The sequence below is a fragment of the Jongsikchunia kroppenstedtii DSM 45133 genome, from assembly GCF_000380485.1.
GTDB lineage: Bacteria > Actinomycetota > Actinomycetes > Mycobacteriales > Mycobacteriaceae > Jongsikchunia > Jongsikchunia kroppenstedtii.
In genome coordinates, this window is sequence record NZ_AQYG01000038.1 from 1 (window position 1) to 57,671 (window position 57,671).

The following is a 57,671-nucleotide window of genomic DNA, read 5'->3' on the forward strand; positions in this document are numbered from 1 at the left end:
TCCGGTACAGGATGATCAGACCGAGGACGAACAGAATCTTCCGTCGCAGGTCCGGGGTCCGGAAGACCGAGACTAGAGCGGAATTCACTAATCCTCCTGGGCGCAGCCGACTCGCGGCACGCATCTGGCCAGCCGCGACGTGTCACCGTTGCCGACTGATGGTCACTGATAACGCCTGTCCGCCAAAATCTTGGGCGCAGACAACTCTTGAACTCTAACAGCGTGAAGAACCGAACCCCGGCGGGCGGCATCGCGCACACCCGCCGGGGATCCGATATGTCAGAGCTCGTTTGCGGTGCCGCCGGCAGCCGCGATCTTCTCCTTGGCAGAAGCCGTGAACTTGTTGGCGGTGATCGTCAACGCGACCGACAGCTCGCCGTCGCCCAGGATCTTGACCAATTCGTTCTTGCGGACCGCACCCTTGGCGACGAGGTCCTCGACGCCCACGGTGCCGCCCTGCGGGAACAGCAGCGCGAGATCGCCGACGTTGACGACCTGGTACTCGACCCGGTTGCGGTTGGTGAAGCCCTTGAGCTTCGGCAGCCGCATGTGGATCGGCATCTGGCCGCCCTCGAAGCGCGCAGGCACGTTCTTGCGCGCCTTGGTGCCCTTGGTACCGCGACCGGCGGTCTTGCCCTTGGAACCCTCACCGCGACCGACGCGGGTCTTGTCCTTCTTGGCGCCCTCGGCGGGACGCAGGTGATGCAGTTTGATCGTCATTACTTGACCTCTTCAACCTCAACGAGGTGACGCACCACGTTGATCAGGCCGCGGTTCTGCGAGTTGTCCTCGCGCACCACGGACTTGCGAATGCCCTTCAGACCCAGGGTCCGCAGGCTTTCCTTCTGCTTGTGGCGGATACCCACGGTGCCACGCACCTGGGTGATCTTCAGTTCAGCCATATCACTGCGCTCCTGCTGCACGTGCCCGCAGCATGCCTGCCGGGGCGACCTCATCGACGGGCAGTCCGCGACGCGCGGCGACCTCTTCGGGTCGCTGCAGCATCTTCAGCGCGGCAACGGTCGCGTGAACGACGTTGATCGCGTTGTCGCTGCCCAGGCTCTTACCGATCACGTCGTGCACGCCGGCGCATTCCAGGACCGGGCGCACCGCGCCGCCGGCGATCACACCGGTACCGGCCGAGGCCGGGCGCAGCATGACCACGCCGGCCGCCTTCTCGCCCTGTACCGGGTGGGTGATCGTGCCGGCGATCATCGGGACGCGGAAGAAGTTCTTGCGAGCCTCTTCGACACCCTTCTGGATCGCGGCCGGAACTTCCTTGGCCTTGCCGTAGCCGACACCGACCAGTCCGTTGCCGTCACCGACCACCACGAGCGCGGTGAACGAGAACCGGCGGCCGCCCTTGACGACCTTGGACACGCGGTTGATGGCGACGACGCGCTCGAGCTGGTTCTTGTCCTGCTCGCCACGTCCGCCGCGACCGCCGTCACGACGATCGCCGCGGCCTCCGCGACGGTCGCCGCCGCGCTCGCCCGCGTTGCTGTTGGTGTTGTTCGAATCTCCGGCGGGGCCATTGCCGCCGTCACGCCGCTGACGTCCCGGCATCAGATGGTCCTTCCGTAAGAAATGGTGGTCTTCACGATGGAAAGCATCAGAACTTGAGCCCTCCCTCGCGCGCAGCATCGGCCAGCGCGGCGATGCGGCCGTGGTAGTCGCGACCACCGCGGTCGAACACGACGGCCTCGACGCCGGCAGCCTTGGCGCGGGCGGCGATCAGCTCGCCGACCTTGCGCGACTTGGCCGACTTGTCGCCGTCCGCGGCACGCACGTCGGCCTCGATGGACGACGCGGCAGCGACGGTCTTGCCGACCAGGTCGTCGACCAGCTGTGCGTGGATGTGCCGCGAGCTGCGGTTCACGACCAGCCGGGGCCGCTCGGCGGTGCCGGCGATGTGCTTGCGCAGCCGTGCGTGGCGACGGGTCACCGACCGCCGACGACGGGTGGAAACGTCCTTGCCGACCGGGGTGCGGTCAGTCTTGTTTTCGGAATCACTCATGTCACTTACCCGTCTTTCCGACCTTGCGGCGGATCTGCTCGCCCTCATAGCGGATGCCCTTGCCCTTGTACGGGTCCGGGCGGCGCAGGCGACGGATCTTCGCGGAGATCTCGCCGACCTTCTGCTTGTCGATGCCCGACACCGAGAACTTGGTGGGCGACTCGACTGCGAACGTGATGCCCTCAGGAGCCTTGATCGGCACCGGGTGGCTGTAGCCGAGCGCGAACTCGAGGTCGCTGCCCTTGGCCTGCACGCGGTAGCCGACACCGAAGATCTCCATCTTCGTGGTGTAGCCCTCGTGGACACCGGTCACGATGTTCTGGACCAGGCTGCGGCTGGTGCCGTGCAGCGCACGGTTGCGGCGCTCGTCGTTCGGCCGGGTGACCACGACCGCGCCGTCTTCCAGGACGACCTGGATCGGCTCGGAGATGGCCAGGCTCAGCTCGCCCTTCGGGCCCTTTGCCTTGACGTTCTGGCCGTCGATGGTGACGTCCACACCGGACGGCACGACGACAGGATTCTTACCTACACGCGACATTTCTCGGTCCCCTTACCAGACGTACGCGAGGACTTCGCCGCCCACGCCCTTGTTCTTGGCCTGGCGATCGGTGAGCAGACCCGAGGACGTGGAGATGATGGCCACGCCCAGGCCGCCGAGCACCTTCGGCAGGTTGGTGGACTTTGCGTAGACCCGCAGGCCCGGCTTGGAAACGCGACGCAGGCCGGCGATGCTGCGCTCGCGGCTCGGGCCGTACTTAAGGGTGACCACGAGGTTCTTGCCGACCGGGGCATCCTCGGTGCGGAAATCGGTGATGTAGCCCTCACGCTTGAGGATCTCGGCGATGTTGCCCTTGATCTTCGAGTGAGGCAGGGTCACCTCTTCGTGGTACGCCGAATTGGCGTTGCGCAGACGCGTCAGAAAGTCTGCGATCGGATCAGTCATGGTCATAGTTGACCGTCAACCTTTCTCGGGGCGGTTCCCATACAGCACGCGCGGGATGCACGTGGTGGGCCTACAGCGAAGTGGATGGTTTCTGCATAAGCGCTGGTGCCATTGGCTTTTCACCGGCATCAGCTGCATATTCAGTTGTCGGCCCGCCGCAAGCACTCTCGTGCTCACAGCAGGCAACCGCTCTAGTGTAGAGAATCAGCAGGTCTAGACCAAATTGACGGACAGACCGCGGCCGGATCGCCGGCCCCGCGCCCGGCTCAGCGGGTGAAGACGCCGAGTCCCTCGTCGTCGTAGTACGCGAGCGTGAGCTTGTTTCCGTCGAACGTCGCCTGCGACACCGAACCCGGCGGCGCATTCTCGGTGTCCAGGGTGAAGGTGAACGTGTCGCCGTCCCAGTGCTTGAGCGGGAACGTCTTGCCGACGCCCAGGCCGAGCACCAGTCCCCCGTCCTTCTCGGTGATCGTCGCCGGACCGTAGTAGCCGTTGGCGTAGCTGCCCGCGTACTGCGCGAGCGGCTTGGCCGGGGCCGCATCCGCCGGCGCCGTCTTGCCGACGAGCTCGCCAACTGGAGCGGTGAACGGTCCGAGCGCCTTGGGCAGCAGGTCGGCGTAGTCGATCTTGATCGATCCGTACTGCACCAAGTCGGTGAAGCTGTCGTTGATCGTCTCGGGAATGCCGATCGGCCAGCCGTTGGTCAGCGTCACGATGCCCACATCGGCCGACGGGATGATCGATACGTTGGTCGCGCCGCCGGATGCGAAGGCGCCCGAGTGATTGAAGCCGGTCCGACCGGTCAGGCCGGGCGAGACGTTGAAGCCGTATCCGTAGAAGCCGGCGCGCGCATCGAGCTGGTCCGGCTTGGCGGACACCGCCTGCGGCGTGACCGCCGGCTGGAATGCCTCCGGCGAGTAGATCTGCTGCCCGTTGTATTTGCCGCCCGCGAGCACCAGCTGCAGCCACTTCGCCATGTCGTTGATCGACGAGCTGGCGCCGCCGGCCGGGTCCTGCTGGTCGGGATCGCGGACGAGACCGTGCACCCACTTGCCGTCGATCTCCTGGTGCAGAGTCGCCCGATCGGTCCGGCTGAGGAAATCCGAGTATCGAAAACTCGTCGACGCCATCCCGAGCGGCTTGTAGATGTTGTCGGCGGCGAGGTCGGCGAAGGACTTGCCGGCGTGCACCGCGACCGCCTGCGCGCCCGAGGTGAAGCCGTAGTTCGCATAGGCATAGGAGACCCGGAACGGGTTCAGTTTGTGCATGCGCAGGTGATCGAAGATGTACTTCTGATCGAAGCCCAGGTCCTCGAGCTTGTCGCCCGCCGCACCGGGCAGGCCGGTGCGATGCGACATCCCGTCACCGACCGTGACATGACTGCTCACCCACGGGTCGGCGAGCGCGTAACCGGGCATGAGATCCGCGATCGGCGTGTCCCAGGAGACGTCGCCCTTGGTGACCTCGCTGGCAACGACCGTGGCGGACAACGACTTCGACACCGACGCCACCTGGAACACCGTGTTCGGGTCGACCTTCTGATCCGGATGCTCGACGTCACGAACACCGAATCCCTTGGCGTAGATGACCTTTCCGCCGTGCACGACGGCGACGGCGACCCCGGGGACGCCGGTCTTCTTCATCTCCTGGTCGACCAGGTCGTCGAGCTTGTCGACCGCCTTGTTCACGCTGTCGGACGGAAGCGGACTGCCCGCCACCACATTCGGCGGCTGATCGCTCTTCGGCATGTCTATCGAGTACCCGCCCGAACTCGACGAGCAGCCCGCGACCAGTGCCACCGCGCTCAGCGCGGCGATCGCCACCACCGGGCCGCGAGCCCGGGTCGGACGAAGTGGGATGAAACCGTTGCTGGTGGGCCAGATATGCATGAGATTCCCCCGAACTCCTCGAACTGCACACCGCTCGGCTAAGCGTATTCCGGCAGGGGTCCTCACCAGGGAGTTTCGCTGAAACCCGGTTCAGTGGTCGGCGTAGACCACCCGGCTGCCGACGACGATGTCCTGTAGCGACCGCCGCCCGGGCGACACCGCGACCCATGCCAGGCCGATCGGAAAGAGCGTGCACGCCACGGCACGCAGCACGGCACGCACGAGATTCAATCGCTGGCCCCGACGGCCGGTCACCCGTAGATGCATCACCACGCACCCGAGCGTCTTCCCCGACAACGACCAGCACCCGGTCAGATAGACGACGCATATCGCGAGGAAGGCCGTCGTCGTGAACCACCAGGCCGACGTACTCATATCCAGATTGCGCACGTCGATCAGGAACAGCAGGAAGATCGTCGCCCCGGCGCCGACCGCCATGATGGTGACTGCCACGAGCAGATCGATGCCCGCCGCCAGGCCCCGACTGACCAGACCCGCGACACGCGGCTGTGCGGTCGGGTCGTCAGTCATCGTCGACCTTGCGCCGCAGGATGCGGTTCACCAGCTGCTCGACGCGGTCGTCGGCCTGCACGCTGCCAGCCCGCACATCGTTCAGCACCTCGCCGGACACCGACGTCGTCGCATCCCGCACGATGGAGTTCACGTCGACCTTGTTCAGGACCGCGTCGAAATCGATGCCGGCGATCGGCGGGTTCAGATCGAGTTCGGCCAGTACCGGATTGAGATCCAGCTTCGCGATGACCTGATTGAGATCGAGCCGCTCGAGCAGCATGTTGAGGTCGACATGCGCGAGCAGGGCGTTCAGGTCGAGCCGCGCCAGCACGGCGTCGAGATCGATCGTCTCGAGCAATCGGTTCAGATCCAGGCTCTGGGTGATCACCGGCGTCAGGTCGGTGCGTGACAGTGCCGCGATCACTTCGTCGAGCGCCACATCGACAATGGCCCGGATGCTCTCCGCCGTGGCCTCGCCCGCCCGCCGCGGCAGCGAGATCACCTCGCCGACACCCGGCAGGCTGCCGGCGAAGTCCCACATGCGCCCGACGGCGCTCGTTCGACCCCCACTCACCACGTAAGTATCGCAGCGTGCGGCGTCATCGCGGGCCATTGCGTTCGGTCCCGGTGCGCCGCAGGGACGCCCGGGTCAGGAGGCGAAGCGCCGGCGCACGACATCGACGCCGTCGCCGGTCACGTCATTCAGCGCGGTCGGCCGCCCGGTCATCAGCATCAGGATCGCCTCGGCCGGTCCCGACACCGTGGGACCGGCGCCGCCCGCCCAGTCGATATCGGTGGCCTGCCAGCTCACGCCCATGTCGCGGTAGCCGAAGATGCGGCCGGCCCGGGTCGCGGTGACGAAGTGCAGGACGGTCCGCCAGCGATCTGCATCCACCACATCACGAGCGATTCCGAGCGGTCGCCGGATGTCCTGGCCGTGCACGAGAATGTCGGTCAGCGGGGCCCGCGGCCCACCCCCGGGCGGCTTGAACCGGCTATCGGCATGCTGCGCAAGCAGTTCCGGCAGCTGCGGCCCGTGCTGCTCGACCACCCGTTGCGCGGCAATCACATTGGACCGATCGAAGTTGCCCCGTGCCCGGAGCAGTATCGGCATGAACTCGCGCACGCCCATGATCAGCGGCACCACGAGATGTGCGGCGACGTCCCGGACCGACCAGTCACCGCACAGCGACGGCGTATCCCATTGCTCCGCAGTCAATTCCGACAGCAGGTCGGCCAGCCGCCGACGCTCGTCGGCGATCGCCGTGTACACCTCATCCGTCGTCACCAGGCCATCGCTCATGGTGAGCACCCTATCGAGGCCGCTGGAACCATGACGTATGCGACGCGTCGTGACACATATCGTCGTCACGACCCGTATGCGTCATGGTTCCGGCGAGCTACCGGTAATAATCGAAGCGCGAGGTGGGCACCACGTCGAGGTTCTGGTGGGCGCCGAACCGGCTGACGCTGGCCATCATCTTGGTGACGCGGTCGGTGAGCTCGGCGTCATCTCCCCCACTGCCGTAGAACTCGTGCGGATCGGACACCGCACCCATGGGGAACAGCTCCTCGACGATGGCATCGACTTGCGGAGTATCCGGCGTCAGCGGGCGGTCGACGATGTTCTGGTAGTAGCCGAACGTCGCCTGCGTATCGATCGCCACCTGCGTGTGATCCTCGAGCCAGATGCCGCCACTCGTCATACGGCAGTTCCTCCGGGCGGCGCAGGAACGCGATATTCGCCAGCGCATCGATCCGCGTGCCGTCGCCCGGCAGCTCCGGATCGAGCGGCGCGCGTACCGTGACCGCCCAGGCAGCGATCCGAAGCCCCTTGGTGGTCAACAGATTCAGCACCGGTTGCGGATCGTCGGCCCAGATTCCGAGCACCGCGTCGATCGGCGGCTCGAACACGCTGAGCCGCATCGCGCCGTCGACCGCCGCGTCGCTGATATTGATCTGCACGCGAGTCGCACCCGCCGCCCGGCATTCGACGGCGAAATCCGCCCCGAGTGCCTCCGACAGGTTCTCGCCCCACACCGCCACTACCGTTTTCGCTGTCATCGATCGCACGCTACGGGAGGAGGCCGGCGTCGAACCCGCGATTCCCACTGGACGAAACGGCTCTGCTGCCACACCCAAGCGCCCCGAGCCGACTAGGTTGGGACACCAACCGCATCCGCGATCGATTCGAGGACTCTGTGACGACAGCAATAGACCGGCGTGCCTTTCTCACGGCCACCCTCGGGCTCGCGGCATCGGCCGCGGTCCTCGCCGCCTGCGGCGGCTCCTCCTCCAGCAAGAAGGTCGGCCCCGACCTGTCCGGGGCGGATCCGGCGATCCGGCCGCAGGACGACCTGTTCCGCGCCATCAACGGGACCTGGCTGCGCGACACGCCGATCCCGCCGGACAAGAGCGGTATCGACACGTTCTCGGATTTGAGCGACGAGGCACAGAAGAACCTGAAGTCGATCCTCGAAGGCATCGGTTCGAACGCCACCGGCGATGATCGCAAGATCCGCGACCTATATGACAGCTATCTCGACACCGCCACGATCGATCGCCTCGGCCTGTCTCCGATCGACGATCTGCTGGTCGCGGTCGACCGGGCGCAGACGCGCGAGCAGCTGACCCAGGTGATGGCGCAGGCATCGACCCAGGGTTCGACGGATCTGCTGACCATCCAGGTCGCCCCGGATCCCAAGGACGCGACACAGTACCTGCCGAACCTCAATCAGTCGGGTCTCGGCCTCCCCGACGAGTCCTACTACCGCGAACCGGATTACGCGGACACCCGCGCCGCGTATGTGGCGATGCTGCAGAAGTTCGCCACGCTGGCGGCCATGCCCGACCCGGCCGGCACCGCGCAGCGCATGCTGGCACTGGAGACCGCGATCGCGAAGGGACAGTGGGACAACGTGCGCACCCGCGATGCGCAGGCCACCTACAACCCGCGGACCTGGACCGAGTTCACGGCATCGGCACCCGGAATCGACTGGGCCATCTGGCGTTCCGCGGTCGGCGCGACCGAGCAGCAGTTCGAGAAGGTCGTCCTCGCCGAGCCGTCGTACTTCACGGCGGTGGCCCAGGTCTGGTCGACCGCAGCGATCAATGATCTGCGAGAGTACGTGCGACTCAGCATCATTCGAGACTTCTCGGCCTACCTGCCGAAGGCGTACTCCGACGCCCAGTTCGCCTTCTACAAGGGCACGCTCTCGGGCCTGAAGCAGCAGCCGGACCGCTGGAAAAACGGGGTCAAGCTCGTCGACAGCACTCTCGGCGAGGCCCTCGGTCGCCGCTATGTCGACAAATACTTCCCGGCGAACGCCAAGAAGCAGGCGCTCGAACTGGTCGACAACCTGCTGGCCGCCTACCGCGCCAGCTTCGCGACGCTGTCGTGGATGACCGAGCCGACGCGGCAGGCGGCGATCGCCAAGCTCAACAAGATCACGGTGAAGATCGGCTACCCGGATTCGTGGCGCAACTACGACGCGGTGACCATCAACAAGTCGACATTGATCGCGAATCTTCGGTCGGCGACGAGTGCCGAGAACACCCGCCAGCTGAACAAGCTCGGCAAGCCGGTCGATCGCGGCGAGTGGCAGATGACCCCGCAGACGGTCAACGCATACTACGACCCGAGCTACAACGAAATCGTCTTCCCCGCAGCGGTTCTGCAAGCACCGTTCTTCTCGCCGGACGCCGAGCCGGAGGTCAACTACGGCGGTATCGGCGGGGTGATCGGCCACGAGATCGGCCACGGCTTCGACGATCAGGGCAGCCAGTACGACGGCGACGGCAATCTGCGCGACTGGTGGACGCCCGCCGACCGCGCCGCGTTCGACCAGAAGACCAAGGCCCTGATCGCGCAGTACAACGTGCTGGTGCCCGCGGGCCTGGCACCGAACCAGCATGTCGACGGCGCGCTCACGGTCGGCGAGAACCTGGCCGACCTCGGCGGACTGTCGATCTCCATCGCCGCGTACAAGATCGCCACCAAGCAGCAGGGCCCGAGCCAACAGCAACCCACGGCCGACCCCGCCCGCCTCACCCAGCTGTTTCAGTCCTGGGCCCGGATCTGGCGCGGCAAGGACACGCCCGAGCGCATGGTGTCATTGCTGGCGACGGATCCGCACTCGCCCAACGAGTTCCGCTGCAATCAGGTGGTGCGCAATCTCGCCACCTTCCACTCGACCTTCAATGTGCAGCCGAGCGACAAGGAGTATCTGGCTCCGGCAGACCGGGTCACGGTCTGGGTCGCCGACTAGAGCCGGCGCGGCCACCGGGTCATAGCCCTGGCCTATGGCCTCCTAGGCGGTTGCGGGCTACCGGTCGTCGCCCGGTGCGGCGAAGGTCGAATCATGACCACGATTCGCCTTCCCCGCGTAGCGGACCGGCAGCTCCAGCTGCCCGACGCGACGCGCTATCTGCCCGGGCTGCTGGTGGTCGGTGTCGTCGCCGCGGTTGCCACCGTCGGCGGCCGGATCGAGCCGCTGCTCGGCGGACCGGTCATCGGCGTGATCCTCGGTGCGGTGCTCAGCCCCTGGGTGCGCCGGCGGGGCGAACTGCGACTCGGGGTCACCCTGGCCGCGACCGTGGTACTGCAGGTGTCCGTCGTGGTGCTCGGCGCCCAGCTGTCGATCAGCCAGGTGCTGACCGCCGGGGTCGACTCGCTGCCGGTCATGCTCGGCACCCTCGCCGCCTGCCTCATCGTCGCCCAGCTCGCCGGCCGATGGCTCGGCATCTCCGGCGATCTGCGCACCTTGATCGGCTGCGGCACCGCGATCTGCGGCGCGTCGGCGATCGCGGCGGTCAGCCCGACGATCCGCGCCAAGAATCCCGACATCGCCTACGCGATCACCACCATCTTCGTGTTCAACGTCGTTGCTGTGCTGGTGTTTCCGCCGCTCGGCCATGCCCTGCACATGAGCCAGCACGACTTCGGTCTGTTCGCCGGCACGGCCGTCAACGACACATCCTCGGTGGTGGCCACGGCGAGCACCTACGGCGACGCGGCCAGCCACGAGGCGGTCGTCGTCAAGCTGACCCGGACGCTGATGATCATCCCGATCTGCCTGGTGCTCGGCGCGCTCACCCGCCGCCGCACGACCGAGCCCGACGCCGGGCCGATTCGCTCGGGAGGCGCTCTGCGACAGGCGGTTCGGCTGGTTCCGTGGTTCCTGATCGGCTTCCTGGTGCTCGCCGCCATCAACTCCGCCGGCGCCATCCCGGCCTCGGCGCACAGCTCGATCCAGTTCACCGCGTTGACGCTGATCACCGTGGCACTGACCGCGATCGGGATGTCCACCGACACGGCCGCCCTGCGCCGCGCCGGATTCAGGCCATTCGTGCTGGGCCTGATCCTGTGGGCGACGGTCGGCGCGACGAGCCTGCTACTGCAACTGGCATGACAGCGCCCGCGCTGTGCAAAACTGAGCCGACATGTTGCCACCCTGGACACCAGACCTCGCCTCCCTCGACCTGCTGCTGTCGGTCGCCGAACTCGGCAGTGTCGGCCGAGCGGCCGAAACGCACGGGATCAGCCAGCCCAGCGCCAGCGCCCGGCTGTCCCATCTGGAACGCCGCCTGGGCGTCTCGCTCCTGGTTCGCACCCGCCGCGGCAGCACCCTGACACCGGCCGGCGAGGCGGTCGTCGCCTGGGCCCGCGGCGTCATCGAAGCGACCCGGGTGCTCACCGACGGGGTATCGGCGCTGCGGTCCGGGCACACCGCACGGCTGCAGTTGGCCTCGAGCCTGACGATCGCCGAATACCTGCTGCCGGCCTGGCTGACCGTGCTGCGGCGGGAACATCCCGAGCTGGAGATCTCGGTGACGGTGGCGAACAGCCTGGACGTCATCCGGCAGGTGCGCGCGGGCACAGCCCATTTCGGACTGATCGAGTCCCCGTCGGCGCCTGATGAGCTCACCGCACAACGCATCAGCGGCGATCGGCTGGTCCTGGTCGCCAGCCCGGAATCGGCGGCGCATACACCGACCTCGTTGCAGCCCAACGACATCACCGGACTACCGCTGCTACTACGGGAACCCGGATCAGGCACGCGCGATACGTTCATCGCGGCGCTGACGGTGGCGCTGGGCGGCGCGAGCGCCCCGGAACTTCCGCACGCCGCTGAATTGGGTTCGACGACAATCATTCTCGCGACCGCACGGGCCGGGGGCGGGATCGGCGTGGTCAGCGCGCTCGCCGCGGCGTCCGACCTGCGCACCGGCGAGCTGGTCCAGCTCCGCACCACCGGGCTCACTTTGGACCGCGACCTACGCATGGTGTGGGCCGGCGATACCCCGCCGGCCCACGCATTGGATCTCTTGAACGCGGCCGCCCGGGCAACACCCGGACGGCCACGGGCCTAGTCGCTCAGGAGCTTGCGCACGCGCGGAATCACCTCGGTGCCATACAGTTCCAGCGAAGTCATCATGTCCTCGTGCGGCAGCGTGCCGTTCGAGTACTTCATGTCGAATTGGTCGGCGTTCAACGTCTGCACCGTGCGTGCGATCTTGGTGGCGACGGTGTCGGGCGAACCGACATACAGCGAGCCCGTGGTGATCTCCCGGTCGAACTCGATGCGACTCGTCGGGCCCCAACCGCGTTCGGCACCCAGGCGATCCCGGAACGCACGGTAGTGCTCCCAGAGCAGATCGGCCGCATCGGAGTCGGTGGCCGCGACGAAGCCGGGGCTGTGCACCGCCAATGGCATGGCGCCACTGCCCAATTCACGCTGGGCTCGCCGATACAGGTCGGCATACGGGGCGAATCGAGCGGGATCACCGCCGATGATGGCCAGCATCATCGGGATCCGGCGATGCACCGCGCGCACCACCGATTCCGGGCTGCCACCGACGCCGACCCACGCCTTCATACCGTTCTCGGTCTTCGGGTAGACGTTCTGGTCAGTCAGGCTCGCCCGGGTGGTGCCGGACCAGGTCACCGGCTTCTCGGTGATCAGCTCGGCCATCAGCTCGAGTTTCTCATCGAACAGCACCTCGTAATCCGACAGCTCGTAGCCGAACAGCGGGAACGACTCGGTGAACGAGCCGCGGCCGAGCACGACCTCGGCACGGCCCCCAGAGATCGCGTCAACCGTCGCAAAGCGTTCGTACACGCGCACCGGATCATCAGAGCTGAGCACCGTCACGGCGGTCCCGAGCCGGATCCTCTCGGTGCGCGCGGCGATCGCGCCGAGCACGATCTCCGGCGCCGAGATCGCGAAGTCGCTGCGGTGATGTTCGCCGACGCCGAAGAACTCGATCCCGACCTGCTCGGCCAGGACAGCCTCATCCACCACATTGCGGATCACCTGAGCGGCCGAGAGCCGTTCGTCCGAACTCGCCGCACCACCGGGAACCGTGATGTCCCCGAACGTGTCGACACCGAATTCCACATCCGTCATTGCCGGGCCTCCTTCAGTCATGCACAGGATAACCGGTCTACGGTCCGCTTAATTCCGTGGTGCGCCGCGGCTGCTATCCCGCGCGTTCCGCGGGCTCGCCGGTCGGCCATGAACCGAAAATATCGGCGAATGCGGCGCGCAGTTCCGCTACATAGCGGGGAAGATCGGTGAGTTGTTCGGGGTCCGTGTTGATGCTGACCGCGACAGTGTCGCCGATCGAATAGACCATGTGCTCCAGCGCGGATTGGCCACCGACAACCGCTAGTCCGAAACTCGCCAGCACCGGGATGCCACATAGCTGCCGCCCATCGACGGGACCTTCAGTCACACTGCTGATTCCGGTATGCGTCAGCACTTCTGCCATGGTCACGGGCTCCCGACGGCGCCTAGCTGCTGCGATCAGCCGAAACGCGAACCCCGGAAGCCGCGGCGGCACCGCGGCATGCGCGGCCAGCGCATGAGGCGACAACGCTCGCTCACGCTCCTCCTGAGTATCAGCATGAATGGCTCGCGCCTGATCGACGAAGTCCGACGTGGTGGTGTGCAGATCCACGACACCAAGCATCAGACTGTTCCGCGCATCGGTGATTTCGACACTACGAGTCGAGATCCGAATGCAACCGACGAGATCGCGATCCGCGTCGCCGAGGTAGTGCGCCAACGCGCGACCGATCGTCGCCAGCACGACATCGTTGACTTTCACCTCGCCGATGGCCGTGGCGGTCGCACGGAGCTGCGGGAACGGCACGAAAACCACGTCGGCTGCTCGTCGAGCGGTCGTGACCATTCCGTTCAACGCGGTCACCGGCGATGGCGCCGGAGGCGTGCTCAACCGTCCGGCGATCATGTCGTCACGGAGCCGGCGCTGCGCACGAACCGCGGCAAACACATCCCGAACAAGCCTCGGACCCCACAGAGGTGACGTCACCAGGCCGCGCATCGTCGCCCCGGCGCGGCTGATCGTCCAGCCGGACACCACGGTCGGGATCTCCGGCGAGAAGAGGGTGCGCATGATATCGGCCGCACCCGCCCCATCCGTCACCGAATGGTGGATGCTCAGGATCACGACGACGCATGGGTGATCCCACGGTCCGACACCGGTGACGCCGCGAGCGATATGAATCGACCAGGCCGGGCGCGACCAATCGAAATTCTCGGCCTGGACACGAGTCAGCAACTCGCACGCCTGGTTCCAATGCGTCATCTCGTGCACGTGCACGTGCTCAGTCGCGTTGAAATCGCGGGCAAAAGACCAGTAGTCGTCGCCGAGATGACCGTAGGGGCTGACGACCCGCTGCCGGAGCACACCGATGCCTGCGGCCCGCCGCGTCAGCCAGTCTGCCAATTCCGTCGATGAGCGGGAGCGATCGTCGGCAAGAACGTATGCGGCGATGACCGGGCTTCGCGTCTGGACTTCCGAGATGTACCGGAAGACCGCATCTCTAGCACGTACCGGTGGCATTCATACTCCGACCTGGGAACTCGAGAACGTCGACGACGATCAGGAGTCCTGAGTGCTCGAACGATCCTTGGTCACGTCGCCGTGCTCGTCGTCCAGTGCCCGGAACAACCTCGATATCTTCCAAGTCTGGGACTCGTTGTCCCATGGCCGAAAAAGCAGCCACATTCCGGTGAAGAGAACGAAACGAACCGGCAGATCGGCCTTCATCACTTTCACCGCCGCGCGATTACCCCTCGCCTGAGCAGTGCGAATTCCGCCGGTAATATAGTGCCATTGCTTGATCGGGGATTTCCGCTGTGCGCGGATCGATCCGGCGACAACCATTCGCGGATTGTAGAAGCAGCGGAGTCCCGCTTCGGTCAGGGCCATGCCCATGTCGGCGTCTTCCCAGACGTCCTGACGAGCGGTCAGGTTCTCCCGAATCTCTTTCCATGCCAAACGTCGCATCGCATGATTCGGACCCGTCACCGATCCGATCTCCCGGCCGTTCTCGTGTCCTTTCGGCTGCCGCGTCGCAATCTTCTCGACAATCGCGAACGGCGGGCCATCATAGACCGTCATCGGCCCGGTGACCGCGCTGAAAGCCGTTCCATCGATGTCTGAGGTCCCATCGAAGAACGTCACGATACTCTCGGCCCACGTCTCCGAAACATGTACGTCGGCATCCGTCCGGGCGATGATGTCACTGACCGCGACGTCATAGCCGGTGGCCCGCGCGGCATAGCATCCCGGCTCCGGCTCATCGATCAACCTGATGACCGGATTTGTCTGCGCGGCCGCCGCGACGATCTCTCTCGATCGGTCCGTGGAACCGTTGTCGACGATGATGATCTCGTTGAAGGGCACGGTCTGATTCAGCAACGAATCAAGACAGCCGCCGATTCTCGATTGCTCGTTATACACCGGAACGACCACGCTGATCGTGAGCACGCAAACCCCCTGAATGCCCCAAAAAATGCTCTCGCAGAGTACCACAGGCGCAAATCAGACAATCCGCCAATGTCACGCCATGGGACGCCTATACACGTCTGGCCCCGTCTCCACAGGAGGCGGGGCCAGACGTCAGGTCGGCGTCTACGCCGAGCTAGATCACCAGCTCGACTTGTGCACGCCCGGCAGCTCGCCGGCGTGTGCCATCTCGCGCAGGCACACGCGGCACAGGCCAAACTTGCGGTACACCGAGTGCGGGCGACCGCATTTGTTGCACCGGGTGTAGGCGCGCACCGCGAACTTCGGCTTCTTGTTGGCCTTGTTGACCAGAGCTTTCTTAGCCATCAGTCAGTCCTTCTCAGTTGGTCTTGAACGGGAAGCCCAACTGGCGCAGCAGCGCCCGGCCCTCGTCGTCGTTGGTAGCAGAGGTCACCACGGTGATGTCCATACCGCGGGGCCGGTCGATCTTGTCGACGTCGATCTCGTGGAACATCGACTGCTCCGAGAGACCGAAGGTGTAGTTGCCGTTGCCGTCGAACTGACGGTCCGAGAGACCGCGGAAGTCCCTGATGCGCGGCAGCGCGATCGAGACCAGGCGGTCCAGGAACTCCCACATGCGATCGCCGCGCAGCGTGACGCGAGCGCCGATCGGCATGCCCTCACGCAGCTTGAACTGCGCGATCGACTTGCGGGCCCGGCGGACCTCCGGCTTCTGGCCGGTGATCAGGGTCAGGTCGTTGATGGCGCCGTTGATCAGCTTGGAGTCGCGAGCAGCGTCGCCGACACCCATGTTGACGACGACCTTGACGACGCCCGGGATCTGCATGACGTTGTCGTACTCGAACTCTTTGTTCAGAGCGTCTTTGATCTCTTCGCGGTAGCGCAGCTTGAGGCGCGGCTGGATCTTCTCAGAGGTAGTCATCTCAGATGTCCTTCCCGTTCTTGCGGGAGATCCGCACCTTCTTGCCCGACTCCTCATCGGTGCGGTAACCGACGCGAGTGGGGTTGCCGTCGGCGTCCACGACCATCACGTTCGAGACGTGGATGGGGGCTTCCTGCGTGACGATGCCGCCCGCCGAAGCGCCGCGGTCGCTCTGCGACGGCTGCTTGTGGATCTTGACGCGATTGACGCCCTCGACGAGCACGCGCTCATCCTTCGGGTAGGCCTGGATGACCTTGCCCTTGGCGCCCTTGTCCTTGCCCGCGATGACGATCACGGTGTCGCCCTTGTGCACCTTCATGTCAGAGCACCTCCGGAGCCAGCGACACGATCTTCATGAACTTCTTCTCGCGCAGCTCGCGGCCGACCGGGCCGAAGATGCGGGTTCCGCGCGGATCGCTGTTGTCGGTGCCCTTGATCAGCACCGCAGCGTTCTCGTCGAATTTGATGTAGCTACCGTCCGGACGGCGGCGCTCCTTGGTGGTGCGAACGATGACGGCCTTGACGACCTCACCGCGCTTGACGTTGCCACCGGGGATGGCGTCCTTGACGGTTGCGACGATGACGTCGCCGATGCCGGCGTACCGACGCTTCGAGCCACCGAGCACGCGGATGCACAAGATTTCCTTGGCACCGGTGTTATCGGCGACCCGCAGGCGTGATTCCTGCTGGATCACTTCAACTCCTACAGACCTGGTTGTGGACCTGATCGCGCTGCGATCGGACCCGGGTTGAGTGCGCGGCGGATTTCCGTCCCGACGCGCGCGGCCATGCTGTTCGTGACCGCGCCATCGGCACGCGCCACGAGCAACCGCTCTATGGTAGGGGAATCCGCAGGTCCGACACAAATCGGTGCTCGGCGCGAGCAGTCTCACGGGCATGCGCGGAGCCCGTCCAGGGTCATAGGTTAGTGTTACCTCACTTGTCACAGTGAGGAGATCACATGAAGTTCCGGAGCGCGATCGCAGCGCTGGCCCTCGCATCGGTCGCCCTGGTCGGGGTCGCCGCGTGCAGCGACAGCAAGAAGGACGACAACGCGAGCTCGACGTCGACGACATCGAGCGCGCCTGCCTCGGCCTCCAGTGAGGTCGCGACCGACCTCACCACCGACCAGGCGACCAAGCTCATCCGTACCGTGCTCGACCCGAAGACCTCGGCGTCCGACAAGTCGGCCGCGATCGATGGCCCGGCCGGCCTCGGAGAGGCCGCACAGGGTGTCGCCACCGGATTCAATGCCGCTGGCTATACAGCCGACCTCTTCACCGCCACGAAGGTCTCCGGCACCGGCACCGACGCGGCGCAAGCCACGATCAACGTGAAGGGCCCGCACGGGACCGCTGACATGACCGTCAAGTATGTGAAAAAGGACGGCAACTGGAAGCTGTCGGCCGACGTGCTTTCCATACTGCAGCAGGCGGCCGGCGGCCACTGAGCCGCACTCAACGAACGGCCCGATCCGAGAAATCGCCCGGATCGGGCCGTTGTTCGTTTTCGCACAGCCTTGCAATGATGCGACTTGAGTCACGTGAATTACCTGCGGTGACACAGCCGCAGCGCTTTCGCAATCGTTTCGGCACCTTTACGGCTTCGAACCGTCACCGGTAAACCGGTAGCCTTGCTGAGTCAATTCGCGTACCTAACTATGTGCGCGATTTTGCTTGTTCAGAGAATTCGAGGAGCGCTGTTGTGCTGAAGACGCGGCTCGCACGCATAGCGATCGCAGCTTTGGCGGCGGCGACCCTGGGCGCCGCCGCCGGCGTCGCGAACGCCGCTCCCGATACCGGCACACTCGCTCTCCCGACGACACCTGTCGATCCGAATCCGAATACCAACGGAACGTATGTGCATCATGGCGTCGCACGCAACGGATGCCAGCAGATCGGCTATATCGGCGACTCCCTGAGCGACCAGACAATGGGCGCGTGGATGAACCTCACGCAAGGGCTCAATCTCTACGATTTCAGTTACCGATTGAATGCCTCGATCAACCGCACCATCACCTATGCCGGCACCGGATCCGGTAAGGCGGCGGGTTCCGCGGCCGACGTCGCACGCCAGTACAAGGCGGCCGGCGTCGATTGCTATGTGCTGGCGATCGGTACCAATGATGCCGCGCAGACCAATGGCAACTACAAGGAAATCATCGCCCGCATCGACACCATGATGTCGATCGCGGGGAAAGCGAAAGTCCGCTGGGTGATGCCGCAGACCATGCTCAAGCCGGGCTGGATCCCCACGCAGTTCAACCCACGTTTTTCCGACGCGAATATGGCGGTATTCCGACAGGCGGTGCTGGCCAGCGCTAAGAAATATCCCAACCTCACCGTCGACCGGTGGGACCTGGTCAACAAGAACATCGTGGGCTTCTGGTTACCGGACAACATTCACATGCTTGATGGCCGCTTCTTCTTCGCGTCCTACATCATCTCGTCGATACTGCACACCCGCTGAGGCCTCGCCATCTCCGCTCGTCGGTCACCGATGGCTGACCGCCCTGGCAGCAGCACAGAGCAGCGCCTGACCGATTCGGTCAGGCGCTGCCCCGCGGCTTGCGAAGTTTCTTATTCGCCCCGGGCGGCCTTGTCGGCCTCCATGGCGTCGATGAGGCTCTTCGGACGCAGATCAGTCCAGTTCTCCTCGACGTACTTCAGGCAGGCCTCACGGCTGTCCTCGCCGAACACCTTGGTCCAGCCATCGGGGACGTCGGCGAAGGTCGGCCACAGCGAATGCTGATTCTCGTGATTGACCAGCACGAAGAAACGGCCATCCTCGTCATCAAACGGATTCGTCATAGTCCTATCCTCTCATGTCGTCCGAGCCGGCCGAACCCGCATCCGCGCCGTCGGCATCGGTCAGCGCGTCTTCGAGCGCCGGACCGATGATCGCCAGCGACTCAGCATCGGCCATGCCGAGGTGATGAGTCGGTACTTCGATATTACGGATCGCACCGGTCACGTAGCCCACCCAGCCGTCGGCGACCGTGGCCGGATCCTCCTTGTCCTCGGTAGCAGTGAAGACAAGCAGGTCGCCGCGGAATTCATCCGGCGCGAAGCCCAGCACCACTCGGGTCGAGGTGTCGAAGCTCGTCATCACGCGCTCCACCTGGTCATCGGCGAGCAGCCCCATACCAGCGATCTGGCTCCGGATGATCTCGGTGACCTCCTGCGACGTCGACGCGTGGACATCGTCACCGAGGTCGAACAGGTCCCGCCAGCCGCCCAGGACGTCCACGACGACCGAGCCGTCCGACTCCGCACCAGTGTCATCGGCGGCGGTGTCCGATTCCAGCAGTTCGGTGATGGCCGCGTCATCGCGCGCCTCGTTCTCCGGTCGGGCGTCCATGACGCCGAGGAAGGCGATCTCTTCACCCTCGGCCTGCAGCAGGGTGGCCATCGCCTGCGCGATCACGCCGCCGACCGACCAGCCGAGGATCCGGTAGGGCCCGTGCGGCGACACCTTGCGGATCTCCGCGACGTAGCGGGCCGCAAGTTCATGCGCATCGGTGCTGCTGGGCTCGCCGTTGACCACGTGCGGGTCCTGCAGTCCGTAGATCGGCCGATCCGCCAGATACGGCGCGAGGCCGCCGTAGAACCAGGCCACACCGCCGGCCGGGTGGACGCAGAAGATCGGCGGTCGCGATCCGTCGGCGCGCAGCGCGATGAGCACGTTGTCGACGACACTGTTGCCCTCGGCAACCTTGCGGGCGAGCCCACGAACGGTGGCGTCATCGAACAGCCAGCCCAGTTCGAGGTCCAGCGCATGCTGGTCGCGCACCCGGGCGACCACCCTCGTCGCCGACAGCGAGTTGCCGCCCAGGTCGAAGAACGACTCGATGATGCTCACTCGGCCCAGCCCGAGCACCTCGGCGAACGCCTGCGCGATCGCGCGCTCGACCTCCGTCTCGGGATCGACGATCTCCTTTGTCGCCGTGCCGAATTCAGGTTTCGGCAGCGCCCGCCGATCCAGCTTTCCGGACGAGTTCAGCGCCAACTCGGCCAGCGGCATCCACACGGTCGGTACCATGTACGATGGCAGGGCCTGCGCCACGGACGCTTTCACCGCATCCAGGTCGATATCGGCGGGCGTCACATAAGCGACCAGGTGTTCACCACCGTCGGCCGACTTCGCTACGGCCGCCGCCGCCTGATGGACCTCCGGCACCGCGGCGAGGACCGTCTCGATCTCCCCCAGCTCCATGCGCTGACCGCGCAGCTTGACCTGGAAGTCGGTGCGGCCCAGGTACTCCAGCTCGCCCGCGCCGTTCCAGCGCACCAGGTCGCCGGTGCGATACAACCGGGCGCCCGGCAGGCCGGAGTACGGGTCGGCCACGAATCGGTCGGCGGTCAGGTCGCCACGTCCCGCGTACCCGCGCGCCAGCTGTGCTCCGCCGAGATACAACTCGCCCGGCACTCCGCGCGGGGTCGGCCGCAGCCGCGAATCGAGAACGTAGGTACGGGTATTCGCGACGGGGCCGCCGATCGGAATCGCGACCCCGGCCGACTCGACAACCTCGTGGGCGGTCACGTCGACCGCCGACTCCGTCGGACCGTACTGGTTGATCAAGGCGACATCGGGCAGCACCGACGCGAGCCGGCCGGCGACCGCCGGCGTCAACGCCTCGCCGCCACTCAGTACCAGGCGCAGGTTGTCGATGCGGTGCGCACCGCGCTCGACCAGCTCGAGGAAGACCGCGAGGAGCGAGGGCACGAACTGGACGACCGTCACCCCTTCCCGCTCGATCAGATCCGCCAGATACTCGGGATCGCGATAGCCATCGGGCCGAGAGATGACAGTGCGCGCGCCGACGACCAACGGCCAGAACAGCTCCCACACCGAGGCGTCGAAGGTGATCGGCGTCTTGGCCAGCACCGTGTGGACCCCGCCGCGGGTGAACAGATCCGTGATCCACCGCAACAGGTTCGTCGCGGCCGCATGCGACACCGTGACACCCTTCGGCCGACCGGTCGATCCCGAGGTGAACAGGGTGTACAACGCGTGGTCGGGCCGCAGCGGCGTGATGCGATCGGCATCCGTGATCGGCGGCACGGCCGCCTCGACAGCCGTCGAGCAGTCGACGGGGACGGCACGTACATCAAGGGCCGCAAAGGTATCCGCCGACGATGTCGGCGCCACCAGCATCAGTTCGGCGCCCGCCGTGGCGAGCATGTACTCCGCCCGCTCGGCTGGGCCGTTGATGTCGATCGGCACGTACTGGCCGCCGGCGGCGACGATCGCGTGTATCGCGACGACCATCTCCACGCCGCTGCCGATTCCGACGGCCACCGGCACGTCCGGACCGACGCCCAGCGAAATCAGCTCGCGCGCAAGCGTGTTGACCCGATCACCGAACTCCGCATACGACACGGCGCGGCCGTCGAATACGAGCGCCGGGCGACGCGGTGACCGGGCGATCTGCGCCGCGACGAAATCCGCCACGGTCCCGGCCGGAACATCCCGATGCTCGCCGACCGCCGCCGCGAGCACCTTGAGCTCGGCGTTCGGCGACATCAGCGGCAGGTCGCCGACCGGGGCATCCACATCGGTCGTCAATTCGTCCAGCAACGTCACGAGACGTTCGGACATCTCCTGCACGGTCGCGGCATCGAACAGATCGGTGGCGTACGTCGCCAGGCCGGTCCAGGCCTGGCCGACCTCGGCGCTCGACACGCTGATCGACAGGTCCAACTGGGCCGAGACCAGCGGCGGATCCATCGGCGTGACCTGCAGCCCGGCGACCGCGATATCGGCGCCGGCGGCCGACGCCGCGGGATCGAAGGACAGCAGCACCTGTGCCAACGGCGAGAACGCGGCAGATCGAACCGGATCCAGCGCCTCGACCACCGACTCGAACGGCACGTCGGCGTGTGCCAGCGCGTCGAGATCGGTCGCCCGCACGTCGGCCAGCAGGTCGGCGAAGGATCGTCCGCTGTCGACCTGTGCCCGCAGCACCAGGGTGTTCACGAACATGCCGACCAGTGGATCGAGCACCGCCTGGCCCCGACCGGCGATCGGCGTCGCGACCACGATGTCCGAGGTCGCGGACAGCCGCGCCAGCAGCACCGCCAGCGCGGCATGCACGACCATGAACGGGGTCGCCCCATGCGCCTGCGCGACCTCGACGATCCGGGCGCCGACCGACGCCGGAATCTCGAACGACACGTTGTCGCCGCGACGCGACGCGACCGCCGGACGCGGGCGATCGGTCGGCAGTTCGAGCACGTCCGGCAGCCCCGCCAACTGGCCCCGCCAGTAGTCGACCTGACGGCCGACGACCGAGGCCGGGTCGGCCACCGAACCGAGCACATCGTGTTGCCACAGTGCGTAATCCGCGAACTGCACCGCCAGTGGGGTGTACCCCGGCGCCGTCCCGGCGGCCCGGGCCGCGTAGGCAGTCACGAGGTCCGTCACCAGGGGCAGCAGCGATTCGCCGTCGGCGCCGATGTGGTGGGTCACGACCACCAGATCGAACTCGTCATCGCCGCGACGCAGCAATCGTACCCGCAGCGGCCACTCGGCAGTCACGTCGAAACCCCGTGCCGCCGCATCTAACAAGGCGGCCTCCGCGTCCACCACCTCGAACACGCCACGGCCATCGATCTCGTCGACAGCGCCGATCACCTGGGACGGCACCCCGTTCACGGCCGGGAACGACGTCCGCAGCACCTCGTGCCGCGTCAGCACGTCGGCGACCGCGATCCGCAGCGCGTCGACATCCAGCGCCCCGGACAGCTTCAGCATGGCCGGGATGTTGTAGGTCGGCTGCGTCGGATCGAGGCGGTTGATGAACCACATCCGCTGCTGCGCGAACGACAACGGGATCCGCTCCGGCCGCGGTGTCACCGCCGTGATCGGCACAGTCGACGCACCGAAGCCCGGCACCGCTTCGGCCAGCTCACGCACGCTGGGCGCGTTGAACAGATCGCGGACGGAAACCGTGCGCCCCAATACATCCGACAGCCGCGCGACGACACGCATCGCCGACAACGAATTGCCGCCCAGATGGAAGAACGACTCGACCGAGCTCACCTGGTCGATGCCCAGCACCGACGCGAACACGGCGGCGATTGTCTCCTCGAGGGCCGAGACTGGCGGAACATATTCCGCGGCAGCCAGACTCGGTGGCGGCAGGTGGCGCCGCGACACCTTACCGGCCGTATTCAGCGGCATCTCGGCCAGCGCGACCCACGCGGTCGGCCGCATGTACTCGGGCAGCGAGCGCGCCACCGACGCCTTGACGGTATCGAGGTCGACGGTGTCCGGCGACACGTACGCCACCAGCTGCTCCCCCGCCGCGCTCGGCGCGACGATCGCGGCCGCCAGGATCACACCCGGCGCGGCCGCGAGGACGGTTTCGATCTCGCCCAGCTCGATCCGCTGACCGCGCAGCTTCACCTGGAAGTCTGTCCGGCCCAGGTACTCCAGCTCACCGGCGCCATTCCACCGGACCAGGTCGCCGGTGCGATAGATGCGGTCACCCGGCGCCCCGTACGGATCGGCGATGAAGCGTTCGGCCGTCAACGCAGGCTGGGCCGAGTAGCCGCGCGCCAGCTGGATTCCGCCGAGATACAGTTCGCCCGGCATGCCCGGCGGCACTTCATGTAGCCGGGAATCCAGCACGAGCGCACTCGTGTTCCACACCGGCTTCCCGATTGGGACGGTGCGGGCAGGCTGCGAAATACGTTGCACCGTCGCGTAGATGGTGGCCTCGGTCGGCCCGTACTGATTGTGGATCGGCACATTCGGCAGCAGTGTGCCGATCGCGTGGGCCACGGTCGGCGTCAGCGCCTCGCCACCGGTATGCAGGTACCGCAACGACATCCGGCCGAATTCGGCCGGCTCGATGATCTCGGCCATCGCCGCGAGCATCGACGGCACCAGCGTCACCGACGTGATCCCGTGATCGATCAGCGCCCGCGACACAGCCACCGGGTCGCGATGCTCACCCGGCGGCAGCAAGACCAGGCGGCCGCCGCAGAACACCGGGCGCAGGATCTCCAGCACCGCCGGATCGAATGTGTACTCCAGCACCTGAAGTACCGCGTCCTGCGCGGTGAACCCGTAGTAGTCCCGGTCGAAGGTCAGGTGCGCAGTCAGCGCCTGCCGGGACACGGTCACGCCCTTCGGGCGGCCGGTCGAACCCGACGTGAATATCGTGTAGGCGGCGTGCTCGCCGGCGACCGCGCCGCGGCGCTCATCGTCGGCGACGGCCGGCGTCGCCAAGTCGATATCGGTCCCGGCATCGACCACCAGCACTGCCTGATCGAGTTCGGCGATGCCGTCCGGGATCCCACCCGATCCGACGAGCACGATCGACAGGTCCGCGGTATCGGCCATGTAGCGCACCCGGTCGGCCGGCGCGGCGGTATCGATCGGCACGAAGGCGCCGCCCGCCGCCAGCACCGCGTGAATCGCAACGATCATCTCGACCGACCGCGGAATACACACTCCCACAGCGACATCCGGTCCGACGCCGACCGCGATCAGTTCCCGGGCCACCGTCGCGGCGCGGGCCGCCAGCTCACGATGGTCGACGATGCGGTCACCGGCGACCACCGCCACCGAATCCGGGCTGACGCCCGCTCGGCGCTCGGCGAGGTCGGTGACGGCGTCGGACGGTACCGCCGCCGCCGTGCCGTGCGACCACGCGTCCACGGTCGCCGCGGTCTGCTCGTCCAGCAACGACAGGTCACCGACCAACGTCTCCGGAGCCTCGACAAGGCCACGAAGAACCGCGGTGACCGCGGTCGCGAACGCGCCGATCTCACCGTCATCGAATGCCGCTGGCAGGTACGCCAGTCGCAGCGAGACCCGTCCATCGGCGACCGACGACGCCAGGTTCAGCGGGTAGTGGGTCGAGTCGCTGACGTCCGCGCCGCGGACGTCGAGCCCGCCGACCGCAGTGGTGTCGGCTGATTCCAGCGACCTGGTGTCGACGGGATACGACTCGTGCACCGTCAGCGTGTCGAAGGCGATCGGCCGCCCACTGGCGGCGGCGATCTCCGGCAACCCGAGGTGCTGGTAGTCCAGCAGCGCGATCTTCTCGGACTGCAGTGTCGCGACGACGTCGCCGAGGCTGGCGTCAGGATCGACGTCGACCACCGTCGGCAGAGTGTTGATGAACAGGCCCACCATCGACTCGACGCCGGGCAGGTCCGCGGGCCGGCCGGACACCGTCTCGCCGAAGGTGACCACCCGATTGCCGGTCAGCCGCGACAGCAGCACCGCCCAGGCCAGCTGCAGTGCGGTGGCGAGGGTGACGCCGTGGCGGCGGACCGCGGCCTCCAGGTCGGCGCTCAGCTGTTCGTCGAGCAGCACGATCTGCTCGCGCGGCCGGGTGTCGGCGGTGGCCTCCACGCCGGGTGCGACCAGCGTCGGCCCCTCGACCTGCGACAGCCACTGCGACCACGCCTCGAGGCCGGCGCGGTCGTCGACCGCACTGATGTGCCGGAGGAAGTCTTCGAAGTCGCGACCGTCGGCGTTGCCGGTGAAGGTGTCACCCGTGGCATACAGGGCCAGTAGATCGGCCAGTACCAGCGGCCCCGACCAGCCGTCGAACAGGATGTGATGATTTGTAATGACAACGTCGGTCTCGTCGCCATGGCGGACCACGACCACCCGCAGCAACGGCGGCGCGGCCATGTCGAACGGCTGGGCCTGCTGCTCCTGCGCGAGTTCCTGCACGCGCTGCGCCGCCTCGGCCGGGTCCAGGCCATCGCCTAGGTCGACGATCTCCCAGCCGGCGCGGGCGCCCGGCGGAATGACTGCGACGACGGCACCGCTCGGCGGTCGCACGAATCCGCTCGCCAGCACGCGATGCCGGCGAAGCAGCTCGTCGGCGGCGGTACGCAAACGGTCGAGGTCGACCGCGCCGCCCAGCCGCAGCACGGTCTGCGTGACGTAGACGTCGACGGCCTGGTCGTCGGCCAGGGTCGACTGGAAGTACAGCCCGCGCTGCAATGGCGAGAGCGGCCAGATCGCGGCACCCGGGTAGCGCACCGCGAGGTCGTCCAGGTCGGCCTGGGTGACTCCGGTTCCAGGGACATCCGACGGCGACAGGCCGACATCGGCTCCCGCCGTGACGATCTCGGCGATCGCCGTCAGCTCGGCGGCCCAGCGATCGGCGAGATCGGCCGCATCCGCGGCCGACATGATCGCCTCGGCATAGCGGAAGTCGGCGGCGATCGAGCGACCGTCGGGGCCGGCGGTGACGCTGGCGTTGATCGTCAGCGCCGCCATCGCCGGCATCGCGCCCGACACCGAGGACGGCAGAAACGGCGCGTCCGGCGCGGGAAGGAAGTCGGGGATGACGACGGCGGCGTCGTCGGTGGCCTGCTCGGCCGATGCCGCACCCGCACGATTGCCGAGATAGTTGAACGCGATCGACGGCAACGGCCGGTCGGCGAGCGTCGATCCCGGCGCATACCGCAGCAGGGAGAAGCCGATTCCGTGATCGGGAATCGACACCCGTTCTTCCTTGGCGGCCTTCACCGCGTGCACGGGATCCGCGGTGGGATCGATCAGCATCGGGATCAGGCTGGTGAACCAGCCGACCGTCCGCGACAGGTCCGCACGGCGCGGATTGGGCCCCGTCTCCAGCACGTTCTCATGACGGCCATGACCTTCGACGATCACCGACACCGGACGGTCGTCTGCGATACCGCGATCGGCCTGCCACGACCGCACCGCCCGCGCGAGTGCACCCACCAGAACGTCATTCACGTTGCCGCCGAAGGCCTCCGGGACACCGCTCAACACGGCCTCGGTGGTCTCGGGGGCAACCCGGCCGACGACCGAACCGACCGCATCGAGCCGGTCCCGCTGCGGATCGAAGTCGGCCCCGAGCGAAGTCGGGTATTGCGGCAACCGCGGAAGCCAGTGCGCGAGCTCGGCTTCGCGTTCGGTGACGCCCGCGACGACCGCACCCTGCCAGGCCCGCATCGAGGTGAGCTCGGCCCGGATCGCAGGCGTCTGCCCCTGCGCCACCGCGACCCCGGCGGTCACCAGGTCCTCGATGAGGATCGGCCACGACACGGCATCGACGGCGAGGTGGTGGATCGCGAGCACCAGCCGGGCCGCGTCCGGACCCGCCACGATCGCTGCCTGCAAGACCCGGCCGGACGCCGGATCGAGCCGACCGAGCGCGCGCCGATGCGCCGACTGAAGTTCGTCGGAAAACGTCTCCGAGCCCGGCGCTGCCATGATGAGCGTGCGTTCGATCGCCGCCGGCGCATCGAACGGGACACCGTTCTGCAAGCGCCAGACACCGCCGTCGAACGCGAGGCGCGCGGATAGCATCGGGTGCGCCGCCACCACGGATTCGAGGATCGGGACCAAGTCATCGACGGTGAGCGCGGCCGGAATCGACAGCACCATGGACTGGTTGAAGTCCGCGAAATCTTCTGGCCGCTCGCTGGTGTCGACCATCCACGACACGATCGGGGGCAGCACGCAGTCGCCGACTCCCCCGCCCTCAGGTTCGGCGAGCTCTGGAATCGTGGTCGAGCCGTCCAGCGCGGCAGCGGCCATCGCCCGCACGGTCTTGTGCTCGAAGATGTCGCGCGGGGTCAACGGCAGGCCGGCCGACTTGGCTGCCGACGCCAGCTGGATCGACATGATCGAGTCGCCGCCGAGGGCGAAGAACGAGTCGGTGACGCTGACCTCTTCGCGGCCCAGCAGCCCGGCGACGATCGTCGCCAACGATTCCTCGGCGGCCGTGGCGGGGGCGATCCGGTCGGCGGCCTCGAACACCGGCTCCGGCGCGGGCAGGGCCGCCCGATCAAGCTTGCCGCCGGGCGTCACCGGCAGTTCGTCGAGGACCACGATCTGGTGCGGAACCATATGTCCGGCAAGACGATTACCCGCGGCCGCGATCACCGCCGCGACATCGACGGTCGCCCCGGCCTCCGGCACCACGTAGGCCACCAGCCGCGAACGGCCATTGTCGTCGGCGACACCGAGGACGACCGCGGACGACAGCTCCGACAGATCGGCCAGCACGGCCTCGATCTCTCCCAGTTCGATCCGCTGCCCGTTGATCTTGACCTGATGGTCGGCACGCCCGCCGAACTCGAGTTCGCCGTCGCGGGTGACCCGGACGAGGTCGCCGGTCGCGTACATCCGGCGGCCCGGCACCCCGCTGAACGGGTCGGCCACGAACGCCGACGCGGTCAGCGCCGGCCGACCAAGATATCCGCGGGCCAGTGAATCGTCGCTGGCCAAATACAATTCGCCGACGACGCCGCGCGGCACCGGATGCAGCCGCGCGTCGAGCACGTAGGCCGCGAAGCCCCGCACTGGATGCCCGATCGTGACCGGCCTTCCCACCTCGGATCGACCGGTGCTCGACCAGACCGTCGCCTCGGACGGCCCGTAGAAGTTGAACATGCGCCGGCCGGGTACGCCGTCGGCCCACCGCGCGATGAGCTCGGGCGGACAGGCCTCGCCGCCGGTCACCAGGTTGCGGATCGACCGGCCGCGCTCGACCGGGACGGTGCCGAGGACGGTCGGGGTGATGAGCGTGTCGGTGACCCGATGCCGCTGCAGCACGGCGCCGAGCGCCTCGCCGGCGTAGTCGGTCTGCGGCGCGACCACGAGCGTGTGGCCGAGCGCGACCGACCACATCATCTCCAGCACCGACGCGTCGAAACTCGGCGACGACACGTGCAGCACGCGGGTGTCGGGCGCCTCGGCCGGCGAACCGGTGATCTCCTGCAGCGCATCGACCAGGTTGGCGATGCCCCGGTTGCTCACGCCGACCGCCTTCGGCCGGCCGGTGGATCCGGAGGTGTAGATCAGATAGGACAGATTGTCCAGGCGCACAATGCCGTTGCGCTCGCCGGCGGCGACCGGCGCACCCGGGACCTCACCTGCCGACGCCGCCGAGACGTCGATCCATTCGCAGCCTGACTCGCCGAGGCGGGGGCGGGTGGCGCCGTTCGTGATTCCCCAGCGCGCACCCGAGTCGGCCACCATGTAGTCGATCCGCTCCTGCGGATAGGCGGGGTCGATCGGCACGTACGCCGCGCCCGATTTGACGACGCCGAAGACGGCCACGACGGAGTCGATGGACCGTTCCAGGCCCACCGCGACGACATCATCGACCCGGACCCCGCGTTCGATCAGGACGCGGGCCAGCCGATCCGTCTTTTCTTCGAATTCCCTGTGCGACAGCACCTGTCCGTCGCAGATCAGCGCAGGTTCGGCCGGGTCGAGCTCGCGCGCCGCGAGGATGTCGACCAATGTTCGCGGCGTGGTGACGCCGCCGTCGACGGCGGGCTCGGCGGCGCCGGTCGAGTTCCGGCTGGGACGCATCGCGGCGAGCGCCTCGTCGTCGATGACATCGATGTCGCCGACGGCACGCCGTGGGTCCTGCGCGATGGTGGCGACGACCTGCAGCCACAGATCGGCGAATCGCCGCACGGTGTCTTCGTCGAACAGTGCGGTGGCATAGAGGAAGTCGGCGCGCATCGGGCTGTTCGCCGACCGGTCGGTGACGCCCACGGTGAGGTCGAACTTGGCGACCGAGATCAGCGTTCCGAGCGTCTCGCCGGCGAGACCCGTGCGGGCCGCGTCCCGCGCGGTATCGGCTGCGGCGTCGACGGATTCGTGTGTGAAGGCGATCTGCACCAGCGGCTGGTAGGCGGTCGAGCGCTCCGGCGCGAGTTCCTCGATCAGGTCGTCGAACTGCACATCGGCGTGGCCGAATGCGTCGACATCGGTCGACCGCACGCGGGCGACGAAGTCCGAGATCGATTGCGCCGGATCGACATCCGTACGCAGCACCAGGGTATTGACGAACATGCCGACGAGGTCGGCCAGCGCGGCATCGGTCCGGCCGGCGATCGGCGCGCCGATGATCACGTCGGAGGTGGCCGCCAGCCGGCCGACGGTGATCGCCAACGCCGCATGCGACAGCATGAACGCGGTGACGTCGTGTTCGCGCGCGAACGCCTCGAACGACGCGGCGACCGCGTCGTCGACCTCGACGGACACCACACCGGCGGACGTGTCGAGCACGGCCGGCCGCGGACGATCCATCGGCAGGTCGGTGACGGCCGGCAGGCCGGCGAGATGTTCCCGCCAGTACGCCATCTGCATCCCGGCCGGCGAGGCCGGATCGGCAATGTCGCCCAATACCTCGCGTTGCCACAGCGCGTAATCGGCGTACTGCACCGGCAGCGCCGCCCGCTGCTCGACCTCGACGCCGGTGCGGCGCAGGTAGGCATTCAGCAGGTCGCCGACGAACACCTGATTCGATTCGCCGTCGAAGGCGATGTGATGTGCGGTGACCACCACGTCGTTGCCGTCGACTCGCGGGTACACCCGGGCCCGGATGGGCAGCTCCGTCGCGACGTCGAAACCGCGCAGCGCCGAGGCCGCGAGCTCGCCCTCGTCGTCGACGATCGCGAAATCGACGGCGGCGGAAACCTCTTCGATACCGAGGATGCGCTGCAGCGGCCCCTGGTCATCGGACGGGTAAACCGTGCGCAGCACCTCGTGCCGGTCCATCACGTCGAGCAGCGCGCCGCGCAGGGCATCGGCATCGAGCGCGCCGTCGACACGCAGGCCCATCGGGATGTTGTATGCCGATGAGTCCGTGTCGAATTGGTTGATGAACCACATGCGCATCTGCGCGGTGGACAACGGCAGCCGGTCGGGACGCTCGCCGGCGGTGAGCCGGGAGATAGTGCGCGTGCGGCCGGATACAGCGGCGGCCAGCTCTCGCACGGAAGGGGTGTCGAACAGGTCGCGCACCGACACGTCGACGTCGAGGCCGTCGGCGATCCGCGCGGCGACGCGGGTGGCGGCCAGCGAGTTCCCGCCCAGATCGAAAAAGGACTCGACCACGCTGACACGCTCCATGCCGAGTACATCGGCGTAGATGGCGGCGATCTCGATCTCGGAGTCGGTTGCGGGCGATACGAATTCGGCGACTGCGAGGTCCGGACGCGGCAGTGCGCGGCGCGCCACCTTGCCGCTGCTGCCCAGCGGCATCACCGGCAGCGCGACCCACTGGGTGGGCCGCATGTACTCCGGAAGCGCCTGCGCGACGACCGCTCGGACCGCGTCGAGATCGACCGTGTCGGGCGCGACGTAACCGACCAGCTGATCACCCGCAGGTAGCGCCACGACGTCCGCCGCGGCATGCACCACGCCGGGGGCCGACGCCAGCACCGACTCGACCTCGCCGAGCTCCAGACGCTGGCCGCGCAGCTTGACCTGAAAATCGGTGCGGCCCAGGTAATCGATCTCGCCCGCGGAATTCCAGCGGACCAGGTCACCGGTGCGATACAGCCGGGTGCCGGGCTCGCCGAACGGGTCGGCGACGAATCGTTCCGCCGTCAGTCCCGACTGACCGGCGTAGCCGCGCGCCACCTGCACGCCGCCGAGATACAACTCGCCCGGCACGCCGGCGGGCACCAGCTGCAGGCGCGCGTCGAGCACGAACGTAGTGGTGCTGGGCACCGGTACGCCGATCGGGACGGTGGTCTCCCCGACCACGACCTGATGCGCTGTGACGTCGACGGCGGCCTCGGTCGGACCGTAGAGGTTGTAGACGCCGACGCGCGGCAGCGCTGAAAGCACCGCCTGCGCGGTGGACGCGGTGAGGGCCTCGCCCGAGGTGAACATCGCGCGTAGGCTGCCGAGTTCGGCCAGGCGCGGGCCGAGCACGTCGACGAAGGTCGCCAGCATCGACGGCACGAAGTGGATGGCGGTGACGCCCTCGTCGGCGACGACGTCCGCGACGTAGCCAGGGTCGCCGTGCCGGTCGGGTTCGGCGATGACGAGGGTCGCGCCGACGGTCGCCGGCAGGAACAGCTCCCACACCGAGACGTCGAACGTGACCGGCGTCTTCTGCAGGAAGACGTCGGACTCCTTGAGCCCGTACCACTCTCGCATCCACTCGAGCCGATTCACGATCGCCCGGTGCGAGACCGTCACCCCCTTGGGCCGGCCGGTCGAGCCCGAGGTGAAGAGCGTATAGGCGGCGTCGTCGGGATGGATCGGCGCCACGCGCTCGCCGTCGGCGATTGGCGGGGTGTCGAGATCGATCCGCGCGTCGGCGTCGACCGTGAGCAGCCGGGTCGTACCGGCCAGCGCCGCCACCACCGGCGGAACGACGCCTGCCGGCACCAGCACCAGCTGCGCGCGGGCGGTCTCGAGCATGTACTCGGCGCGCTCGGCGGGCGCGTCGACATCGAGCGGCACATAGTGGCCGCCCGCCTCGACGACGGCGTGCACCGCGACGAGCAGCTCGATCGATCGCGGAATCGCCACGCCCACGGCCACATCCGGCCCGACGCCGAGCGCGATCAGCCGCCGGGCCAGGTCATTGACCCGGGCCGAGAATTCGGCATAGGACACCCGCCGCGACCCGAAGACGAGTGCGGCACTTCCCGACGTTGCGGCGATCCGAACGACGTCGGTCACAACCTGTCTCCTTCATCAGTGTGTTCGTCGGCCCGGGCGTGCCGTCGCGACATCATTGCCGAGAGCGTGCTCGCGCCGTACGTCCGGCCCGCGCCGCTCGTCGGCTCAGGGCCCGACGACCATGCGACCAGTTGTTCCCGCTCGTCCGCCGACACCAGCGGCGCGATGCCGACCGGCTCCGCGGGGGCCGACGACAGAGCGCCGAGCAGGGTCACGAAGCGGTCGACCAGGCTGCCGATCGTGTCCGCGTCGAACAGATCGGTGGCATAGATCGCCGTGCAGGTCCAGGCGCCGCCGGCCCGGATACCGACGTTGAGCGTCAGATCCACCTGCGACGCCACTGCGGGCGGTGTCATCGGGCTGATGCTGATGCCCGATCCGGCGTCGGCCACGTCGGGTGCCGCAGCGGCCTGGCTCGGCCCCTGCTGTGTGGCGGTGAGCATCACCTGCGCCAGCGGCGAGAACGCCTGCGAGCGAACCGGGTTGAGTTCCTCGACGACCGTCTCGAACGGGACATCCGCATTTGCGAACGCCTCGAGGTCGGTGACGCGCAGCTCATCCAGCAGCTCGTCGAAACTCATCGCCGGGGCGACCTCGGCCCGCAGCACCAGGGTGTTGACGAACATGCCGATCAGGCCGTCGAGCTCGGCCTGGCCGCGCCCGGCGATCGGGGTGAGGACCGCGACGTCCTCGGTCGCCGACAGTCGCGCCAGCAACACCGACAGGGCCGCGTGAACCACCATGAACGGCGTCACGCCGCGGTCGCGGGCAAGCCCGAGCACCTGATCGGCGATCGCCTCGGGAACCTCGAAGTCCAGCAGCGCGCCCGCATGCGAGGCCAGGGCCGGCCGCGGCCGATCCATCGGCAGATCCAGCACGTCCGGCAACCCGGCCAGCTGATCGCGCCAGTACGCCAGCTGGCGGCCGACCACCGATTCGGCGTCCTCCGGTGTCCCCAGCTCCTGCTGCTGCCAGATCGCGAAGTCCGCGAACTGGATCGGTAACGGCGCGAACGCCGGAGTGTCGCCGGCGGCCCGCGCCGCATACGCGACGACCATGTCCGCCAGCAGCGGCCGGAACGATTCGCCGTCGCCCACGATGTGGTGCAGCACCGCGACCAGGATCCATTCCTGCTCGGCCACCTGAAGCAACCGCACCCGGAACGGCACCCTGGCAGTCACGTCGAACGGCGTCGTTGCGGCCAGCAGCAGCTGCGACTCGTCCGTACACAGCGCCCAATCGACCTGTGCCGGAGCCGAATCGACCTCGTGAATCCACTGGACCGGCTGCCCGTCGACCTCCGGGAAGGTGGTGCGCAGGATCTCGTGCCGCGCCACCACGTCGGCCACCGCCGCCGCCAGCGCCGTGCTATCCACCGGACCGGTCAGGCGCAGGCCGACCGGAATGTTGTATGCCAGCGACTCCGGTTCCAGACGGTTGAGGAACCACATGCGCCGCTGGGCGAACGACAGCGGAATCGGCTCGGGCCGCGGCACTACAGGCCGGATCGGCGCCAGGCTGATTCCGCGGTCGCCGAGTGTTTCGGCGAGTTCGCGGACGCTGGGCGCGTTGAACAGGTCGCGCACCGTTACCGTCCGGTCTAGCGCCGCCGACACTCGCGCCACCGCCCGCATCGCCGACAGCGAGTGGCCGCCGAGATGGAAGAACGACTCGGTGACGCTGACCTGCTCCACACCCAGCACTGCCGCGAACACAGCGGCGATAGCCGCCTCGTCCGCCGTCTCCGGCGGAACATGTTCCGCGGCAATCAGACTTGGCGCGGGGAGGTCCAATCGGGATACCTTGCCCGCCGAATTGAGCGGCAGTTCCGGAAGCACCACCCAGGCGGTCGGCCGCATGTACTCCGGCAACGACCGCGCGACCTGCGCCTTTACAGCATTCAGGTCGACCGTATCCGGGGTCAGGTACGCCACCAGTTGCTCGCCCGCGCCACTCGCGACGGTCGCGGCTGCGAGCACGACGCCGGGCGCACCCGCCAGCACCGCCTCGATCTCCCCGAGCTCGATCCGCTGGCCGCGCAGCTTCACCTGGAAGTCCGTGCGACCCAGATATTCCAGCTCACCGGCACCGTTCCACCGCACCAGATCACCCGTGCGATAAAGGCGATCCCCCAGCGTTCCGTACGGATCGGCTACGAAGCGTTCCGCCGTCAAACCCGGCTGCGAAGCATAGCCGCGGGCCAACTGGATGCCACCGAGGTACAACTCACCCGGCACACCCGGCGGGACAAGGCGCAGGTGCCGATCCAGCACAAACGCGCGCGTACCGGCAACCGGTGTACCGATCGGCACGGTGCGTCCGGTCGGCGAGATCTCTTGCACCGTCGCATAAATCGTCGTCTCGGTGGGCCCGTACTGGTTGCGGATCGGCACCCCCGGCAGCAGAGCGCTGATCGCGTCAGCAACTGGCCGCGTCAATGCCTCACCACCAGTATGCAAGTAACGCAACGCCATTCGCGCGAACTGCGCCGGATCAATGATCTCCGCCATCGCAGCGATCATCGACGGCACCAACGTTACCGAGGTAACATCGTGCTCGACCAGAGCGCGTGACACCGCCGCCGGATCCCGATGCTCACCAGGCTCCAGCAGTACGAGGCGACCACCCGAGACCACGGGCCGAAGGATCTCCACCACCGCCGGATCGAACGTGTACTCCAGCACCTGCAGCACAACATCATCCGACCCGAAGTCGTAGTAGTCCTTGTCGAACGCCAGGTGCGCGCCGAGTGCCCGCCGCGACACCGTCACACCCTTCGGACGGCCCGTCGACCCCGACGTGAACATCGTGTACGCCGCGTTGTCGCCATAGACCTTCGCGCGGCGCTCCAAATCCGCGACCGCTGGCGTCGAAAGATCGGCATCGCCATTGGCGTCAACAACCATCAGGTGGATCTGATCGAGCCCCGCGAGTCCCGCAGGCAGCCCACCCGGACCGACCAGGATCGTCGACAGGTGCGCAGTTTCCGCCATGTATCGCACCCGGTCGGCTGGCGCAGCCGGATCGATCGGCACGAACCCGCCGCCCGCCGCCAGTACCGCGTGGATCGCCACAATCATCTCCACCGACCGCGGAATACACACGCCCACAGCAATATCCGGCCCGACACCTGCCTCGATCAGCTCCCGCGCCAGCGCCGCCGACCGTGCCGAGAGCTCTCGATAGTCCAGGATGCGATCCCCGGCAACCAGCGCGACCGACTCCGGCCGTTGCGAGACTTGCTCGGCCACCGGATCCGTCACAGACTGCCCGATGGCCGGACTGCCGGTCGACCATTCGACGACCGCGGCCCGGCTGGTCAAGTCGAGTACGGGAATATCGGCGAGCACGGTGTCCGGCGCGTACGCGATTGCGCGCAGCACCTCGACCACGATGTCCGCGAATGCCGCAACCTGGCGGCCGTCGAATGCCGCCGGCAGGTAGGTGATCCGCATGGCAATACCGTCCTGGGTCGGCGCCGTCCCGAGGTTCAACGGATAGTGCGTTGCGTCGTTTGCATCGACCCCCAGGATCTGCGGCGCCCCCGACGCGGTATCGGCGACGGTCGAGAGCGTATCCGTATCCACCGGGTACGACTCGTGCACCGTCAGGGTGTCGAACAGAACCTGCTGTCCCACAACGGAGCTTATCTCCGACAGACCAAGATGCTGGTAGTCGAGCACCGTTACCTTGTCATCCTGCATGCGTGCCAGGACGTCGGCGATCGTCGCGTTGGGATCGACATCAACTACGGCCGGGATCGTATTAATGAACAACCCGATCATCGATTCCACGCCGTCCAGGTCCGCCGGCCGGCCCGAGACGGTCTCACCGAACGCCACTACCCGGTTGCCGGTCAGCCGCGACAGCAGCACCGCCCACGCCAGCTGCAACGCGGTCGCTAGCGTGACACCCGCGGACCTCGCGGAATCAGACAGTGCCGCAGTCAGATCCGTATCCAGGGTTACCTCGTGATCCCGTGGCAGGAGATCGGCACTCGCGGAAGCGCCGGATGCGACGATGGTTGGCCCGTCCAGGGGTTCCAGCAGTGTCCGCCACGCCGCCAGGCCGGCGGCGTGATCGGTCCGCGCGATGCGCTGCACGTAATCGCCGAAGTCGAGCGCGCCTGCCATGATCGGCGCACCGTTGACGTACAGAGCCAGCATCTCAGCCAGAACCAGCGGGCCCGACCAGCCGTCGAACAGGATGTGGTGATTGGTGACGACGAGGCTCGACGTATCGCCGTGACTGACGAGCACGAACCTGATCAGCGGCGCTTCGGACAGGTCGAAGCCAGCCGCACGCTGCTCGCGGCGGATCGAATCTATCTGCAGACCAACATCATCCGCGTCACCGATGTCGACGGCGACCCAATCCAGGTCGACCTCCGCGGGCACCACCGTGACCACCGCACCGGCTTCGGTGCGGACGAACACCGACCGCAGGGCGCGATGGGTGCGCAAGAGTGAGGACGCGGCATCGCGCAGCCTGTCCGGGTCGGCGTCACGCAGGGTGACGACCGCCTGTGTGATATAGACGTCGACCGCGCCCGCCAGGCCGTGCACCAGCTCGGACTGGAAATACAGCCCGCGCTGCAACGGGGTGAGCGGCCAGACGTCCACGCCCGGGAATCGCACTGCCAGTGCGTCCAATTCGGCCTGGCTGATCGCCGTGCCCGGAACGTCGGACGGCGACAGGCCCACCCGGGTGCCGGCGGCCACCAGGTCGGCGACCGCGGTGAGCTCGGCCGTCCAGCGGGCCGCGAGGTCACGGATGTCGTCGGCCGTGAACAGCGTCGACGGGAACGAGAAGCCCGCGGACAGCTGCCGTCCCCGCTCACCCGTTCCGGTGCCGACGTTCACGCTGAGCATATTGAGCGCCGGCATCCGGCCACTCGCCGACGGCGCGAAACCGGGTGCATCGGCGGCCGGGGTGAACGGGATCGCCTCTGCCGCAGTCGGGTCAGCGGTTCCGGCGCGACCGGCCCCGAAGAAGTTGAAGCCGATACTCGGCAGCGGCCGCCGCGACAGCTCGGTGTCGGGGGCGGGGTTGCCGTAGCGGAGCAGGCCGAACCCGACACCGGCATCCGGCTGCGCCAGGCGCTCTTCCTTCGCGGCCTTGACCGCATGCACGATGTCGATCGACGGGTCGAGCGCGACCGGCGCGATCGTGGTGAACCAGCCGACGGTGCGCGAGAGGTCGCTGGCATACGGCTGTGGACCGGACGCCACGATCTCCTCACTGCGGCCATGGCCCTCCGTCAGCAACGACACCGGCGTGTGATCGTCGATGCCGCGAGCCTGCTGCCAGCCGCGCACTGCGCGGGCCAGCGCACCGAGCAGCACGTCGGCAGCGGTGCCGCCGAATGCCTCCGGTACCGCGGTCAGCACCGCCTCGGTGACCGACGCGTCGACCACCTCGGTGACCGATGCCTCGGTCCCGATTCGACCGAGGTCGGCGGCGACCGGGACCCCGAGATCGGTGGCGCGCTGCGGCAGCCGCCGCAGCCAGTAATCCGTCTCGTCCGCCCGGCGTTCGGCCTGCTCGGCGACGGCACCGGCCCAGGCCCGCGCGGTCGTCACCTCCGGCCGCAACGGATCGAGCGAACCGCCGACGGCCTGGCCCCAGGCGGTCACCAGGTCCTCGATGAGGATCGGCCACGACACCGCGTCGACACCGAGGTGGTGCACCACCAGGACGACGCGGCCTGCGCCCGTCGCGCCGAGCACCAGCTCCGCCGCGACCAGCGAGCCCGTCGCCGGGTCGAGGCGCGCCGACGCAGACTCGAACGCGGACTGCAGTTCCGCATCGAATTCGGCGGTGCCCACGGCGACCGACGACTGCCGGCCGGTCACGGCGATCGCCGGATCGAAGGCAGTGCCCGCGGTCAAGGTCCAGCCGGCATCATCGTCGTGGACGAGCGCCGCGCTCAGCATCGGATGGTTGTCGACCACCCGCGCGAGCACCTCGCCGACGAACTGCGCGGTGGCCCCCTCGGGCGCGGTCAGCACCGTCGACTGCGAGAAGTCGCGGAAGTCCGCGGCCTCGGCGGAGCGTTCCAGCATCCACCGCACCACCGGCGGCAGCGGCATCGGCCCGGCCCCACCGGACTCCGGCAGCATCGACAGCCCCTGCGAACCGTCGGTGGCCACCCGAGCCATCGCGCGAACGGTCTTGTGCTCGAAGATGTCTCGCGGTGTCAGCGTCAGCCCGACGGCCTTCGCCGCCGACACCAGCTGGATCGACATGATCGAATCGCCGCCGAGCGCGAAGAACGAATCGGTGACGCTCACCTCGTCGCGGCCCAGCAGCATCCCGACGATGCCCGCCAGCTGTTGCTCGGCCGACGTCGTGGGCGCGGCGAATTCGGCCTCGTCCTCCGACTCAGGCGCCGGCAGCGCGGTCCGGTCGAGCTTGCCCGCCGGAGTGAGCGGCAGTTCGTCGATGACGACGAACTGGGCCGGCACCATGTGCCCGGCCAGCACGGCGCCCGCGCCCGAGGCCACGGCCTCGACGTCGACGCCGCGCGTCGGGTCGACGAGATAGCCGACCAGGCGCGTGCGGTCGCCCTCGGTGACACCGAGCACGACCGCGCCCTCGACACCCGGTTGCGCGGCCAGCACCGCCTCGATCTCGCCCAGCTCGATCCGCTGGCCGTTGATCTTCACCTGATGGTCGGCACGCCCGGCGAACTCGAGTTCGCCGGATGCGTTGTAGCGCACCATGTCTCCGGTGGCGTAGAGTCGCTCGCCCGCCGTACCGAACGGGTCGGCGACGAAGGATGTCGCGGTCAGGCCCGGCCGCGCCAGGTACCCGCGCGCCAGCGCCGGTCCGGCCAGATACAGCTCGCCCATGACGCCCCGCGGCACCTGATGCAGTCGGGCGTCGAGCACGTAAGCCTGCACCCCGTTGATCGGCTTGCCGATGGTCACCGGACGATCCGGCAGCATCCGGCTCCGGGTCGCCCACACGGTGGTCTCCGACGGACCGTAGAAGTTGAACAGCCGGCGACCCTGAGCCGCCCACTGGTTCACCAGTTCCGGCGGGCATGCCTCACCGGCGGTCGCCAGGTTGCGCACGGTGGCCGCCGCCGCCGGATCGACCGACGCCAGCACCGATGGCGTGATGACCATGTCGGTGACCCGATCCCGATCGAGCACCGTCGCCAAAGCCTGGCCCGCATAGGACTGCTGCGGCGCGATCACCAGCGTGTGGCCGGCACCGATTGCCCAGATCATCTCGAAGAACGCCGCATCGAAGCTCGGCGATGCCACATGCAGGATGCGGGTGTCCGGCCCGTCCTCGCGGGAGCCGGTCACCTGCGCGTGCGCCGCCATCAGGTTCGCGATGCCGCGGTTGGTCACCGCGACCGCCTTCGGGCGGCCGGTGGATCCGGACGTGTAGATCAGATACGCGAGGCTGTCGAGCGTGACAGCGCCGCGCCGCTCGCCGTCGACGATGTCGTGGTCGTCCCCGCTCGATAGCTCCGTCAGATCCAGCCAAGTGCAGCCGGTCCCCGTGACCCGATCGGCCGCACCGGCGACCGTGATGCCCAGCCGCACACCGGAATCACCGACCATATACGCGATGCGCTCGTCCGGGTACGCCGGGTCGACGGGCACGTATGCCGCGCCCGACTTGATGACACCCCACACGGCGACGACCGACTCGATGGACCGTTCGATCGCCACAGCGACAACGTCTTCCGGGGCGACGCCGCGGGCGATCAATGACCGCGCCACGGCGTTGGTGCGGGCCTCGAACTCCTGGTAGCGCAGCGTCGCCCCGTCGCATACCAGCGCCGGATGCATCGGATCGAGGTCGCGCTCGGCCAGCAGCTGCACCAGCGTGCCGGCATCGACCTCCGCCTGATCCGTGCGTTCGACGCGCGGCGCGACCGGCACCGTGTCGGCGATCGCGATGTCGCCGACCGCCGTGTCGGGATCGGACACCAGCGACGCGAGCACGCGCTGCCAGGCATCGGCGAACCGGTTGATCGAGCTCTCGTCGAACAGTGCCTTGGCGTACGAGAACTGCACGCGGATGCCGTCCACGCCTTCGACGACGCTGACGGTCAGATCGACCTTCTCGTCCGCCGCGCCGAGATCGACACCGGGCTCGATCGTGATCCCCAGATCGTCGAGGACGACGGGGCGCAGATCCTCCGAGCGCGTCGCGTGCGTCAACGCGATCTGGAACAGCGGCGAATGCGCGGTGGAGCGCTCCGGCGCCAACACCTCGACCAGCTGATCGAACTGAACGTCGGAATTGGAGAACGCTTCGAGGTCGGTGGTCCGCACCGATTCCAGCAGTTCCGCTGCCGTGGCACCGGCCGGCACCGCCGACCGCAGTACCAGCGTGTTGACGAACATGCCGATCAGGCCGTCCAGCGCCGGATCGTTGCGTCCGGCGATGGGTGCACCGATCACCACGTCCTCGACCGCCGCCAACCGGGCGATCGTGACGGCCAGCGCCGCGTGGAACACCATGAAGTTGGTGACGCCGCGTTCGGTGGCGAACGGCGTTATCCGCGCAGCGATGTCGGCATCCACGAAGGTGGTGACCACCTCGGCCGCCGGATCGAGCACCGACGGTCGCGGACGGTCCATCGGCAGATCGGTCACGGCCGGCAGCCCGGCGAGCTGATCGAGCCAGTAGGCGTGCTGGCGCCCGAGAGCGGTCTCGGGGTCAGCCGCCGATCCCAGTTCCTGCGCCTGCCACAGGGTGTAGTCGGCGTACTGCACGGGCAGCGGCGCCGGGTCGGCGGCAGTCCCCGACTCGCGCGCGACATAGGCGGCGACCAGATCGGTGACGAACACCGGCATCGATTCCCCGTCGAACGCGATGTGATGCACGATCACGACGACGTCGACACCCTCGTCGGAGATATGCAGTCCGCCCCGCACCGGCAACTGGCTGCTGACGTCGAATCCGCGGCCCGCCAGATCGACCAACCGGCCGCGGTCATCGGCGACGAGCCACTCGAAGGCGGCGACGGCCTCGTCGACCCCGAGCACCTGCTGCCGTGGGCCCGTGGCGTCGGACGGATAGATCGTGCGCAGCACTTCGTGCCGGCCGATCACATCGAGCAGCGCCGCCCGGACGTTGGCCGGATCGACCCGGCCGCGCAGGCGCAGCGGCAGCGGGATGTTGTAGGTCGTTGCCGCCGTGTCCATCTGGTTGATGAACCACATCCGCCGCTGGGCCGGCGACAACGGGATCATCGCAGGCCGCGGCATCGGGGTCAGTGGTGCGATGGCGCGCGTGGTGCGTCCGGACAACGCTGTGACGAGTTCGCGCACCGACGGCGCATCGAAGACATCGCGGAGGGTGACTTCTACGTCGAGCGCGCCACTGGCGTGCGCGGCGACGCGCGCCGCCGACAGCGAGTTGCCGCCGAGGTCGAAGAATGACTCGGCCACGCTCACCTGATCGACACCGAGGATGTCGGCGAACACCGCGGCGACCGCTTCCTCGGCAGGCGTCTCGGGAGCCACGTATCCGGCGGCCTCGATCACCGGCTCGGGCAGCGCATCCTTGTCGAGCTTGCCCACCGGGGTCAGCGGCAGTGCGTCCAGCACGGTGATCGACGCCGGCACCATATGCGCCGGAAGCGTCTGAGCCACATGCGACTTCAGGGCAGCCGTATCGACCGCCTCCGGGTCGGCCACGACGTAGCCGGCCAGTGCGGTGGCCACCGATCCGCCGACGCCGACCACGACCGCGGCGCTGACCGCCGGATGCGTCGCCAGGGCCGACTCGATCTCGCCCAGCTCGATGCGCAGACCGCGCAGCTTCACCTGATCGTCGCTGCGGCCGGAGTACTCGAGGACCGGAGCGCCCGTCGAATCCTGGCGCCAGCGGACGATGTCACCGGTCCGGTACATCCGATCACCCGGTGCGCCATGCGGATTCGCGACGAACCGGTCGGCGCTCAAGCCCGGCCGGTCCAGGTAGCCGCGCGACAGCGCACCACCGCTGACATAGAGCTCACCAGGAACGCCCAGCGACACCGGACGCAGGCCCGAGTCGAGGACCATCAGGCCGACGCCGGCCAGCGGACCGCCCAGGGTGACGGCCTCGCCGACGGCCATCGGCGCACTGATGGTGACGCCGATCGTGGTCTCGGTCGGGCCGTACAGGTTCTGGATTCGGCGCAGCGGCGCCCAGTCGTCCTTGAGTGCCGACGGCACGGCCTCGCCACCCGCGTAAACCACGCGCAACGCGGGAACCGACTGCGGCTCGATGGTTCCGAGCACGGTCGGCGTCAGGAAGGTATGCGTGACGGCCTGCCGCATCATGTAGTCCTGCAGCACGGCGCCGCCGACGGCCTCGGACGGCCGGTATACCAGCACGCCACCGGACACGGTCGCGAGCAGGTACTCCAGCACGGAAGCGTCGAAGCTCGGGGACGCGAAGCCGAGCACCCGCGAGTACTCGTCGGCACCCGATCGACGCACTTCCTCCGCGGCGAAGTTGGCCAGACCCGAATGCGTCACGGCGACGCCCTTGGGCCGGCCGGTCGAGCCCGACGTGTAGATCACATACGCGACGTTCTCGACCGAGACCGCCCCCAGGCGCTCGGCATCGCCGATGGGGGCATCGCTGAACGCTTCGATCTGCGCCACGGCATCACCGTCGATCCGCAGCCAGTCGAAGGCGTCGCCGGGCAGCTCGCCCGAGGCGGCCACCGTGAGCCCGAGGATCGCTCCGGAGTCCTCGACCATGTTTGCAACGCGATCGGACGGATAGTCCGGGTCGATCGGCACGTAGCCGCCACCCGTCTTGGCGACGGCCCAGATCGCCGTCAGCAGGTCGGCAGACCGGCCGATCGCCAGCGCGACCAGCTTCTCCGGACCGATCCCCTGGCCGATCAGCCAGCGCGCCAACCGATTCGACCGGGCATCCAGCTCGGCGTAGGTGAGCGCGGTGCCGTCGGCATCGATGACCGCCTGACGCGGACCCCACTTGGTCGCGGCCTCGGCGAAGATGTCGCTCAGTATCATCGGCGACGTTCCGGCGCCGCCGCTGACGATGGCATCGGAGTCGGCGACCGAGACAGGCTCCACCGTCGGACGCGGTGTGGTCTCGGCGGCGCGCGCGAGCGCCGCCACCGATAGGCCCTCGCCCAGCTTGATCTGGCCGACCGGCTGCGCGGTATCGGTCAGCGCGACGTCGAGGACACGCACCAACTGATCGGCGAACGTCTGCACAGTTGACTCGTCGAAGAGATCGGTGGCGTAGAGAACCGAACCCTGCCAATCCCCTTCGGCCGCCTGGGACACGCTCACCAGCAGGTCGACGCGGGCCGGCACGGACTCGCTCATGATGGGCGCCACCTGCAGGCCGGCGATCTCGCCGACCGCGAGATCGGCTCCGGCCAGCTCCGGGAGGGCCGTCTGGTCGAAGGTGAACCACACCTGGGAGAACGGCGCGAAGGCCGTCGAGCGGACCGCGTCCGATGCGTCGACGACGGCCTCGAACGGCACGTCCGCATTCGCGAACGCGGCGAGATCGGCCGACTTCGCCTCGGCGAGAAGGTCATCGAAGCTGCGGCCGGCGTCGACCCGGGTACGCAGGATCAGCGTGTTGACGAACATGCCGATCAGCGGATCGAGCACCGGCGACCCGCGCCCGGCGATCGGCGTACCGATCGCGATGTCCTCGGTGCCCGACAGTCGCGCCAGTAGCGCGGCCAACGCGGCATGGGTGACCATGAACGGCGTCGTGCCGGATTCCTGTGCCGCAGCCCGGATTCGGCCGGCAAGCTCGGCCGGGATCTCGAAGGCGGCCCGAGCGCCGCGCTGACTCGCCCGCGGCGGACGCGGACGGTCGGTCGGCAGATCGATGACATCTGGTAGACCAGCCAGCCGCTCGGTCCAGTAGCCGAGTTGCTGTCCGACAACCGATTCCGGGTCCTCCGGCGAGCCGAGCACCTCGTGCTGCCAGATCGCGTAGTCCGCGTACTGCACCGCCAGCGGAGCGAACTTCGGTTCCATGTTGTCCGCACGGGCTAGATACGCCGTCACGAGATCGCGGATCGTCGGCGTCATCGACTCGCCGTCAGACGCGATGTGATGAGTCACGACCGCCAGCACGTGCTCGTTCTCTGCGGCCTCCCAAACACGCACTCGGATCGGTAGCTGCCGCGTGACGTCGAACCCGGTTACAACTGCTTCCTCGATCTCGGCCTGCGATTCCACGACGCGCCAATCCAGACGCGCCGCAACCGCGGTAGCGCTGACAATGCTCTGATATGGCTGCCCGTCGACTTCCGGGAAGATGGTGCGCAGCGACTCGTGCCGACCGAGCAGGTCAAGCACCGCGGCGTGAAGTGCGTCTATATCGAACGCACCGCTGATCCGAAGCACCGAGGGCAAGTTGTAGGCCCGCGACGACGTGTCCAGCTGGTTGACGAACCACATGCGCTGCTGCGCAAAGGACAACGGGATCCGCTCCGGACGCGGATCGACAGCAACGATCGGAGCCAGCGCGGCATCCTTTCCTATCGATGCCGCAACCAGGGCCCGCACAGTGGGCGCGTCGAACAGGTCGCGCACAGCCAGGCCCACACCGAGCGCTTCACCTGCACGCGCCACAAGACGCATCGCCGACAGCGAGTTACCGCCGACCTCGAAGAAGTCATCGATGACGCTCATCCGCTCGATCCCCAATACGTCGGCGAACGCTTGAGCCACCGCAGTCTCCAGCGGACCTTCCGGCGGTACGAATTCGGCATCGAGTGAACCGAATTCGGGCGCCGGCAATGCCTTACGATCGATCTTTCCCGCAGTGTTCAGCTTGATGTCGTCGAGCACCATCCAGACCGTGGGAACCATGTAGCCCGGAAGTGCCTTAGCCGCAGCAGTCTTGACCGCTGCCAGATCGATCGACTCGCCCGGGGCAGCTGCCATGTATCCGACCAGGTGCTCACCACCGCCCGGCGCGCTCGCCACCGTAACGGCCGCGTGCACCACGCCTGGAGCACCGGCTACGACTGCCTCGATCTCACCGAGTTCGATGCGCTGACCGCGCAGCTTCACCTGGAAGTCGGTGCGGCCCAGGTACTCCAGGCCACCATCAGGCCGTCGCCGCACCAAGTCGCCAGTTCGGTACAGCCGCGCACCGGGCACGCCGTATGGATCAGCGATGAATCGCTCGGCAGTGAGTCCACCGCGGTCGGCATAGCCACGGGCCAACTGCACGCCACCCAGATAGAGCTCGCCGGGGACTCCCACCGGCACTCGCCGCAGACGCGAATCCAGTACGACCGCCGATGAATTCCACATCGGAATACCGATCGGCACCGTCGGATCCTCAGTCGAGATCGCACCGATCTGCTCGTACGTGATCTCGACCGCAGCCTCCGTCGGGCCATACAGGTTGTAGAACAGGATGTTCGGCCAGATCTCACGGACCTGGGCCGCCATCGCCGGCGGCAACGCCTCGCCGGTGCACGACACAGTCCGCACCGAACTCAGCTCGCGGATTCGATCCGCCCCCAGGACCTCCAAGAACACCGAGAGCATCGACGGCACGAAGTGCACCATCGTCGCCCGAGTGCGGGCGATCTCGTCGGCTACATACATCGGCTCAAGGTGCCCGCCGGGCTTCAATACGACCACTGTCGAACCGGCCATCAGCGGCGCGAACAACTCCGGCACCGAACAGTCGAAGGTGTACGGCGTCTTTTGAATCACCCGGTCCGACGGGTCGATCGGCAGTTCATCGAGGCCCCACCAGAGCCGGTTGAGGATCGCCTCATGCGAGAGCGTGACCCCCTTCGGCATACCAGTCGAGCCCGAGGTGAAGAGGGTGTACGCAGCCGAATCACCGTGCAACACAACGCGTTCGGAATCAGCCACCGACACTGCGCCGAGATCCACATCTCCCGTGGCATCGATCCGGAGCAGCGGAACCCCAACCGATGCCGCCGCGGAGACCACGTCTGGCACCTCGGATGGATCCGATACCAGCAACAGCCGGGTACCGGCGGTCGTGAACATGTACTCGGCACGATCGCCCGGCACTGCGGTGTCGATCGGAACGTACTGACCGCCGGCGGTGATGATCGCGTGGATCGCCACCATCATTTCAACAGAGCGCGGAATACACAGCGCCACAGCAACATCCGGCCCAACACCGGCGTCCATCAGCTCCCGGGCAAGGGTGTTCACTCGTGCGCCGAACTCGGCGTACGAGACCTCCCGTTCGCCGAATATCAGCGCGGTTGCATCGGGTGTCCTCGCGATCTGAGCCGCCACGGCCTCCGGGATCGAGGTGATATCCGGGAGTACCCGATCATCGCCGTGCTCGAGAGCTGCCTCAGCCGCGAGATCGTCGTCGGTCAGAATCGACACATCACCGACCGCTGTGGACGGCATAGCAGTCACGCCATCGAGGACCGCGACAAATCGTTTGGCGAACGTCTCGATCGTTCCGTCGTCGAACAGATCGGTCGCGAAGATCACCGAACCGAGCCACGGCTCCCCGTCCGGGTTCAGCGTGATCTTGATGAACATGTCGACCTCAGCGGGGAACGTATCCAGCTCGATCGGTTCGATGCTGAGGCCCGCAATCGAGATATCGATGTCGCGCGCCGACGCGGCAGGATCGAACGACAAGATCGTCTGAGCCAGCGGAGCAAATGCTTCGCTACGGCGCGGGTTGATCGCGTCAACAACCGTCTCAAATGGGACGTTCCCGTGCGCGAACGCCTCGAGATCCGTTGCGCGCACCTGATCCAACAGACTCACGAATGTCATCGCCGGATCGACGGTTGCACGCAATACAAGTGTGTTGATGAACATGCCGATCAGCTCGTCGAGTTCACGCTGACCGCGACCGGCAGTGGGTATGGCTACCGCGATGTCATCAGTCGCGGACAACCGGGCGAGCAGCACCGACAACGCAGCATGCACCACCATGAACGGCGTCACACCATGCGCCGATGCCACTTCGCGGATTCGGCTGGCGACCTCGGCCGGGATGTCGAATCCGGCGACGCGACCGTCATACGTCGCACGCGGCGGGCGCGGGCGGTCTGCCGGAAGCTCGAGCACATCGGGCAGGCCTGCAAGCTGATCGCGCCAGTATTCCAGCTGGCGACCCACTACCGAGCTCGGGTCATCTGGCGATCCGAGCACCTTGTTCTGCCAGATCGCGTAGTCCGAGTACTGGATCGGGAGCGGCGCGAATCGCGGCGCCTGCCCTGCGGACCGCGCGAGGTAGGCCGTCATCAAGTCCTTGATCATCGGACTATGAGACTCACCATCGGAGGCGATGTGATGGGTGACCACCGCGATGACGAACTCTTCCGGTGAGGCCTCCCAAACCCGGATACGGACCGGCCATTGCGTCACCAGATCGAAGCCGGCGGTCAGCGCGTCCTCGATCGCTGCCTGCGAGTCGACTATCGCCCAGTCCAGCCGAGCCGCGATCTCATCCGCCGCCGCGATGCGCTGGTAGGGCCGGCCGTCGACGTCAGGGAAGGTCGTATGCAGTACCTCATGACGAGCAACGAGGTCGATCATCGCGCCGTGGAGTGCATCGACGTCGAACTGACCGCGCACCCGAAGCACCAGTGGCAGGTTGTAGACCGGCGACGTCGGATCCAACCGGTTGATGAACCACATGCGGGTCTGCGAGTACGACAGCGGAATCCGCTCCGGCCGCTCGGTTACCGCCACCACCGGCGGCAACGCCTTTTGTCGCCCCTCGGTCGCGGCGATGAGCCCGCGCACAGTCGGCGCCTGGAAGAGGTCACGCACGGACACGTCAACGTCTAGTGCGGCGGATGCCCGCGCCACGAGACGCATACCGGACAGCGAGTTTCCGCCGAAATCGAAGAAGCTGTCCGTGACACCGATGTCGTCGAGCCCGAGCACCTCGGCGAACACTTCGGCGAGAACCCGTTCGCCCGGCGTCTCCGGAGCAACCGACTCACCGCGGTCGAACACCGGCGCAGGAAGTGCACGCCGGTCGACCTTGCCGGAGGTTGTCTGCGGCAGCGCGTCGAGCACCACCCAAGTGGTGGGACGCATGAACTCGGGCAGTTCACGCGAGACAACTCCGCGGACCACATCGAGATCGATCGTCGCGCCGGCAGCGCCCGAGAGGTAGCCCACGAGCTGTTCTCCTCCGCCCGGAACCGAGGCCACCACCACCGCATAGTGCAAAACGCCCGGAACGCCCGCGAGTACCGACTCGATCTCGCCGAGCTCTATCCGCTGGCCACGCAGTTTGACCTGAAAGTCGGTGCGTCCCAGGTATTCAAGGAGCCCCGATTCGGTCCATCGCGCCCGGTCACCGGTGCGGTACAGACGACTACCCGGCCCGCCGAAGGGCGATGCGACGAAGGTCTCAGCGGTTAGATCCGCCCGCGATGCGTACCCACGCGCAAGCTGGGCCCCGCCCAGGTACATCTCTCCCGGCACGCCTGCCGGCACCGGTTCCAGACGTCCGTCAAGAACATAGACCTGCGAATTCCACACCGGGCTACCGATCGACACGGCGGCATCGAAATCGGTCACCCGCCGATCGGTGATGTCGACAATCGCTTCGGTCGGACCGTACTGGTTGACGATATGGGCGCCGGGGATCGCTTCAGCCAGTCCGCGCGCCAGTGCCGGTGACAGTGCTTCGCCGCCGGAGAAGATTCGACGAAGTGACTGCAGATCCGCCGGATCCGACCCGGTCGCGCCGTCCAGGAAGGCAGCAAGCATCGACGGCACGAACTTCACCGTCGTGACTGCATGCTGCGCGATCAAGCCGGCCAGGTATCGAGGATCGCGATGCCCACCGGACTCGGCGATCACCACCGGTGCACCGGCGTACACCGGGCCGAAGAATTCCCACACGGATGCATCGAAGGTGAACGGCGTCTTCAGGAGGAACACATGCTCACCGTCGCCGTTCGATTCGGTGAACCAGGCGAGCGTGTTACGAAGGCCTGCATGCGAAACGGTGACGCCCTTAGGACGCCCGGTCGATCCTGACGTGAAGAGGGTGTACACCGCATTGTCCGGGCGCACGGGGGCGAGTCGCTCCGACGCCGTAAACAACGAAGCGTCGGGAACCCGAGCATCCGCGTCGACTCCGATGGCCGGAATCTCGTCCGCGATCGCATGACCGTCGACTCGCGCGTCGACAAGCAACAGCTGCACGTCGGCGGTGTCGACCAAATACTTGATGCGATCCGCCGGGAACTCAGGGTCAATCGGCACGTACTGCCCGCCCGCCGCCACAACGGCATGGACTGCCAAGTACTGAGCGAACGAACGGTCGATGCACACGCCAACCGGGGTGTCAGGGCCGACGCCTACCTCGATCAGCTGACGCGCCAATTCGGTTACGCGATCAGCGAACTCGGCATAGGACACGGTGCGTTCATCGAAAATCGCGGCGATCCCGGCGGGATTCGTCCGCGCACGGTCCAGAACCATGTCGGCCAGAACGTGGTCGCGCAATTCAACCGCAGGGCCAGTGGCCCAATCCAGAGCCCGGCTCCGATCCTCGGCCGCCGCGATATCGAGGCCTGCGGAAAGCGTGTCCGGTGCCGCAGTGAACCGTTCCAAGATCTGGACCATCGCACGCAGGTAAACGTCCACCTGCTCGGCATCGAATGCCGATGGCAAGTACTTGAGCTTGAGGAGAATCGTCTCTCCGCTCGGGACGGTGGCGAGGTAGATCGGGTAATGCGTGCCGTCACGGAACTCGATGTCATCGATCGACAGCTCGCCACCGCCGGCGGTATTCGACTTCAGCGACTCGGAATCGATCGGGAACGACTCGTGCAGCGTGAACGTATCGAATCCGGCAGGTCCATCCGCGAGGTCCAGAATCTCCGGAAGGCCCAAGAACTGGTAGTCCAGCACGGTGGCCTTGTCCGACTGCAGCCGAGTCAGGATCTGCCCCATCGACGACGCCGGGTCCACGTCGACCACGACCGGCAGTGTGTTGATGAACAATCCGACGATCGACTCGACGCCGTCGAGCGCGGCCGGGCGTCCGGACACGGTTTCGCCGAAAGTGACGACGCGCTGGCCGGTCAATCTCGACAGCAGCACCGACCACGCGACCTGCAGCACCGTGGCGACGGTCGAGTCATGAGACCTGGCGACCGACTCGATCGCCGCGACCAGAGCCGCGTCGAGCCGTGCTTCGCGGTACTGCGGCAGCAGGCCCGTGGTGGCCTCGATTTCTGGAGCCACCAGCGTTGGTCCGTCGGCGCCTGACATGATCTCGCGCCAGGCATTCCGGCCCGCAGCCGCGTCTTGACTCGCAATGAACCGCAGGAACGACGAGAAGTCGGCAGACTCCGCGCCGCCGGCCTCGCCGGTATACGGGGATCCGGTGAGGTAGAGCGCCAACATGTCGGCCATGACCAGCGGTCCCGACCAGCCGTCGATGACGATGTGGTGATTGGTCACGATCAACCGCGAGACGGAGCCACTTCGCACCAGCACGAAACGGATCAATGGAGGCCGAGCCAGGTCGAACGGGCGCACCCGCTCGGCGTCCGCGGCCGCTGTCACTGGGTCCGCCAGGCCTGCGGGGTCATCGACGTCGAGCACAGTCCACTGCGGCTCCATGCGATCACTCACCACTGCGACGATCTCGCCACTCGGCGCTGATACGAAAGCTGAACGGAGGGCGCTATGCCGGGCCATGACACCGCGGGCCGCCTCATGGAGTCGGTCCGCGTCGACGTCGCCGCCGAGTGTGATCACGATCTGCGTGGTATAGACGTCGACGACGTCATCATCGGCGGCAGCGACCAGCGACTGGAAGTACATTCCGCGCTGCAGCGGCGCCAGCGACCACACCTCGGAGCCCGGGTAATTGCGTTCGAGCACATCGAGATCGTGCTGAGTGAGGTCCGCGCCGGGCACGTCCGACGGCGAAAGCCCCAACGCCGCTTCGCGGTCGACAGTCGATGCGGCCGTGGCGAGTTCGGTCTCCCACCGCTGCGCGATGTTTTCCACGTCCGCAGGGTCAAGCACGCCCCGCGGAAAACGCAGATCTGCCCAGATTCGACGACCGCGTGAGCCCGCCGAAGTGCCAGCATTGATCGACAGCGCAGCCAACGCAACCATGTCACCGCTGACCGACGGGGGGAACGCGGGCGAATCGGTGCTCATGAACGGCAGTTCGACAGCAGGTGTGTCACCGCCGGCCGAACCCGCGCCCAGGAAGTTGAAAATGATCGATGGAAGCGGCCGATCGGCCAGCTCGGTGCGGGCCGTGTAACGAAGCAGGCCAAATCCAACGCCGGCATCAGGCAGGCCGAGCCGCTCCTCTTTCGCGGCTTTCATCGCATGGACGATGTCTGCCGACGGGTCGACCGACATCGGCGCGATGGATGTGAACCAGCCAACCGAACGCGACAGATCCGCGCGGTGTGGTTCCGGCATGGCCTCCAGGAGTTCCTCGGTGCGGCCATGGGTCTCGAGCAGTATGGACACCGGTGAGCGGTCGTCTATGCCGCGGTCGACCTGCCAGCCACGGACGGCGCGCGCGAGGGCGCCAAGCAGCACATCGTTGACATTGCCTTGGAGGGCGGCCGGAACCGCGCCGAGCACCTTCTCGGTGAGAGCAACAGACAGCGTGTGCAGCACCGACGAGGACGCCGAATCGCGGTCGCGGGAACGACTCAATGCTGCACCAAATGATGTGGGATGCACCGGCATACGACTCAGCCAGTAGTCCAGTTCGTCGAATCGACTATCTGCCTGCTGCGCCAACGCCGAAGCCCACGCGCGCGCCGAAGTGCCCTCAGGTCGCAGGGAGATCTCGCTATCTTCAGCGACCTGGGCCCATCCGGTGACCAGGTCCTCAATGATCGCGCGCCAGGACACTGCGTCGACGCCGAGGTGATGGATGACAATGACCACTCGACCCGCACCGGACGGAGCTGTGACATGAACCGCCTGGACCAGTGCGCCGACAGACGGATCAAGCCGACCCGCGGCTTCCGCATGCGCACGGCGTAGCGCGTTGTCGAACTCCGGTGTACCGATGTCTCCGTCGGCACCGAGGTGAGCGACGGCCGCCGATGCATCGAATGGCGTACCTGAGACCAGCACCCACTCGCCCGACACGTCTGTCAACCGTGCCGACAGCATCGGGTGCGTCCGAACTACGGCATCGACGAGTCGAGCGAGATCGCTGAGCCGCAAGGTTTCCGGCGCCACGACCACCGCAGTCTGTGAGAAGTCCGCGAAGTCCGCCGCTCGCTCCGAGTGCTCTACCATCCAGGCGACGACCGGCGGAATCACGACTGGACCGCTGCCTCCACCGGGAAGCTCCGGCAGCATCGGCAGCGCCGCGGCACTCTGTCCGGCGGCCGTCGCGATGGCGCGGATCGTCTTGTGCTCGAAGATGTCTCGCGGCGACAGATCGATCCCGGCGGCCCGGGCGGCGGACGCCAGCTGGATCGACATGATCGAATCGCCGCCCAAGGCGAAGAACGACTCGGTGACGCTGACCCGCTCGACGCCGAGGAGGCCACCGATGATCGCGGCCAGCTGCTCTTCGGCCTGCGTCGCGGGCGCCTCGTATTCCTGCTCGATCGCGGCGAAATCCGGCGCGGGCAGTGCCCGGCGGTCGAGCTTGCCCGCGGAGTTGAGAGCGATGTTGTCGAGCACCACCCACACGGTCGGCTGCATGTACACCGGGAGCGACTGCGCCGCCGCGGCTTTCACCGCGTCGAGGTCGACCGACGCCGGCGACAGGTAGGCAACGAGATGCTGGGCACCGGTCGGCGCCGACGCGACCGTCGCCGCGGTGTGCACCACACCCGGAACGGTCGCGAGGACCGACTCGATCTCGCCCAGTTCGATGCGCTGACCGCGCAGCTTCACCTGGAAGTCGGTGCGACCGAGGTATTCGATCTCGCCCGCATCGTTCCAGCGCACCAGGTCGCCGGTGCGGTACAGCCGGGCACCCGGCTCACCGAACGGATCGGCGACGAACCGGTCCGCGGTCTGACCCGGAGCCGCCGCGTACCCGCGGGCGATCTGGACGCCGCCGAGATACAGCTCGCCCGGCACCCCGGGCGGAGTCATCTGCAGCCGCGAATCCAGGACATACGTCCCGGTGTTCCACACCGGGCGGCCGATGGTGACGGTGTCGCCGACCCGCGTCACATCCGAATACGAGACTTCGACGGCTGCCTCGGTCGGGCCGAAGAGGTTGTGGATCCCGACCCCTGGCAGTAGTTCATGCGTCTTGTGCACCACTGCGGCGGGCAGCGCCTCACCCGAGGCGAAGACCCACTTCAGCTCGGTGAGCCCGGCGAGCCGGTCCGGGTCGACGACGTCAACGAACACCGACAGCATCGACGGCACGAAGTGCACCGAGGTGGCGGCGGACTGCTCCAGCAGGTCGATCAGATACGCCGGATCGGCATGGCCGCCGGGAGCGGCGACCACGATCGAGGCGCCGACCATCAACGGCGCGAACAACTCCGGCACCGACACGTCGAACGTGTACGGCGTCTTCTGCACGATGCGATCGGCCGGGCCCCAGCCGTACTCGCCGAGACCCCACCACAGGCGGTTCAGCACCGACCGTGCGGACACCGTCACACCCTTGGGCCGACCGGTCGAGCCCGAGGTGAACAGCGTGTACAGGGCGTGGTCGAGGCCGATCGGCGCCAGCCGCTCGGCATCGGTGACCGGCGGTGTCTGCAGATCCACCGGTCCGTCGGCCGTGACCTCGTGAACGCCGATCCCCTCGGCCAGCGCGGCCGACCGGACGTCGACACCGGCGTCGCCGCCGGTCGTCAAGAGCACCTTCACGGCCGCGGTGGCCAGCATGTACTCGGCGCGATCAGTCGGCGCTTCGGTGTCGACCGGGACATACTGTCCGCCCGCGGCGATCACCGCGTGGATCGCGACGACCATCTCGATCGAGCGCGGCATGCACACTGCCACAGCGGTTTCCGGCCCGACACCCAGCGCGATCAGCTCGCGCGCCAGTGCGTTGACCCGCGCGGAGAACTCGTCGTAGCGAACTTCGCGGCCACCGAACCGGAGCGCGACAGCGTCCGGAGTGCGCACTGTCTGCGCGGTCAGCAGCTCCGGCAGATGCGCCGGCGAGACATCGATCTGACGTCCCGTCGAACGACCCGCGATCACGGCCTTCTCGCCCGATGTCACCAGATCGACGTCGCCGATGACTCGCTGCGGAGCCGCGGTCAACGCACCGACGAGCGCCAGGAAGCGGTCGATCACCGTGCGCACGGTGGATTCGTCGAAGAGATCGGTCGCGTAGATCGCGATGCCGGTCCAGCCGGCGGCACTGTCGGTGGCGGTGATGCCGACGGTCAGGTCGACCTGCGCGCTCACCGTCGGCGCGGTCAGCGGCTCGATCCGTATACCGGCGGCATCGATTCCCGCGGGCTGCGCGGCGGCATGATCGAGCGTCAGCATGACCTGCGCCAGCGGCGCGAAAGCCTCGGACCGAACGGGTTTCAGAGCGTCGACCAACGTTTCGAAGGGCACGTCGGCATGCGCGTACGCGTCGAGATCGACGCCGCGGGTCTGCTCCAGCAGGCTCGCGAACGACCGGCTCGGATCGACCTCGGTACGCAGCACCAGGGTGTTGACGAACATGCCGACCAACGGATCGATCGCGGCCTGACCGCGGCCCGCGATCGGCGTCGCGACCGCGATGTCGCCGGTGGCCGACAGCCGCGCCAGCAGCGCCGCGAGAGCGGCGTGGACCACCATGAACGGGGTCGAGCCGGTCGTGCGCGCCACCCCCGCGATCCGCTCGGCGATCTCCGGCGCGATGTCGAATTCGATCTTCGCGCCGGCGTTGCTCGCGATCGCGGGCCGCGGCCGATCGGCCGGCAGGTCGAGGACGTCCGGCAGCGACGACAACTGCTTGGTCCAGTAGGCCAGCTGACGGGCGACCACCGACTCGGCGTCGTCGGCCGAGCCCAGCACCTCGTGCTGCCAGATCGCATAGTCCGCGAATTGAACTGCGAGCGGGGCGAATTCCGGTCGATGACCCTCGTGGCGAGCCAGGTATGCGGTCACCATGTCCGCGACCAGCGGACCCATCGACTCGCCGTCGGCACCGATGTGATGCGCCACCACGGCGAGCACCCAGGTCCCGGGCGCGTCCGGCCAGAGCCGGAAGCGGATCGGCGGCTGCGTGCTCACGTCGAATCCGGTGGTGATCGCGTCCTGGATCTCCTGCTGCGACTGCACGATTCGCCAGTCCAGCTGTTCGGCGATGCCGTCCGCCGAACCGACGAGCTGCTGCGGCGCGCCATTCACCGACGGGAAGGTGGTCCGCAGAATCTCGTGTCGACCGACCACATCGATGACGGCAGCATGCAGCGCGTCGAGGTCGACATCGCCGGTGAGGCGCAGCACCGCAGGGATGTTGTAAGTCGGCAGCGACGGGTCGAACTGGTTGATGAACCACATCCGCTGCTGTGCGAAAGACAACGGGATGGTTTCCGGGCGCGGCACCACCGCGGTGATCGGCGGCAACGCCTCGACGCCGTTCGCCGACCTCTCCGCAAGCTCACGCACGGAGGACGCCTCGAACACGTCGCGCACCGATACCTCGACCCCGAGCGCATCGCCCGCCCGGGCGGCCAGGCGCATCGCCGACAGCGAGTTACCACCGAGATCGAAAAACGACTCGGTGACGCTGACCTCTTCCACGCCCAGCACATCGGCGAATGCCGCGGCCAGGGCGATCTCGCTGTCTCCCTCGGGAGCCACGAATTCGGTGCTGACGACAGCGAAGTCGGGTACCGGCAGGGCCTTGCGGTCCAGCTTGCCGGTGCTGCCTAGAACGACGTCATCCAGCCCGACCCAAACGTCAGGAATCATGTAGGACGGCAACGCCTTCGACATCGCCTCCTTGATGGTGCCGGTATCGACCGATGCCGGCGAGAAATAGCCGACCAGCTGCTGACCGCCGTCATGGCTGTCGCGCACCCCCACCGCCGCGTGAACCACACCGGGTACCGAACCGAGTACGGCCTCGATCTCGCCGAGCTCCAGCCGCTGGCCGCGGAGCTTTACCTGGAAGTCCGTGCGCCCCAGGTACTCGATCTCATCAGCCCCGTTCCAGCGCACCAGGTCTCCGGTGCGATACAGCCGCGCGCCCGGCTCCGAGGCAAAAGGGTTCGCGACGAACCGGTCGGCGGTGAGATCGCCGCGCGACGCGTATCCACGTGCCAGCTGTACACCCCCGAGATATAGTTCGCCCGGGACACCGACCGGCGTTGGCCGTAAACGCGAATCAAGCACATACGCCTGGGTATTCGCCACCGGTCGGCCGATGGAGATCGACGTGTCATCCCGATGCACCTCACGGGCAGTGACATCCACCGCAGCCTCGGTCGGTCCATACAGGTTGACCAGCCGCACCGTTGGCAGAACGTCGAGGACCCCCTGTGCCGGGCTCAGTGTCAGTGCCTCACCAGACGCAAAAACCAACGACAACGACGTCAAGCTCGCGAGCCGGTCAGCGCCCATTACGTCGATGAACGCCGAGAGCATCGATGGCACGAAGTGAATCACCGTCACCCGACTTGTCGCGATCAGGTCGGCGAGATGGTCGGCGTCGCCGTGGCGCTGCGGCTCGGCGACGATTACTCGGGCGCCGATCATGACAGGCAGCAGCAGCTCCCACACCGAGACATCGAACGTGTACGGCGTCTTCTGCAGGAAAACGTCACGCCCGGTCAATTCGTAACGGTCACGCATCCAGTCGAGACGATTGATCACGGCTCGATGCGAGACTGTCACCCCCTTCGGGCGACCTGTCGATCCTGACGTGAACAACGTATAAGCTGCGTGCGAATCCCGAAGCGGGGCCAGACGATCGGCATCGGTGACCGGCTCGACAGCCGGATCCACCTCCGCCTCGGAGTCGACCTCGATCAACCGGACGTCGACCCCCGCAATACCCGTCGGCACCACACCGGCCGCCACAAGAGCCAGCTGCGCACATGCGGTATCCACCATGTATGCCGCCCGCTCGGGGGGCGCCGCCGTGTCGATCGGCACGTACTGGCCGCCTGCGGCAAGGACTGCGTGGATTGCAATCATCATCTCGATACCGCGATCGATGCACACCACTACCGCGTCATCCGGACCGATA

Annotated in this window: 26 protein-coding genes (1 of these 26 running past the window's edge); 5 read left to right on the forward strand and 21 right to left on the reverse strand. The window is 67.3% G+C overall.

Annotation, left to right across the window (positions count from 1 at the left end; all coding sequences use genetic code 11):
- Nucleotides 1-279: 279 nt before the first annotated feature.
- The 11 genes from rplO to G341_RS24455 form a co-directional block, all read right to left on the reverse strand.
- Entirely contained in the window at nucleotides 280-720 is a 441-nt protein-coding gene (gene rplO, locus G341_RS0103905) for a 50S ribosomal protein L15 (protein WP_018177802.1), read from the reverse strand.
- Nucleotides 720-902 carry a 50S ribosomal protein L30 gene (gene rpmD, locus G341_RS0103910; protein WP_026303222.1) on the reverse strand — a complete coding sequence of 61 codons (183 nt, stop codon included), beginning with the start codon at nucleotides 900-902 and terminating at the stop codon, nucleotides 720-722. The genes rplO and rpmD overlap by 1 nt, the downstream gene beginning before the upstream one ends.
- Before the next feature lies 1 nt (nucleotide 903).
- Nucleotides 904-1,566: a 30S ribosomal protein S5 gene (rpsE, locus tag G341_RS0103915; RefSeq protein WP_018177804.1), complete on the reverse strand. Its 663-nt coding sequence runs from the start codon at nucleotides 1,564-1,566 to the stop codon at nucleotides 904-906.
- 46 nt (nucleotides 1,567-1,612) lie between these two features.
- A complete protein-coding gene (rplR, locus tag G341_RS0103920; protein WP_018177805.1) occupies nucleotides 1,613-2,017 on the reverse strand; it encodes a 50S ribosomal protein L18 in 405 nt (134 codons plus the stop codon).
- A 1-nt stretch (nucleotide 2,018) separates the two neighbouring features.
- On the reverse strand, nucleotides 2,019-2,555 hold the full coding sequence (gene rplF, locus G341_RS0103925) for a 50S ribosomal protein L6 (RefSeq protein ID WP_026303223.1): 537 nt from the start codon (nucleotides 2,553-2,555) through the stop codon (nucleotides 2,019-2,021).
- Nucleotides 2,556-2,567: 12 nt separating this feature from the next.
- A complete protein-coding gene (rpsH, locus tag G341_RS0103930) occupies nucleotides 2,568-2,966 on the reverse strand; it encodes a 30S ribosomal protein S8 (RefSeq protein WP_018177807.1) in 399 nt (132 codons plus the stop codon).
- A gap of 260 nt (nucleotides 2,967-3,226) precedes the next feature.
- Nucleotides 3,227-4,849: a serine hydrolase gene (locus G341_RS0103935; protein ID WP_018177808.1), complete on the reverse strand. Its 1,623-nt coding sequence runs from the start codon at nucleotides 4,847-4,849 to the stop codon at nucleotides 3,227-3,229.
- 90 nt (nucleotides 4,850-4,939) lie between these two features.
- Nucleotides 4,940-5,380, reverse strand: coding sequence for an RDD family protein (locus tag G341_RS0103940; protein WP_018177809.1), 441 nt, complete (start codon nucleotides 5,378-5,380; stop codon nucleotides 4,940-4,942).
- Entirely contained in the window at nucleotides 5,373-5,936 is a 564-nt protein-coding gene (locus G341_RS20900) for a hypothetical protein (protein WP_245556907.1), read from the reverse strand. Before G341_RS20900 ends, G341_RS0103940 begins: the two co-directional genes overlap by 8 nt.
- Nucleotides 5,937-6,011: 75 nt before the next feature.
- A complete protein-coding gene (locus G341_RS0103950; RefSeq protein ID WP_018177811.1) occupies nucleotides 6,012-6,665 on the reverse strand; it encodes a maleylpyruvate isomerase family mycothiol-dependent enzyme in 654 nt (217 codons plus the stop codon).
- Nucleotides 6,666-6,762: 97 nt separating this feature from the next.
- Nucleotides 6,763-7,068, reverse strand: a complete 306-nt coding sequence (locus tag G341_RS24455; RefSeq protein WP_440716919.1) for a hypothetical protein — start codon at nucleotides 7,066-7,068, stop codon at nucleotides 6,763-6,765.
- Nucleotides 7,069-7,563: 495 nt separating this feature from the next.
- Here G341_RS24455 and G341_RS0103960 point away from each other — a divergent pair, with 495 nt between their 5' ends.
- The 3 genes from G341_RS0103960 to G341_RS0103970 all read left to right on the forward strand — a co-directional run bounded on the left by G341_RS0103960 (nucleotide 7,564) and on the right by G341_RS0103970 (nucleotide 11,734).
- Nucleotides 7,564-9,630, forward strand: a complete 2,067-nt coding sequence (locus tag G341_RS0103960) for a M13 family metallopeptidase (protein WP_018177812.1) — start codon at nucleotides 7,564-7,566, stop codon at nucleotides 9,628-9,630.
- A gap of 93 nt (nucleotides 9,631-9,723) precedes the next feature.
- A complete protein-coding gene (locus G341_RS0103965) occupies nucleotides 9,724-10,773 on the forward strand; it encodes a YeiH family protein (protein ID WP_018177813.1) in 1,050 nt (349 codons plus the stop codon).
- Between the two features lie 31 nt (nucleotides 10,774-10,804).
- Nucleotides 10,805-11,734: a LysR family transcriptional regulator gene (locus tag G341_RS0103970; protein WP_018177814.1), complete on the forward strand. Its 930-nt coding sequence runs from the start codon at nucleotides 10,805-10,807 to the stop codon at nucleotides 11,732-11,734.
- On the opposite strand, the gene G341_RS0103975 is transcribed toward G341_RS0103970, so the two are convergent.
- From G341_RS0103975 to rplN, 7 genes are all read right to left on the reverse strand, one after another.
- Complete coding sequence (locus tag G341_RS0103975; protein ID WP_018177815.1) at nucleotides 11,731-12,771, reverse strand: LLM class flavin-dependent oxidoreductase; 1,041 nt, start codon at nucleotides 12,769-12,771, stop codon at nucleotides 11,731-11,733. The two genes, G341_RS0103970 and G341_RS0103975, sit on opposite strands and share 4 nt — an antisense overlap.
- Before the next feature lie 73 nt (nucleotides 12,772-12,844).
- Complete coding sequence (locus G341_RS0103980) at nucleotides 12,845-14,233, reverse strand: wax ester/triacylglycerol synthase domain-containing protein (RefSeq protein ID WP_081622415.1); 1,389 nt, start codon at nucleotides 14,231-14,233, stop codon at nucleotides 12,845-12,847.
- Between the two features lie 39 nt (nucleotides 14,234-14,272).
- Complete coding sequence (locus G341_RS0103985) at nucleotides 14,273-15,163, reverse strand: glycosyltransferase family 2 protein (protein ID WP_018177817.1); 891 nt, start codon at nucleotides 15,161-15,163, stop codon at nucleotides 14,273-14,275.
- 159 nt (nucleotides 15,164-15,322) lie between these two features.
- Nucleotides 15,323-15,508, reverse strand: a complete 186-nt coding sequence (locus G341_RS0103990) for a type Z 30S ribosomal protein S14 (RefSeq protein WP_018177818.1) — start codon at nucleotides 15,506-15,508, stop codon at nucleotides 15,323-15,325.
- 13 nt (nucleotides 15,509-15,521) lie between these two features.
- Nucleotides 15,522-16,085 carry a 50S ribosomal protein L5 gene (gene rplE / locus G341_RS0103995; RefSeq protein WP_018177819.1) on the reverse strand — a complete coding sequence of 188 codons (564 nt, stop codon included), beginning with the start codon at nucleotides 16,083-16,085 and terminating at the stop codon, nucleotides 15,522-15,524.
- A 1-nt stretch (nucleotide 16,086) separates the two neighbouring features.
- Nucleotides 16,087-16,404, reverse strand: coding sequence for a 50S ribosomal protein L24 (gene rplX, locus G341_RS0104000; protein ID WP_018177820.1), 318 nt, complete (start codon nucleotides 16,402-16,404; stop codon nucleotides 16,087-16,089).
- Nucleotide 16,405: 1 nt separating this feature from the next.
- Nucleotides 16,406-16,780, reverse strand: a complete 375-nt coding sequence (gene rplN / locus G341_RS0104005; protein WP_018177821.1) for a 50S ribosomal protein L14 — start codon at nucleotides 16,778-16,780, stop codon at nucleotides 16,406-16,408.
- A 266-nt stretch (nucleotides 16,781-17,046) separates the two neighbouring features.
- Here rplN and G341_RS0104010 point away from each other — a divergent pair, with 266 nt between their 5' ends.
- Nucleotides 17,047-17,535 carry an MTB12 C-terminal domain-containing protein gene (locus tag G341_RS0104010; protein ID WP_018177822.1) on the forward strand — a complete coding sequence of 163 codons (489 nt, stop codon included), beginning with the start codon at nucleotides 17,047-17,049 and terminating at the stop codon, nucleotides 17,533-17,535.
- A 254-nt stretch (nucleotides 17,536-17,789) separates the two neighbouring features.
- On the forward strand, nucleotides 17,790-18,554 hold the full coding sequence (locus tag G341_RS0104015; RefSeq protein ID WP_018177823.1) for an SGNH/GDSL hydrolase family protein: 765 nt from the start codon (nucleotides 17,790-17,792) through the stop codon (nucleotides 18,552-18,554).
- A 110-nt stretch (nucleotides 18,555-18,664) separates the two neighbouring features.
- On the opposite strand, the gene G341_RS0104020 is transcribed toward G341_RS0104015, so the two are convergent.
- The 3 genes in view from G341_RS0104020 to G341_RS0104030 are tightly spaced (at most 4 nt apart) and all read right to left on the reverse strand, a layout consistent with a single transcriptional unit that may run on beyond the window.
- Nucleotides 18,665-18,895, reverse strand: coding sequence for an MbtH family protein (locus tag G341_RS0104020; protein WP_018177824.1), 231 nt, complete (start codon nucleotides 18,893-18,895; stop codon nucleotides 18,665-18,667).
- 4 nt (nucleotides 18,896-18,899) lie between these two features.
- Nucleotides 18,900-32,534 carry a non-ribosomal peptide synthetase gene (locus G341_RS0104025; RefSeq protein ID WP_018177825.1) on the reverse strand — a complete coding sequence of 4,545 codons (13,635 nt, stop codon included), beginning with the start codon at nucleotides 32,532-32,534 and terminating at the stop codon, nucleotides 18,900-18,902.
- A protein-coding gene (locus tag G341_RS0104030; RefSeq protein WP_018177826.1) for a non-ribosomal peptide synthase/polyketide synthase crosses the window boundary here: on the reverse strand, nucleotides 32,531-57,671 show its 3' portion. Its footprint extends 14,681 nt past the window's final position; only the last 25,141 of its 39,822 coding nucleotides appear in the window; the start codon falls outside the window, past its right edge; it ends in the stop codon at nucleotides 32,531-32,533. Before G341_RS0104030 ends, G341_RS0104025 begins: the two co-directional genes overlap by 4 nt.

Bases quoted from the DNA above. Each gene is read 5' to 3' on its own strand.
- rplO (WP_018177802.1), bottom strand. From the start codon at position 720: ATGACGATCAAACTGCATCACCTGCGTCCCGCCGAGGGCGCCAAGAAG.
- rpmD (WP_026303222.1), bottom strand. From the start codon at position 902: ATGGCTGAACTGAAGATCACCCAGGTGCGTGGCACCGTGGGTATCCGC.
- rpsE (WP_018177804.1), bottom strand. From the start codon at position 1,566: ATGCCGGGACGTCAGCGGCGTGACGGCGGCAATGGCCCCGCCGGAGAT.
- rplR (WP_018177805.1), bottom strand. From the start codon at position 2,017: ATGAGTGATTCCGAAAACAAGACTGACCGCACCCCGGTCGGCAAGGAC.
- rplF (WP_026303223.1), bottom strand. From the start codon at position 2,555: ATGTCGCGTGTAGGTAAGAATCCTGTCGTCGTGCCGTCCGGTGTGGAC.
- rpsH (WP_018177807.1), bottom strand. From the start codon at position 2,966: ATGACCATGACTGATCCGATCGCAGACTTTCTGACGCGTCTGCGCAAC.
- G341_RS0103935 (WP_018177808.1), bottom strand. From the start codon at position 4,849: ATGCATATCTGGCCCACCAGCAACGGTTTCATCCCACTTCGTCCGACC.
- G341_RS0103940 (WP_018177809.1), bottom strand. From the start codon at position 5,380: ATGACTGACGACCCGACCGCACAGCCGCGTGTCGCGGGTCTGGTCAGT.
- G341_RS0103950 (WP_018177811.1), bottom strand. From the start codon at position 6,665: ATGAGCGATGGCCTGGTGACGACGGATGAGGTGTACACGGCGATCGCC.
- G341_RS24455 (WP_440716919.1), bottom strand. From the start codon at position 7,068: ATGACGAGTGGCGGCATCTGGCTCGAGGATCACACGCAGGTGGCGATC.
- G341_RS0103965 (WP_018177813.1), top strand. From the start codon at position 9,724: ATGACCACGATTCGCCTTCCCCGCGTAGCGGACCGGCAGCTCCAGCTG.
- G341_RS0103970 (WP_018177814.1), top strand. From the start codon at position 10,805: ATGTTGCCACCCTGGACACCAGACCTCGCCTCCCTCGACCTGCTGCTG.
- G341_RS0103975 (WP_018177815.1), bottom strand. From the start codon at position 12,771: ATGACGGATGTGGAATTCGGTGTCGACACGTTCGGGGACATCACGGTT.
- G341_RS0103980 (WP_081622415.1), bottom strand. From the start codon at position 14,233: ATGCCACCGGTACGTGCTAGAGATGCGGTCTTCCGGTACATCTCGGAA.
- G341_RS0103990 (WP_018177818.1), bottom strand. From the start codon at position 15,508: ATGGCTAAGAAAGCTCTGGTCAACAAGGCCAACAAGAAGCCGAAGTTC.
- rplE (WP_018177819.1), bottom strand. From the start codon at position 16,085: ATGACTACCTCTGAGAAGATCCAGCCGCGCCTCAAGCTGCGCTACCGC.
- rplX (WP_018177820.1), bottom strand. From the start codon at position 16,404: ATGAAGGTGCACAAGGGCGACACCGTGATCGTCATCGCGGGCAAGGAC.
- G341_RS0104010 (WP_018177822.1), top strand. From the start codon at position 17,047: ATGAAGTTCCGGAGCGCGATCGCAGCGCTGGCCCTCGCATCGGTCGCC.
- G341_RS0104020 (WP_018177824.1), bottom strand. From the start codon at position 18,895: ATGACGAATCCGTTTGATGACGAGGATGGCCGTTTCTTCGTGCTGGTC.